42 protein-coding genes are annotated in these 57671 nt (G+C 68.4%); 17 read left to right on the top strand and 25 right to left on the bottom strand.

Annotation, left to right across the window (positions count from 1 at the left end; translation table 11 throughout):
* Positions 1-355: 355 nt before the first annotated feature.
* The gene (locus tag ABD481_RS37990) at positions 356-691 is read right to left on the bottom strand and encodes a rhodanese-like domain-containing protein (protein ID WP_344670720.1); all 336 of its coding nucleotides are present in this window, start codon (positions 689-691) and stop codon (positions 356-358) included.
* A gap of 134 nt (positions 692-825) precedes the next feature.
* Between ABD481_RS37990 and ABD481_RS37995 the strand changes: the two genes are divergently transcribed.
* Complete coding sequence (locus ABD481_RS37995) at positions 826-1398, top strand: TetR/AcrR family transcriptional regulator (RefSeq protein ID WP_344670721.1); 573 nt, start codon at positions 826-828, stop codon at positions 1396-1398.
* A complete protein-coding gene (locus ABD481_RS38000) occupies positions 1392-2303 on the top strand; it encodes a ribonuclease Z (protein WP_344670722.1) in 912 nt (303 codons plus the stop codon). Before ABD481_RS37995 ends, ABD481_RS38000 begins: the two co-directional genes overlap by 7 nt.
* A 169-nt stretch (positions 2304-2472) precedes the next feature.
* On the opposite strand, the gene ABD481_RS38005 is transcribed toward ABD481_RS38000, so the two are convergent.
* Together ABD481_RS38005 and ABD481_RS38010 are read right to left on the bottom strand one after the other, a co-directional pair.
* Entirely contained in the window at positions 2473-3372 is a 900-nt protein-coding gene (locus ABD481_RS38005; RefSeq protein WP_344670723.1) for an alkaline phosphatase family protein, read from the bottom strand.
* Complete coding sequence (locus ABD481_RS38010; RefSeq protein ID WP_344670724.1) at positions 3369-4652, bottom strand: MFS transporter; 1284 nt, start codon at positions 4650-4652, stop codon at positions 3369-3371. The genes ABD481_RS38005 and ABD481_RS38010 overlap by 4 nt, the downstream gene beginning before the upstream one ends.
* 295 nt (positions 4653-4947) lie before the next feature.
* Here ABD481_RS38010 and ABD481_RS38015 point away from each other — a divergent pair, with 295 nt between their 5' ends.
* From ABD481_RS38015 to ABD481_RS38040, 6 genes are all read left to right on the top strand, one after another.
* Positions 4948-6321 carry a M20/M25/M40 family metallo-hydrolase gene (locus ABD481_RS38015; protein WP_344670725.1) on the top strand — a complete coding sequence of 458 codons (1374 nt, stop codon included), beginning with the start codon at positions 4948-4950 and terminating at the stop codon, positions 6319-6321.
* Positions 6318-7364, top strand: coding sequence for an alpha/beta fold hydrolase (locus ABD481_RS38020; RefSeq protein WP_344670726.1), 1047 nt, complete (start codon positions 6318-6320; stop codon positions 7362-7364). Before ABD481_RS38015 ends, ABD481_RS38020 begins: the two co-directional genes overlap by 4 nt.
* 47 nt (positions 7365-7411) lie before the next feature.
* Positions 7412-8404: an EamA family transporter gene (locus ABD481_RS38025; protein ID WP_344670727.1), complete on the top strand. Its 993-nt coding sequence runs from the start codon at positions 7412-7414 to the stop codon at positions 8402-8404.
* Positions 8405-8435: 31 nt separating this feature from the next.
* Positions 8436-9179 carry a PspA/IM30 family protein gene (locus ABD481_RS38030; protein WP_344670728.1) on the top strand — a complete coding sequence of 248 codons (744 nt, stop codon included), beginning with the start codon at positions 8436-8438 and terminating at the stop codon, positions 9177-9179.
* 139 nt (positions 9180-9318) lie between these two features.
* A complete protein-coding gene (locus ABD481_RS38035) occupies positions 9319-10650 on the top strand; it encodes an enolase C-terminal domain-like protein (RefSeq protein ID WP_344670729.1) in 1332 nt (443 codons plus the stop codon).
* Between the two features lie 80 nt (positions 10651-10730).
* A complete protein-coding gene (locus tag ABD481_RS38040; RefSeq protein ID WP_344670730.1) occupies positions 10731-11540 on the top strand; it encodes an NAD-dependent epimerase/dehydratase family protein in 810 nt (269 codons plus the stop codon).
* A gap of 3 nt (positions 11541-11543) precedes the next feature.
* Here the strand turns inward: ABD481_RS38040 and ABD481_RS38045 are convergent, their stop codons facing one another.
* Positions 11544-12626: an NUDIX hydrolase gene (locus ABD481_RS38045; protein ID WP_344670731.1), complete on the bottom strand. Its 1083-nt coding sequence runs from the start codon at positions 12624-12626 to the stop codon at positions 11544-11546.
* A gap of 81 nt (positions 12627-12707) precedes the next feature.
* On the opposite strand from ABD481_RS38045, the gene ABD481_RS38050 reads away from it, so the two are divergent.
* From ABD481_RS38050 to ABD481_RS38060, 3 genes are all read left to right on the top strand, one after another.
* The gene (locus ABD481_RS38050; RefSeq protein WP_344670732.1) at positions 12708-13379 is read left to right on the top strand and encodes a rhomboid-like protein; all 672 of its coding nucleotides are present in this window, start codon (positions 12708-12710) and stop codon (positions 13377-13379) included.
* A gap of 39 nt (positions 13380-13418) precedes the next feature.
* Positions 13419-14426, top strand: coding sequence for a hypothetical protein (locus tag ABD481_RS38055; RefSeq protein ID WP_344670733.1), 1008 nt, complete (start codon positions 13419-13421; stop codon positions 14424-14426).
* 87 nt (positions 14427-14513) lie between these two features.
* Positions 14514-16037, top strand: coding sequence for an ATP-dependent DNA ligase (locus tag ABD481_RS38060; RefSeq protein WP_344670734.1), 1524 nt, complete (start codon positions 14514-14516; stop codon positions 16035-16037).
* A gap of 271 nt (positions 16038-16308) precedes the next feature.
* Here ABD481_RS38060 and ABD481_RS38065 read toward each other — a convergent pair whose 3' ends face one another.
* From ABD481_RS38065 to ABD481_RS38075, 3 genes are read right to left on the bottom strand one after another with little or no spacing between them, the layout of a single operon-like run.
* Positions 16309-17001, bottom strand: a complete 693-nt coding sequence (locus ABD481_RS38065) for a response regulator (RefSeq protein WP_344670735.1) — start codon at positions 16999-17001, stop codon at positions 16309-16311.
* Positions 17002-17053: 52 nt separating this feature from the next.
* Positions 17054-18382 carry a sensor histidine kinase gene (locus ABD481_RS38070; protein WP_344670736.1) on the bottom strand — a complete coding sequence of 443 codons (1329 nt, stop codon included), beginning with the start codon at positions 18380-18382 and terminating at the stop codon, positions 17054-17056.
* Positions 18383-18401: 19 nt separating this feature from the next.
* Complete coding sequence (locus ABD481_RS38075) at positions 18402-19010, bottom strand: TetR/AcrR family transcriptional regulator (protein WP_344670737.1); 609 nt, start codon at positions 19008-19010, stop codon at positions 18402-18404.
* Positions 19011-19123: 113 nt separating this feature from the next.
* Here ABD481_RS38075 and ABD481_RS38080 point away from each other — a divergent pair, with 113 nt between their 5' ends.
* Both ABD481_RS38080 and ABD481_RS38085 read left to right on the top strand, forming a co-directional pair.
* On the top strand, positions 19124-20683 hold the full coding sequence (locus ABD481_RS38080) for a long-chain-fatty-acid--CoA ligase (protein WP_344670738.1): 1560 nt from the start codon (positions 19124-19126) through the stop codon (positions 20681-20683).
* 80 nt (positions 20684-20763) lie between these two features.
* Complete coding sequence (locus tag ABD481_RS38085; RefSeq protein WP_344670739.1) at positions 20764-22431, top strand: MFS transporter; 1668 nt, start codon at positions 20764-20766, stop codon at positions 22429-22431.
* Between the two features lie 7 nt (positions 22432-22438).
* Here the strand turns inward: ABD481_RS38085 and ABD481_RS38090 are convergent, their stop codons facing one another.
* The 3 genes from ABD481_RS38090 to ABD481_RS38100 are packed head-to-tail and all read right to left on the bottom strand — an operon-like array spanning position 22439 to position 26679.
* Positions 22439-23374, bottom strand: coding sequence for an alpha/beta fold hydrolase (locus ABD481_RS38090; protein ID WP_344670740.1), 936 nt, complete (start codon positions 23372-23374; stop codon positions 22439-22441).
* Positions 23371-24933, bottom strand: coding sequence for a long-chain-fatty-acid--CoA ligase (locus tag ABD481_RS38095; RefSeq protein WP_344670741.1), 1563 nt, complete (start codon positions 24931-24933; stop codon positions 23371-23373). Before ABD481_RS38095 ends, ABD481_RS38090 begins: the two co-directional genes overlap by 4 nt.
* 24 nt (positions 24934-24957) lie before the next feature.
* Positions 24958-26679 carry an aldehyde dehydrogenase family protein gene (locus ABD481_RS38100; RefSeq protein ID WP_344670742.1) on the bottom strand — a complete coding sequence of 574 codons (1722 nt, stop codon included), beginning with the start codon at positions 26677-26679 and terminating at the stop codon, positions 24958-24960.
* Between the two features lie 175 nt (positions 26680-26854).
* Between ABD481_RS38100 and ABD481_RS38105 the strand changes: the two genes are divergently transcribed.
* Positions 26855-28033 (top strand): PucR family transcriptional regulator, encoded by a 1179-nt coding sequence (locus ABD481_RS38105; protein WP_344670743.1) that lies wholly within the window; start codon positions 26855-26857, stop codon positions 28031-28033.
* A gap of 27 nt (positions 28034-28060) precedes the next feature.
* On the opposite strand, the gene ABD481_RS38110 is transcribed toward ABD481_RS38105, so the two are convergent.
* The 6 genes from ABD481_RS38110 to ABD481_RS38135 all read right to left on the bottom strand — a co-directional run bounded on the left by ABD481_RS38110 (position 28061) and on the right by ABD481_RS38135 (position 42508).
* Entirely contained in the window at positions 28061-28348 is a 288-nt protein-coding gene (locus tag ABD481_RS38110; RefSeq protein WP_344670744.1) for a hypothetical protein, read from the bottom strand.
* A 470-nt stretch (positions 28349-28818) separates the two neighbouring features.
* Complete coding sequence (drmB, locus tag ABD481_RS38115; RefSeq protein ID WP_344670745.1) at positions 28819-30642, bottom strand: DrmB family protein; 1824 nt, start codon at positions 30640-30642, stop codon at positions 28819-28821.
* Entirely contained in the window at positions 30623-33790 is a 3168-nt protein-coding gene (locus ABD481_RS38120) for a helicase-related protein (RefSeq protein ID WP_344670746.1), read from the bottom strand. Before ABD481_RS38120 ends, drmB begins: the two co-directional genes overlap by 20 nt.
* Positions 33790-35307 (bottom strand): NERD domain-containing protein, encoded by a 1518-nt coding sequence (locus ABD481_RS38125; RefSeq protein ID WP_344670747.1) that lies wholly within the window; start codon positions 35305-35307, stop codon positions 33790-33792. Before ABD481_RS38125 ends, ABD481_RS38120 begins: the two co-directional genes overlap by 1 nt.
* Entirely contained in the window at positions 35304-40016 is a 4713-nt protein-coding gene (locus ABD481_RS38130; RefSeq protein ID WP_344670748.1) for a DEAD/DEAH box helicase, read from the bottom strand. The genes ABD481_RS38125 and ABD481_RS38130 overlap by 4 nt, the downstream gene beginning before the upstream one ends.
* Positions 40017-40699: 683 nt before the next feature.
* Positions 40700-42508 (bottom strand): cellulase family glycosylhydrolase, encoded by a 1809-nt coding sequence (locus ABD481_RS38135; RefSeq protein WP_344670749.1) that lies wholly within the window; start codon positions 42506-42508, stop codon positions 40700-40702.
* Positions 42509-42718: 210 nt separating this feature from the next.
* On the opposite strand from ABD481_RS38135, the gene ABD481_RS38140 reads away from it, so the two are divergent.
* On the top strand, positions 42719-43351 hold the full coding sequence (locus ABD481_RS38140; RefSeq protein WP_344670750.1) for a hypothetical protein: 633 nt from the start codon (positions 42719-42721) through the stop codon (positions 43349-43351).
* 29 nt (positions 43352-43380) lie between these two features.
* Here ABD481_RS38140 and ABD481_RS38145 read toward each other — a convergent pair whose 3' ends face one another.
* Entirely contained in the window at positions 43381-44367 is a 987-nt protein-coding gene (locus ABD481_RS38145) for an NAD(P)-dependent alcohol dehydrogenase (RefSeq protein ID WP_344670751.1), read from the bottom strand.
* 143 nt (positions 44368-44510) lie between these two features.
* On the opposite strand from ABD481_RS38145, the gene ABD481_RS38150 reads away from it, so the two are divergent.
* Entirely contained in the window at positions 44511-45203 is a 693-nt protein-coding gene (locus tag ABD481_RS38150; protein WP_344670752.1) for a TetR/AcrR family transcriptional regulator, read from the top strand.
* Between the two features lie 2 nt (positions 45204-45205).
* Here ABD481_RS38150 and ABD481_RS38155 read toward each other — a convergent pair whose 3' ends face one another.
* The 7 genes from ABD481_RS38155 to ABD481_RS38185 all read right to left on the bottom strand — a co-directional run bounded on the left by ABD481_RS38155 (position 45206) and on the right by ABD481_RS38185 (position 55347).
* Positions 45206-46477, bottom strand: coding sequence for a glycosyltransferase 87 family protein (locus tag ABD481_RS38155; RefSeq protein ID WP_344670753.1), 1272 nt, complete (start codon positions 46475-46477; stop codon positions 45206-45208).
* Positions 46478-46854: 377 nt separating this feature from the next.
* The gene (locus tag ABD481_RS38160; RefSeq protein ID WP_344670754.1) at positions 46855-47550 is read right to left on the bottom strand and encodes a DUF5825 family protein; all 696 of its coding nucleotides are present in this window, start codon (positions 47548-47550) and stop codon (positions 46855-46857) included.
* Positions 47547-49457, bottom strand: coding sequence for a RiPP maturation radical SAM C-methyltransferase (locus ABD481_RS38165; protein WP_425559390.1), 1911 nt, complete (start codon positions 49455-49457; stop codon positions 47547-47549). The genes ABD481_RS38160 and ABD481_RS38165 overlap by 4 nt, the downstream gene beginning before the upstream one ends.
* 103 nt (positions 49458-49560) lie before the next feature.
* The gene (locus tag ABD481_RS38170) at positions 49561-51774 is read right to left on the bottom strand and encodes a tetratricopeptide repeat protein (RefSeq protein ID WP_344670756.1); all 2214 of its coding nucleotides are present in this window, start codon (positions 51772-51774) and stop codon (positions 49561-49563) included.
* Entirely contained in the window at positions 51771-52976 is a 1206-nt protein-coding gene (locus ABD481_RS38175; protein WP_344670757.1) for a hypothetical protein, read from the bottom strand. Before ABD481_RS38175 ends, ABD481_RS38170 begins: the two co-directional genes overlap by 4 nt.
* Positions 52977-53370: 394 nt before the next feature.
* Positions 53371-54132 (bottom strand): AfsR/SARP family transcriptional regulator, encoded by a 762-nt coding sequence (locus ABD481_RS38180; RefSeq protein WP_344670758.1) that lies wholly within the window; start codon positions 54130-54132, stop codon positions 53371-53373.
* 390 nt (positions 54133-54522) lie between these two features.
* The gene (locus ABD481_RS38185; RefSeq protein ID WP_344670759.1) at positions 54523-55347 is read right to left on the bottom strand and encodes a heavy metal-binding domain-containing protein; all 825 of its coding nucleotides are present in this window, start codon (positions 55345-55347) and stop codon (positions 54523-54525) included.
* A gap of 344 nt (positions 55348-55691) precedes the next feature.
* On the opposite strand from ABD481_RS38185, the gene ABD481_RS38190 reads away from it, so the two are divergent.
* Positions 55692-57188 (top strand): SDR family NAD(P)-dependent oxidoreductase, encoded by a 1497-nt coding sequence (locus tag ABD481_RS38190; protein ID WP_344670760.1) that lies wholly within the window; start codon positions 55692-55694, stop codon positions 57186-57188.
* On the opposite strand, the gene ABD481_RS38195 is transcribed toward ABD481_RS38190, so the two are convergent.
* Positions 57176-57508 carry a hypothetical protein gene (locus tag ABD481_RS38195; RefSeq protein WP_344670761.1) on the bottom strand — a complete coding sequence of 111 codons (333 nt, stop codon included), beginning with the start codon at positions 57506-57508 and terminating at the stop codon, positions 57176-57178. The two genes, ABD481_RS38190 and ABD481_RS38195, sit on opposite strands and share 13 nt — an antisense overlap.
* Positions 57509-57671: the final 163 nt, after the last annotated feature.

Raw genomic sequence — 57671 nt, forward strand, 5'->3', positions numbered from 1 at the left:
CAACCGCCTCGTCGGGATCCTGCACGGCTGCCTGAAAACCGGCACCCTCTACGACGAAGCCACCGCCTGGACAAACCAGCACGAACCCATCACCACTTGACACCCCTAACTCCAGGGATGTCTTTGATCTGGCTTTTGATCTGGCCTTTCCCCACCCCCGCAACAGTTCTCGGAGCCTGACAGCGCCACCCACCCGAGGACCGCCACCGACCAGTCAGCACCATGGCCGAAGGTCGTCAAAAAAGCCTTAAAAGCCTTAAAACCCACCCCGAGTCTCGGCGGCCTGTGCGACTGACCGCCGAGAGTCTCAACCTGGGCGAAACCCCTTCCTTCGCCCAGCAGCTCTTGCCTACTCCTACTCCCCCACCCCCGACTCCAACGGCAACCCCGCCGCCGCCCAGTCCTCAATCCCCTCCCGATACTTACGCACGTTCGTGTACCCCAACCCCTCCAACCGCGTCGCCACGTCCTGACTGTTCTGACACGCAGGATTGCTGCAATACGTCACAATCAGCGCCCCGCGATCAGGCAGCACCTCCCCACTCCTCGCCGCCACATCATCGGCATGCAGCGGTATCGCCCCCGGCAGATGCTGCTTCTCCCAATAGCTCCCCGCCAGCGCGTCCACAACCGTGACCGCCCCACCAGCGATGGCAGCCTGCAACTCCTCACGCGAAATCAGCGTGGTCATGACTCCCCCTTCAATACGAACCGATACGGACCAACATGAACTGACCAGCACGAACCACGCCCCACATCCGGACCGCAGTCCGCTTACCCCCACCACAATATGCGGACCCCAGTCCGCTTGTCTACAATGAACCCATGGAAGACCTCCCCCTCCTCGACTCCCCACCCCGCGAACGCGCCGACGCGGCAAGGAACCGAGCCCTGGTCCTCCAAGCCGCCTGGCGCCTCTACACCTCAGGCGGCGTAGAAGCCCTCACCACCGACGCCGTCGCCCAAGAAGCCGGCGTCGGCAAAGGCACCGTCTACCGCCGCTTCCGCGACAAAAGCGGCCTCGTCGCAGCCCTCCTCGACGACCGCGAAAAAGAGCTGCAACTGGCGATGATCTCCGGCCCGGCCCCCCTCGGCCCCGACGGCGCACGCACCGAACGCCGCCTGGCCTTCGTCCGCGCCTACCTCGACTACGTCGAGGCCCACCTGGACCTCCTCGTCGCCTCCGAGACCGCGGCCCCCGGCGCCCGCTACCGCCTGGGCGTCTACCAGTTCTGGAAAACCCACCTGACGCTGCTGTTCGCAGACGCCTATGATCCAGAGTTCCGCGCCTACACCGTCCTGGCCCTGCTCGACGCGAGCCTGATACGCCACCTGCGCGCCGACGGATGGTCCTGGGAGCGGATCCGAGCCGGCGTGGAGCAGGAGGTCCGATGGTGAACCGCGAACTGACAGTCCTGGGCACCGCGTCCCAGGTCCCGACCCGTTACCGCAACCACAACGGCTACTTCCTCCGCTTCGACGACCACGGCCTGCTTTTCGACCCCGGCGAGGGCACGCAGCGCCAGATGCAGTTCGCCGGCCTGTCCGCCACCGACATCACCCGCATCTGCATCACCCACTTCCACGGCGACCACGCCCTCGGCCTGCCCGGCATCCTGCAACGCATCTCCCTCGACGACGTCCCGCACGAGGTGACCTGCCACTTCCCCGCCGAGCACGAGGAGTACTTCGAGCGCCTCCGCTTCGCGACGCCCTACTGGGCCCGCGCCAAGATCGCGACTCAACCATCAACCGGCGACCGCCACTACGCCCTCAACAACAACCTGACCCTCAGCGTCGCGCCCCTGGACCACGGCATGCCCTGCCAGGGCTACCGCATCGACGAGGCCGACAGCGTCCGCATGCTGCCGGAGAAACTGGCCGCCGCCGGAATCAAGGGCCCTGACATCTCCCGCCTCCAGCAAGAGGGCCGCCTGGGCGACGTGACACTCGCGGACGTCAGCATCCCGAAGCCCGGCCAGAGCTTCGCATTCCTGATGGACACCCGCCGCTGCGAAGGCGCCGAACGCCTCGCGGCCGGCGTGGACCTCCTGGTAGTAGAGGCGACCTTCCTCGACACCGAAGCCGAACTCGCCGAATCCTTCGGCCACCTCACCGCCCGCCAAGCCGCCCGCCTGGCCGCCGACGTCGGCGTACGCGAACTGGTGCTGACCCACTTCTCACAGCGCTACCCGGTCGACGAGGCACGCTCGCGATACCTCGCCGAGGCCGGCGCGGAGTTCGACGGTCAGATTCACATCGCCGAGGATCTTGCTCGCATTCCTTTCCCCAAACGCCGCTGACGCTCAGCAGTCGGCGCTCGACGCTCGACGCTCGACGCTCGACGCTCGGCGACCAGTAAACGGCATTCAGCCAACGGCGCCCAGCAATCGGCGGCCGGCGGTCAAGGCTTGGTAGTCGGCAATCAGCAGTCGGCTGTCAGGGCTCGGCGGCCGGCGATAACAACCCCCCTCACCCCACCACCCCAAAAGCCTTCCCCTCCAACCCCAACCCCGCCATCTCCCCCGCCAACCCAACAGCCTCATAAACATGCGCCGCAACATCCACATGCCGCAGCGTCAGCACCTCCACCCCACCCCCACCCACGACCCCAACCCCAACCCCGACCCCGCCCCCGACCCCAACCCCCACCCCAATCCCCGGCCCACAAGCCGCAATCCAAGCCGTCCGCTCCACCGCACTATCCCCACCATGCCCACCCCCATCAACATGCCCATGATCAGTCACCACAATCACCGTCCAGTTCTCCTCCCCATACCCCGGCCTCGACCACAACGCCGCCATCAACCGCCCCACCCGCGCATCAGCCCGCTCCACCGCCGCGACGTACTCAGCACCGACCCCGAAGTCATGCCCCGTCTGATCGACATCCCCCAGATACACAAACGCGACGTCATAATCCGCCGCCACCAACTCCCGCTCCGCATCAACCGTCGCCGCCTCGTCACCGCGCTCGCAGTCCTTGCCATACGACGTGAACGTCAGCCGATCCGGCGCCCCGAACAACGGCCCGCCGCACGCCGACGTCGCCAGCGGCTCCCAACTCCCCACCGACAAATACGTCCGCTTCCCCGACAGCGACGCCAGCGTCAAAAAGTCCGGATACGTCGCCAGATTATGATCCGGGAACACGTTGTGCAGCACACCGTGCTTCGCCGCCGACACCCCCGTCGCGATCGTCGCCCAACACGGCCCGGACCACGTCGGCGTGCCCTCCTCGATCCACACCGGCGCCAAGAACCCGGCGGCAGCGATCGCATCAAGATGTGGCGTACCAACCCTCGCATCCCGGAGTACGTCCAACCGCACCCCGTCAATACCGATAACGAGTACCCGAGACGACGAAGTCATCGCACGCCCCGAATCCGATAAATACACCCAGCCCCCGCCACCGAAGCCACCGCCGAAGCCCAGAACAACGCCGAGTACCCCCCAGCGAACTTAATCAACAACGCCGCAATCGGCGGCACCAACGCGAACGGAATGATCGTCATCAAGTTCGCGAACCCCATGTCCCGCCCCCGATCCGTCCCCGACGGCAGCGTCTGCGTCACCAACGCCCCGTCCACGCTCAAATACACCCCATACCCCAACCCGAGCACCGCCCCAGCGGCCAGCATCATCCCCCAACTCTGATGCACCGCCAGCATCGCCGCCGCCACCGCCATCACCGCGGACCCCCCGCACACCAACGGCTTCCGACGCCCCCACCGGTCCGACAACCACCCCGCGACCACCACCAGCGCCACCGTCGAAACGCTGTTCACCGCGACCACTATCAGCAAGTGGCTGTCGTTGCTCTTGTCGTTGGGCGTGTTCTTGAACCCAAGAACATCGTCCAAGAAGTACGGCGTGTAGAGCGTCCCAAGTCCATAGCCCAACACCATCAAAAACCGCGTCGCCAGCGCCCACCCGAAATCAGGGAACTGTCGCACCTGAATCCGGTAGTTCGCCAGATACGCCTGAAAACTGAACGCCTCACGCCGTTCCCGCGGCAACGGCGGGTCCCCGACCCGCCACGCGAACAGCACCACGAACACCATCAGCGCCGCCAGCGCCGCGTACTGCCCCACATACCCCTTCGACAGCGACACCAGCACCCCGCCGACAATCAACGCCGCCGCCTGCGGCACCCCGCCCCACCCCAGCACCACACCCCGCTGCCCGATCGGCACCCGGTCCGGGACGATCGTCACCATCCCGGCGGCGAGCGCCGCCACGAACACCGTCTGCAGCAGGTACCCGACCCCCACCCCCCACACCGTCTTCTGCATCCCGCTGAACACCAGCGCGGCCGCCGCGGCCAGGCCTCCGAACGCGATCCACGGCCGCCGCCGCCCGAACCGCGACACCGTGCGGTCCGACAGCATCCCGAACAGCGGCCCCAGGAACAGGATCGACAGCGTTCCTATGGTGTTGACCCATGCGAAGTCGGCGACGTGCCCGGCCGGATCGATGTCCTTGATCTGCTGCGGCACCGTGAAGGTGCTCGGCACCTGGCTGGCCACCTGCCACCCGAGTCCGGCGAACACGAACCCCGTGATCCACGGGGCGCGGACCCGGGCCGTGGGCTCCGCGTCGGACGCGGACGGCGGCACGGTGCCGGGGTCGTGCGAGGTGTCGACGGACAAGGCGCGCTCCACGGAAGGCCGCACTGGACTGGACATGAAGGATCTTCATGTTCCCGGAGTGCTCATCGTAGGGGCGACGCCGCCATCCAACAAGAGCCTCGCGCCCCAGCCAAGACCCCCACCACCACACCCCCACTGCCGCACCGCACACCCCACGCCCTCACACCTCCACCGCCCAATCCCCGAAGCCCCCAGCCCCAGGCCCGCCACGCCCGCCATAACGGGTCATGGCCCCCACTCCCCCACCAGACCCTCCCAAGCAGCGCACCCCCACCACCTATGAGTTACTGACCCCATGGACATCACGCAGCTCACTGCCAAAGTCGACACGCTGATGCCGCAGGTCGCCGAAGACCTGAAGCGCCTGGCGGCAATCCCGTCGATCGCCTTCCCGGGCTACCCCAAAGAGAAAATCGCCGAGTGCCACGACCTCCTCGTCGAACTGCTGCGCGACGCCGGCGTCCAAGACCTCCAGGACCTGAACCTCCCGGACACCTCGCCGATCATCACCGGCCACATCCCACCCCCCACCCCCGACGCCCCGACCGTCCTGCTCTACGGCCACTACGACGTCCAACCCCCCGGCGACGAGAAGGCCTGGGCCTCCCCGCCCTTCACCCCGACGGCGTACACGGACCCCGACCACGGCCCCGCGCTCCGCGGCCGCGGCATCGCGGACGACAAGTCCAACCTGGCCGTGCACCTCGGCGCGCTGCGCGCCTACGACGGCTGCCCGCCGGTCGGCATCCGCCTCGTCCTGGAGGGCCAGGAGGAATACGGCAGCGTCCTGGACGACTACCCGCCGCAGGACCCCTCGGCCTTCGCCTGCGACGCCATGGTCATCGCGGACATGGGCAACATCCGCCCCGGCACCCCGACGCTGACCACCGCGCTGCGCGGTGACGCCGAGGTCGAGGTGGAGGTCCGCACCCTCAAGGAAGCACGCCACAGCGGCCTGTACGGCGGCGCGGCCCCCGACGCGCTGCTGACACTCATCGCCGCCCTCGCGACACTCCACGACGACAAGGGCGACGTCGCCGTCGCCGGCCTGCGTCGCGAGCCGTGGGCGGGCACCGCCTACACCGACGAGGAGTTCCGCGCCCTGGCCACCGTGGAGCCGGACGTCCCGCTGCTCGGCACCGGGGGCCTCGGCGAGCGCCTGTGGAGCGGCCCCGCGATCAGCGTCGTCGGGTTGGACGCCCCGGCGGTCGACACCGCCGCGCTGGCCGTGGTGCCCTACGCCAGGGCCCTGATCAACCTGCGGATCCATCCCCAGCAGGATCCGAAGGAGGCGCAGCAGGCGCTCATCGACCACCTGGAGGCGTTGAAGCCGTTCGGCGTCGAGCTGACGGTGACGGCGCAGGACGCCGGTCCCGGGTTCGCCGCGTCGACCGGCGGTCCGGCGTATCAGGCGGCGGAGGAGGCGTTGAAGGCGGCGTGGGGCGCGGACGCGGTCCAGGCGGCCAGCGGCGGCGCGATCCCGTTGGTGAACGGCCTGGCCAAGGCGGTGCCGGACGCGGAGATCCTGCTGTTCGGCGCGGAGGACGCGGCCTGCCAGCTGCACGGGCCGAACGAACGGGTCCTGCTCTCCGAGTTGCGGAGTTCCGTATTGGCCGAGGCCGCTTTCTTCCAGGCCTACGCGGACGGCCATGCCAAGCTCTCTTCATGAGTTCCGAAGCTAATTCCGCATCAGCTACCGAACCGAGCCACGAACTGAATCACGCCCCGAGCCACACCCCCGACCACACCCCGAACCACACCCCAAGCTACGAACCAAGCGCAGACCACACCGACCACATCGTGACGCCCACCCTCACCGTCACATACGAGCGCCACGGGGATCCGGCCGGCATCCCCGTGGTCCTGCTCCACGGCTTCCCCTACGACATCCGCGCCTACGACGCAGTCGCCGCTTCGCTCACCGCGAGCGGCGGCTTCGACGTCTACGTCCCCTTCCTGCGCGGCTTCGGCTCGACGCACTTCCGGTCCGCGACCGATCCCCGCTCGGGCCAGCAGGGAGCGCTGGGCCAGGACCTGCTGGACTTCATCAACGCGCTCCACCTGGACCGACCGGTAGTAGCCGGCTACGACTGGGGCGGCCGGGCCGCCTGCATCGTCGCGGCGCTGTGGCCGGGCCGCGTGCGGGGCCTGGTGACGGCGGACGGCTACAACATCCAGGACATCGCGCACGCCGCGGTCGAGCCGTCCAAGCCGGAATGGGAAGCGACGTACTGGTACCAGTGGTATTTCCACGGGGAGCGCGGACGGAACGGCCTGGAGCGCAACCGCGAGGAACTGTGCGAGCTGCTGTGGCGGACCTGGTCGCCGGAGTGGCAGGCAGCGGGCGAGGCGTTCAAGGCCAGCGCGGCGAGTCTGCACAACCCGGCGTTCGTGGACGTCGTGATCCACTCCTACCGCCACCGCTACGGCCTGGCCGAGGGTGAGCCGCGCTATCAGGAGATCGAGGATCTCCTGGCCGCGTCGCCGACGATCAGCGTGCCGACCGTTGTGCTGGAGTCCGGGGCGGACGGCGTCGGCGGCCCGACGTTCGAGGAGTCCGGGGACCGGGACCTGTTCACCGGGTGGTTCCAGACGCGGTACCTGGCGGGGATCGGGCACAACGTGCCGCAGGAGGCGCCGGAGGCGTTCGCGGACGCGGTGCGCGCGGCGGCCGACGCCACGCCCCCGCGATCACAACTCGGCGCCACCTGATGATCGTCTAAGGACAAGGCCGCCTTTCACCTATTACCATCTGTCAGGTGACCAGCGCCTCGCTCAACCGGACCACGACCGGCGTCCTCTTCGGTATCACCTCCTCGGTGGCCTTCGGCGCCGGCGGTCCGTTCGCCAAAGCCCTGATCGAGGCCGGGTTCAGCCCGTTGCAGGCGGTCTGGCTGCGGCTGATCGGCACGGTCACGGTGCTCGCCGTGGTGTGCCTGGCCCTGCGCCGCCCCGGACAGCTGACGACGATGGTCCGCAACCGCTGGCCGATCGTCGTCTACGGGCTGGTCGCCGTGGCGGCGTGCCAGGTGCTGTACTTCGTCGCGGCCTCGCGCCTGCCGGTGGGCATCGCGATCCTGCTGGAGTTCACCGGTCCGGTACTCGTCGTCGCCTGGGAGAAGCTGGTGCGGCGCACGCATGTGGCGCGCGTGTCGGTGATCGGCGTCGCGGTGGCGATGGTCGGCCTGGCGATCGTGGTGCAGATCTGGTCCGGGGTGCGGCTGGACGCGCTCGGGCTGGCCGCCGGCCTCGGCGCGGCCGCCGGGAACGCCACCTACTTCCTGCTGATCGACCACCTGGCCGGGACCGTGGACGTGCTGACCCTGACCACCGGCGGCATGACGGTCGGCCTGGTGCTGCTGCTCCCGCTGGCGGCGCCCTGGTCGGCGCCGTGGGGCGTGCTCGGCGACTCGGTGGCCATGGGCTCGCACCACATCCAGGGCTGGCTGCTGGCCGCGTTCATGGTGCTGGTCAGCACGGTGCTGTCCTATCTGACCGGCGCGGCGGCGATCCAGCGGCTGTCCGCCACGACCGCGGCCGGACTGGCCTACGTCGAGCCGGCGGCGGCCACCATCGTCGCCTGGGCCGCGCTCGGGGAGCGCCTGTCGACCACCCAGATCGTCGGCGGAGTGGTGGTCCTGGGCGGGGCCTTCCTGGCACAGCTCGGAATCCGCACAACCTCGCAGGACGATTCGGCATCTCAGGCGCCTATCCTGGGAACCACGATTCAGGCGGAAGCGTTGATCCCGTGATACGGGAACCACAAGGGGGCAGGGAGCGTCCATGGGCGGCGTCATGAAACGGATGAAGCTGGTCGTCGAGGCGAAAGCCAACGCGGCCCTGGAGCGCCGTGAGAACCCGGTCGAGATGCTCGACCTGTCGTACGAGAAACAGCTCCAGCTGTTGCAGCAGGTGCGCCGCGGCGTGGCCGAGGTGGCCACCAGCCGCAAGCGCCTGGAGATCCAGATGAAGAACCTCCAGGCCGATGTCGACAAGCGCTCGACCCAGGCCCGCCGGGCATTGGAGGTCGGCCGCGAGGACCTGGCCCGCGAGGCGCTGCTGCGCCGGGCGCCGATCCAGCAGCAGATCGAGGACATGAGCGGCCAGTACCAGGCCCTCCAGGCCGAGGAGGAGCGCCTGGTCCGCGCCTCCCAGAACCTCCAGCAGCGGGTGGACGCCTTCCGGACCAAGAAGGAGACCATCAAGGCCACCTACGCGGCGGCCCAGGCCACCACGCAGATCGGCGAGGCCTTCAGCGGGATCTCCGAGGAGATGGCCGACGTCAACCTGGCCATCGAGCGGGCCGAGAACAAGACCGCGCAGCTCCAGGCGCGCGGTGCCGCGCTCGACGAGCTCACCGCGTCCGGCGTCCTCAACGACCCGACCGGCTACGGCAAGGACGACATCACGCGCGAGCTGGAGGCCCTGTCGGCCGGCTCGGGCGTGGAGAACGAGATGGCACGGCTGCGCAACGAGATCGCGGATTCCGAGGCGCGCAAGCAGATCGGACCGGGAGCCGGGGCATAGGCACGGCGGGTTGTGAGCGCTGAGGCGTGAGCACTTCGGGCGGGGCGGGAGGCGGCGACGGCCGCACCCGCCCCGTCTCAGTTGTCTGACTTTCGAGACCTGAGTGGAGCCGGATCGACACGCGCTGGAGGATCGGCACATGAGCACGCGCAAGCAGAACGAGGCCCGGTCACCGGAGTCACCCGAGTCGCCGAAGTCGCCGGAAGCACCCGAGTCGCCGCAATCGCCGGAGCCCCCGTGGCAGCAAGCCGCCCCGGAAGGCGTGTCCTCCGGGGTCCGCATCACCGGTGTCCGGACCATCCTCACCGCACCCACCGGCACGACATTGGTCGTCGTCCGGATCGACACGAACCAGCCGGGCCTGTACGGCCTCGGCTGCGCGACCTTCACCCAGCGCGCGAAAGCGGTCGCAACCGTCGTCGACGAGTACCTGGCGCCGCAGCTGATCGGCCGCGATCCCGCCGACATCACAGACATCTTCGAAACCCTCCACGTCAGCGGCTACTGGCGCTCCGGACCCGTGATGAACAACGCGCTGTCCGGCGTCGACATGGCGCTGTGGGACATCAAGGGCAAGATCGCGAACCTGCCGGTATGGCAACTGCTCGGCGGCCGTTGCCGCACCGCCGTGCCGCTCTACACCCACGCCGCCGGCGTGGACGCGAAAGCGGTCGCCGAAGAAGTCCAGGAATCGTTGGAGGCCGGCTACCGCTACGTGCGCTGCCAGGTCGCGGTCGCCGGGGGCAGCACATACGGCGTGCCGGGTGCCGCGAACGACACTGGCGCCTGGGATCCCCGCGCCTACGTCCGGACCGTACGCTCCTTGTTCGAGCACCTGCGCAGCACGTTCGGCCCGGAACTGGAGCTGATCCACGACGTGCACGAACGGGTCCACCCCACCGAGGCCGTCCGCCTCGCCAAGGAGTTGGAGCAGTACGACCTGTTCTACCTCGAAGACCCGGTGGCTCCGGAGGATCTCGACTGGCTCCGGGCCATTCGCGGCCAGTGCGCGACGCCGATCGCCATCGGCGAGCTGTTCGTCAACCCCGCCGAGTACCGGCCGGTGGTCGCCGAGCGCCTGTGCGACTTCATCAGGGTCCACATATCGGCGATCGGCGGCCTGACGCCGGCCTGGCGGCTGGCGAATCTGGCCGAGGCCTTCGGCGTGCGGACGGCGTGGCACGGCCCCGGCGACGTCTCGCCGGTCGGCCACGCCGCGAACCTCGCGCTCGACCTGGCCAGCCCGAACTTCGGGATCCAGGAGCAGCATCTGTTCACCGACGAGCACCGGGAGGTCTTCCCCGGGTGCCCGGAGATCAAGGACGGCCATCTCTGGCCGTCGAACGCGCCCGGGCTCGGCGTCGATCTCGACGAGGCCCTGGCCGCGAAATATCCGCCGGCCGCGAAGGCGCAGCCCGGAGCCGCCTGGCGTCCGCCACGCCGCCGCGACGGCGCGTTGCAGCGGCCGTAGCCCGGCCATAGACCGGCCGCAGTCCAACCACAGACCGGCCACCAACGGGAATGGGAACGGGACGGGAACGGGGAGGCATCATGACCGAACGCATTCTGATCACCGGCGCGGCGGGGCGGATCGGCGGCTGGCTGCGGCCGCTGCTGGCCCGGCCGGGCCGGACGCTTCGCCTGCTGGACATAGCGCCGATCCCTGAAAGGAACGACGACGCGGAGATCATCGTCGACTCGTTCCTCGATCCGGCCGTCATGGACAAGGCCTGCGCCGGTGTGGACGCCGTGCTCCATCTCGGCGGACTGCCCGGCGAAGGACCATGGGAACAGCTCGCCATGGCGAACGTGGAGGGGACGCGGCAGGTGCTGGAAGCCGTGGTGCGGCAAGGCGTGCCCCGGGCCGTCCTCGCTTCCAGCATCCACGCCGCCGGGTTCTGGACCCGGGACGACATCGGCCCGGACGGGTTCCTCCCGGCCGATGTGCCGACGCGGCCGGACACGTTGTACGGCGTGAGCAAGGCCGCGGTGGAGGCGCTGGGCAGTCTGTACCACTCGCGCTACGGCATCGACGTCAGCTGTCTGCGAATCGGGGCCTTCCGGCCCGAGCCGGCCGCGCCCACCGACTTGTCGGTGTGGATCTCCTGCGAGGACGGCGCGCGCCTGGTGGAGGCGTGTCTGGCCGTGGAGCCCGCCGGCTATCGCGTGCTGTGGGGCGTCTCGGCCAACACGCGGCGTTGGTTCTCACTGGCCGAGGGCGCGGCGATCGGCTACCGGCCCGAGGACGACGCGGAACTGTTCGCGGCCGACATCCCTTACGCGGACACCGATGTCAGCCATCCGGCGCTGTTCCGCGTCGGCGGCAATTTCTGTTCCATACGGCTGGGCGAGGAGCGGTGAGCTTTACTCATCGTCCACGGGAAACGGAATCGCGGCCTCCCAGGCAGCCTCGAAGGTCTGTTGGTCGATCTCGAACCGGGCCCACTCGGGTTCGTAGAGGTCGTAGGGCGGGTTGAAGGCCCAGTCGTCCTCGCCCATCCGATGTGAGGGGCCTTCGACGTACTCGAAGATCCCGCGCTTGCGGTAGCCGTCCTCGCCGATCTCCAGCAGGAAGTAGGCCGCGTTCTCGTCGTCCCACCACGGAGCCTGCTTCTCGTACTCGCCCCAGACGCAGCGGAAGTAGACCGTCCCCCGGCCGACGACCGCGCCGAAGCCCTGCTGCTGACGCTGCGCGTCGCGGGTGGCCTTCATGCTGCTCAGCTCGTTCGGGTCGGGGGCGTCGATGTCGATCTCCTCGTACCCGTTCTCGTCGGCCCAGCGGGCGGACTCCGGGGAGAAGCTCACCACGACGTCGGCGATCCGCTCCATGATCTCCTTGGCGCTGCGGGCGGTGACCCACCACCAGAGTGCGCCCATGCCGTAGTCGTGACAGACGAGGTAGCGGGCCTTCACCTCATCGCGGTGACCGTCGGGCGCGGGGGCGTCGACCCGCAGCCCGAGATCGAGCCCGGCCTGCTTGGCGAGGGCTGCCTGGGCCGCACCGGGCTCGCCCCAGGCCAGGATCTCGGGAGCGCGGTCCAGGCTCACCATGTAGCGCCGATGGATGCGGCCGTTGTCGGGGTCCGGCCCGATCGGCTCGTAGGAGCTGATCGGCGCGGCGTAGCGGAGTTGGGCATGGGGCCCGTCGTAACGGGTGTCCCCCTCCACGAGCTGGTATCCCAGATAGACGGCGCGGCTGACGTCGATATGGATCTGCGACTCCTCCAGCGCCTCGCGGGCCGCCGTCCGGACCGGGTCGCCGCCGTCCTCGGGCTCGGGCCTGCCGCCGGGGAGGCTGTAGCGCCGCGCGTGTTGCGTGCCGCGGTCCTGAATCAGGACTCGACCGTCCTCCGGGTCGATGGCCCACACGTAAGCCTGCGTCACTCGCAAGCCGTCCGGGACGGGCTCGGCGCGCCACGTGATGCGCGGCGGTTCGGTGGATGACATCGGCGGCTCCGTTCAGGTGTCCGGACCATTGTGGGGCCGCGGGTCCATCATGTGCCGACTCGTTTCTGCCAAGCTCGGCGTATGGCGATCAGCTTCCTGGCGGCCTACCCTCGCCGCAACCCGGTGACGTTCGCCTACCTTCTGCTGGTGTGCGCGGGTCTGCTCGTCCTGGGACGCCTGCTTCCCGGGCACACCGCGGATCAGCTGAAGATCGCCATCAGCACCAACCCTCACAACATGGCCCACGATCCCCTGGTGGTGTTGCTGGCGAGCCCGCTGTTCGCGGCCACCGACAGCGGCTGGATCTCGCACATCCTGATCATCGGCGGTGGGGTCGGAGTCTGTATGGCCTTGCTGGAGCGCCGTTTCGGTGCCATCGCGATGATCGTCGTGTTCCTGGTGGCGAACACGGTCGCCACCGCCGTCGCGACCTCCGCGGCCGCCGCCGCGGTCCATTCGGGCCGCTATCCCGCGCAGTGGTGGAACGGCTATGACTACGGCATCAGCTACGGCGTACTGGCCATGGCGGCGGCGGTGACGCCGCTGGTTCCGAACCCGTTGCGTTGGTTCTGGGCGGCGGGAGTGTTCGCCTACCCGTTCGCCAGTGCGGACTGGTTCGGGTTGGTGCCGAACTTCGCGACCATCGGCCACGAGACCGCGGCGGCATTCGGGCTCGCTGCGGGGTACTTCCTGGTGCGGCGCGAGCAACGTCGTCGGAGTCACGACGCGTCCGCCGATAGCGGCAGCTCCTAGCCTTCTTTTCCTGGTCGCGCCGACTCTATTGTGTGCGTCATGACCTTGGAAGCCGACCGGATCACAGTGTTCGAATGTCACGAGACGCAGCACATCGATCGGGTCCGGCTCGTCCCCGTCCTCGCGCAGCAGCGGCCGATGGTCGCGGTCTGCCTCCAGGGCGGCGGCAACCCGTTTCTCGCCTTCGGGACGCAGCCGACGAGCTACTGGTCCGAGGTGTTCCTCTACGACGCCGTCGCGGGCCGGCCGCATCAGACGCTGGCGGCCCTGACCTCGCCCTACGAGTTCGTCGCCGCGCCGGGGCCGAGAACCGTGGCCGGGCTGTCCTACGTCCTGCCCGGCGAACTGGTCGGCCTCCCGTCGAGGACGCAAGCGGTGGTCAGCGCGAATCTGGCGTGGCCGTGGCCCGCCTACAGCCATCCGCTTCCGGTCCCGGCGGTGAAGAACGTCCGGTTCGAAGCGGCGGTGGACCTGCACGGCCTGGGCCGCCGTGGCGTCGCGTTGGCCAGCCCCGAGCGGCCACCGATGATCTGGGACGACGGCGAGGGCTGGCGGATGCTGGAGGGCACCCTGCGGCCTCGTCGGCTCTATGCCGCGCTGCCGAACGTCCTCATCGGGCTCGGCGAGACGGCCTCCGGCGCGTCCGCCGCCGCCGCGTGGCAGATCAACAGTCCCTTTGTGGTCCACGCGTTCGGCCGTCCCAAGGGCGTGACGCAGGTCGCCGTCTCCACCTCCGGCAACCTCGTCGCGCTGGGCGGTCCGGACGGGATCAGCGTCCACCGGGTCACCGGCGAGGAGGTCGTGGAGCGGGTTCCGGTGCCCGACCGCCTGGACGGCGTGCTGCTCGACGACACCCGGCCCGAGCCGCGGGTGGTCCGCGTCTCGGAGAGCGGCATCACGCTGTGGAACGCCGTGCGAAACGTCTGCGTCGCGGACTTCCCGGCGGCGAACGAGCCGGTGATCGAGTGCCAGTTCGTGCCGACGCACAGCGGAGTGAAAGTGATGCTGGCGACGCGGAGGCGGGTCTTCATCAGAGACCTGGGATAGCGCCGACCGAGCCCACGCTTCCGGCCGCTCTGCGCCATGTGGGTGAGCAGAGTCGCCCCTGTCAGTGGCGTGGCGGACGATACCCTCATGCGCTTGTCGGACCTGGCGAACACATCCACGGCGGTCACCGAGGCCTCGGCCCGCACCGCCAAGATCGCTCTGCTCGCCGACCTGCTGCGCGCGGGCGAGCCGGAGGAAGTGCCGATCGCCGTCCACTACCTCTCCGGCGAGTTGCCGCAGCGGCAGATCGGCGTCGGCTGGGCCACGCTGCGGGACCTGCCCGAGCCGGCCGCCGAGGCGGAGCTGGAACTGACCGAGGTCGACCGGATCCTCGGCGAGATCGGCGCAACCACCGGCCCCGGGTCACAGGCTCGGCGGCGGGATTCGCTGTCCGCGCTGTTCGCTCGCGCCACCGTCGGCGAGCAGGCGTTTCTGCGCGGCCTGCTCACCGGGGAGCTGCGCCAGGGCGCGTTGGACGGGGTCATGGCCGACGCGGTCGCGAAGGCGGCGCAGGTCCCGGCGACGGAGGTGCGGCGGGCCGCGATGCTCGGCGGCGACCTGGCCGGCGCGGCGCGCACCGCGTTGCGCGACGGAGTGCCGGGGCTGCGCGCCGTCGGCCTGGTGGTCGGGCGCCCGATCCAGCCGATGCTGGCCGGGACCGCCGACAGCGTCGAGGCCGCACTGGCCAAGACGGCGCCCTCCGCGCTGGAGTGGAAGCTCGACGGCATCAGGGTCCAGATCCACCGGGACGGGGACCGCGTGCAGGTCTTCACGCGCAGCCTGGACGACATCACCGACCGGCTGCCGGAGGTCGTCGAGCTGGCCCGGGCCCTCCCGGTGACGGCCGCCGTGCTCGACGGCGAGGCGCTGGCGCTGGCCGAGGACGGGCGTCCGCGTCCGTTCCAGGAGACGGCGAGCCGCACCGGGAGCCGGCGGAACCTGGAGCAGCTGCGCGAGCAGATCCCGCTCACCGTGTTCCTGTTCGACCTGCTGCACCTCGACGGCCGCGACCTGATCGACCTGCCGTCGTGGGAGCGTGCCGAGCTCCTGGCCTCGATCGCGCCGCCGGAGGCCGTGGCGCCGAGGCTGGTGACCGACGATCCTCAGGCCGCCGAGGCGTTCGCGAAGGACGCGTTGGAGCGCGGGCACGAGGGCGTCGTCGTGAAGGCGCTGGAGGCGCCGTACGCGGCCGGACGGCGCGGCTCGGTGTGGCTGAAGGTGAAACCGGTCCACACGCTCGACCTGGTGGTCATCGCGGCGGAGTGGGGACACGGACGGCGGCGGGGGTGGCTGAGCAACCTGCATCTCGCGGCGCGCGACCCGGACGGCGGCGGTTTCGTGATGCTGGGCAAGACCTTCAAGGGAATGACCGACGAGCTGCTGGCGTGGCAGACCGAGCGGCTGCGCGAGCTCCAGACGGAGGCCGACGACTGGACGGTGCGGGTGCGGCCGGAGCTGGTGGTGGAGATCGCGTTCGACGGAGTGCAGCGGAGTACGCGGTATCCGGGCGGCGTCACGCTGCGGTTCGCGCGGGTCCTGCGGTATCGGGACGACAAACGGGCTCAGGACGCCGACACCATCGAGGCGGTGCGGGCGATCGCCGGGGGTTGATCGCGGTCGGTCGCCCGGGGCGGGTCCCGGTCCGTCAGTAGACCACAGGACTACGGTGCGCTTCCCGCTTCATCCAGTGGACGACGCGCGACCGGCCGGAATGCTGTCACGATGGTCCTGATCACGTGGCGGCGTGGGACGCCGACATCGGTGCCGGGGCTGGGGCCGGCACCGGTGTCGGTGTCCGCCTCGGGGTGGTCGCACGCCGCCGGCCGCCGACCAACACGAGCCGGCCGCCGATCGTCGAGCGCCAGCCGTCAAGCGCCGGCTGTCAGCCGCCGCCCCGCCCGCCTCCGTCCCCCGGCACCACCAACCCGGTCTCGTAGGCCACCACCACCGCCTGCGCCCGCGTCGACAGACCGAGCTTGGTCATCGTCCGGCTCAGGTGGGTCTTCACCGTCGTCTCACCGACCACCAGGTGGTCGGCGATTTCAGGGTTCGTCATCCCCTTCCCGACCAGCCGCAGCACTTCCACCTCCCGCGCGGTCAGCAGCGCCAGATCCGGCGCCGGGCCGCCCATCGCCTCGCCACGCAGCGTGTAGGCCTCGACCAGGCGCTCGGAAATGCTCGGGGAGAACAGCATGTCGCCGTGCGCGACCACGGTGATGGCCGCGAGCAGCCGGTCCGGCGGGGTGTCCTTCAGCACGAAGCCGCTGGCTCCGGCCTTCAGCGCGGCGTAGACGTAGTCGTCGAGGTCGAAGGTCGTGAGAATCAGCACCCTGGGGGTCTGCCGGCCGGCGGCGTCGCGGGCGGCGACGATCTGCTCGGTGGCCGCGATCCCGCCCATGCCCGGCATCCGCAGGTCCATGAGCACCACGTCGGCCTCGCGCTCGGCCAGGACCGCCAGGGCCTGCTCGCCGTCGGCGGCCTCGCCGACCACCTCCACGCCGGGCGCCGCCCGCATCAGCGCGGCCAGCCCGGCCCGGATCAGGACCTGATCGTCCACCACCAGCACCCGCCACACCGTGCGGCCCCCTTCCCCGGGCGGGCCGCGGGCCGGGACGCGCCGATCCGGATCAGATCTCGGGATCGTCCGGGACGTCCCCGGCGGGGAGCGTCAGGACGACCTCGAACCCCCCGGCCGCGCGGCGCCCGGCTGTCAGCGTCCCGCCGTAGATCCTCGCTCGCTCCCGCATGCCGGCCAGGCCGTTGCCGGTTCCCGCGAGCTCCGGGGGCGACGGTTCGATCCGATCGGCGTCCATCAGGGAGCGTACCCTTCCGCCGTCGTCCGCGACGCGCAGGGTGATGGCATGGTTCTGATACGTGAGCTCCACGACGGCCCGGGCCCCGGCGGCGTGCTTCATCACGTTGGTGAGCGACTCCTGCGCGACGCGGAAACAGGCCAGGTCCGGCCCCGGCGGCAGCTCCACCGGTTCGCCGGAGACCCGCAGCCGCACGTCGACGCCGCCGGCGCGGACCCGGTCCAGCAGCGCGTCCAGTCCGGCGAGGCCCGAGGCCGGCTCCAGCGCCGGGGACCGGCCACGCCCCGGCGTCCGGCCGTTCTCCGGCACCGGCCGCAGCACCGTCAGCATCCGCCGCATCTCCAGCATCGCCTCGTGGGTGGCATCGGCGATCGTCTTCATCGCCCGGCCCGCCGTCTCGGTGTCGCTGGCCAGGACGTATTGCGCCAGGCCCACCTGCACGGAGATCACCGACATGTGGTGCGCCACCACATCGTGCAGTTCCCGCGCGATCCGGACGCGCTCCGTCGCCACCGCGCGGCCGGCCCGCGCCGCCTGCTCGCGTCGCAGCTGTTCGGTCAGCGACGCCAGCCGCGCGTTCCGCTCCGCGAGGCGCCGCGCCTGGTCGCCGAAGCTCCACGTCACGGCGATAACGGTGACCGATTGTGCGACTGCGAGCAGGACACTGAGAACGACGAGCGCCAGGCTGTACTGCAACCACACGGCCAAGAGCGCCATCGCGTAGGGCAACGCCCGCAACGGAACTGTGCGCGTGCACAAGGTGTAGAAGATCAGGATCGGGCACCAGGCCAGCGTCGTCGGCGCATAGTTCAGGCTGGTGTAGAGCACGATGAGGGCGCAGGTGCCGGCCATCACCCACTCGGTGTGCCAGCGCCGCAGTGCGATGGCGGCGCAGCCCAGCGCCGTCAACGCGCAGCCGAATGCGTCGATCGGCCGGAACGGCACCTGGTGCACGTCCGAAGCGCTGTAGACGTGCTGACCGTCGGGCTCATACGGATACTGCTTCGCCCAGATGACGCTCACCACGAGCATCACCACCGCGATGAACGCGTCCACCATCCAAGGCCGGGCCCGATACAACCTCCGCCCGGCCCCCACTATCTCCCCGACCCCGAGTCCCCACCCCGCCGGAACAGTCCGCATCGCCGCAGCGTAACGCGGCTCATTCCGCCGACGACCGCACCCCGTCCAGGAACAGCGCGACCATCTGCTCGCCCAACTCGCGCCGCGTGAGCGGACCGTCGGGGCTGAACCAGCGATAGATCTGCACGATGCCGCTCAGAAAAGTGTTGGTCACCACGGTCGCCAGCACGTCGTCGCGGAAGGCGCCGGTCTTCTGCCCCTCCTCGACGAGATCCTGGAACAGGTGCTGATAGCGGCGACGTTCGGCGCGGACCGCGCTGGCATGTTCTCCGGCGACCAGATGCATGGAGCGGGCCCAGACAGTGAGGGCTTCGGCGTGGTCGTCCATGTGCGCGAAGAGGTCGGTGACCGCGAGGTGGAGCCGGACGTCGGCGGGGCCGGGGCCGGCGGATATCGCTTGCAGCCGGCCGGTCTGCTCGGCCAGCAGCTCGCGGTAGATGCTGGTGAGGAGTTCTTCCTTCGAGCTGAACCAGTGGTACATCGCGCCCTTGGTGACCTGCGCGGCCTCCACGATCTGGCGGGTCGTCGTGGCCTCGTACCCGTAGCGGCCGAACAGCTCCGTGGCCGCGGCGACGATCCGGTCCCGCGCCTCGCCCCGCGGCACCCTCGCCCGGTCCTGCTCCGTCATGTCACTCCTCGTCAGAGTCCCGCTGCGCCCCCATTGACACCCCGCGATTCCAGACGATACTAAGGCCAAACATACCGGGCGGTCGGTTGGTGCGACTGGGAAGCGGAGTGTCCATGACTTTCAATCTCGCGACGATTCTTCGGGAAGCACGGAACGCCGCGCCGGACAAGCCGCTGTGCCACACGCAGCACGCGACCTTGACGTACGAGCAGGTCGACGCGGCGTCCGGGCAGGTGGCCGCGGGGCTGCTCGCCCTCGGTCTGGAACGCGGCGACCGCGTCGCGGTGCAGCTGCCGAACCTGCCCGAGTTCCTGTTCTGCTACTTCGGCATCCTCAAAGCGGGCCTGATCATGGTGCCGTTGAATCCGTTGCTGAAGGCGCGCGAGATCGCTTACCACCTTGAGGATTCAGGCGCGACGGTCCTCGTGACGTTCGCACCGCTGGCGAAGGAAGCAGTCGAGGCGACACAGGCTGCTGATGAAGTGGCCGTCTACGTGGTGGATCCGCCCGGGAGTCCCGAGCTGCCGACCGGTGCCCTGGACGGCACGCTTCCCTTCGCCGACCTCGTGGCCGCCGCCTCGACCGCTGAAGCAGCTCTCGACGACATCGCCCCGACCAACGCCGACGACACCGCCGTCGTGCTCTACACCAGCGGAACCACCGGCCGCCCCAAGGGCGCCGAGCTCACCCATTTCCAGCTCTACATGAACTGCACCGTGTCCGGCGACCTCTTCGGCGTCCAGCCGGACGACGTCATCCTGGCGGTGCTCCCCCTGTTCCACGTCTTCGGGCTGTCCAGCGTCCTGAACGTCGTCGTCCGCCACGGCGGCACCATGGCATTGGTCCCCCGCTTCGAGATCGGCCCGGTCCTCGAAACGATGACCCGGCACCGGTGCACGGTCTTCTCCGGCGTCCCGACCATGTTCTTCGCCCTCCTGCACGCCGACACCGCACAGCACGACCTCTCCGCGCTCCGCGTCGGCTGCTCCGGCGGCGCCGCGATACCCGGCGAGGTCATCCGTGCCTTCGAGGAGAAGTTCCCCGGCGTGGTGATCCTTGAGGGGTACGGCCTGTCGGAATCGGCGAGCACCACGACCTTCAACATCAGCGCCGAGCAGCGCAAAGTGGGCTCCATCGGCAAGCCGGTCTGGGGCGTCGAGACCCGTGTGGTCGACGACCACGACCGTCCGCTGCCGCCCGGGCCCGAGCACGTCGGCGAGATCGTGATCCGCGGGCACAACATGATGAAGGGCTACTGGAACAACCCCGAAGCGACGGCCGAGACCGTCCGCGACGGCTGGTTCCACACCGGCGACCTCGGCTACGCCGACCAGGACGGCTACTACTTCATCGTCGACCGCAAGAAGGACATGGTCATCCGCGGCGGGTTCAACGTCTATCCGCGCGAGGTCGAAGAGGTCCTCTACACCCACCCGGCGATCGCCGAGGCCGCCGTCATCGGTCGGGCCGACGAACGGCTCGGTGAGGAAGTCGTCGCCTACGTCTCGCTCAAGGCCGGCGCGCAGGCGGACGAGGACGACGTCATCACGTACTGCCGCGAGCGCCTCGCCGCCTACAAGTACCCGCGCGAAGTGCGGTTTCTCAGCACTCTGCCCATCGGACCGACCGGCAAGATCCTGAAGAAGGAGCTGCGGGCGGCTGCCATGCGATAACCGACCGCCGCCTGGAGGCGGTGGTACGGCGCCACCCGAAGGAAGACCGATTTCTCCACCTCACAGCGAAGGAGTCATCTGTGTCATCCCCCAGCATCACCGCGGACGCCGCCCCGGCCGTCCTGACCCGGTTCTGGCGCCGCGATCTGGCGGCGTACCCGCAGTCCGCCCGCCGGTACGCCTACCTGGCCATCGTCGTGCTGACCACGATCGTCCTGTACTACCTGCTCTACATCCAGTACGCGGTCGCGACGTCGATCATGACCCGCTACCACATGACCTTCACCTACTTCATCTGGATGTCGGTCATCGGGAACGCCGTGGGCGCCGCCTCCTCGCTCATCGCCGGCCTGGCCGACCGCTGGGGCCGCGCGAACCTCGTCGTCTACGGCCTCCTGGTGGCCGGGATCCTGGTCCTGGTGATGCCGAACGTGTCGGGCAAGGGCGCGTTCCTGACGTTGTTCGCCGCGCTCTCCTTCGTCGAGGGCATCATCCTCGTCGCGACGCCGGCCTTGATCCGCGACTTCTCGCCGCAGCTCGGCCGCGCGACGGCCATGGGCGCGTGGGCGATCGGACCGGTGGCCGGCAGCCTGGTGGTGACGACGGTGACCAGCCACACGCTGGACACTTCGACCTGGCAGGACGAACTCCGGTACGCAGCCGTCAGTGCCCTGATCGTGTTCGTCATCGCGCTGTTCGGCCTGCGCGAGCTCTCGCCGCGCCTGCGCGACCAGATCATGGTCAGCCTGCGCGACCGCGCCCTCGTCGAAGCGCGCGCCCGGGGCATCGATCCCGAGGAGGGGCTGACCGGCCATTGGCGGCAGATGCTGCATCCGCGCATCGCCGGTCCGGCGTTCGCAGTGAGCGTGTATCTGCTGCTGTATTACGCCCTGGTCGGCAACCTGGTCATCTACTTCTCCGCGGTCTACGGCTACAGCGAGCAGCGGGCCAACGCCGTGGCGAACTGGTACTGGGCCGCGAACGCGATCAGCCTGATCGTGGCGGGCCTGGTGTCCGACCGGCTCAAGGTTCGCAAGCCTCTGATGATCGTCGGCTGCGTCGGCACGATCGTCACGACGGTGGTCTTCGCGGAGCTCGCCACCCGCCCGCACACCGACTATTACACCTTCGCGACCGTGTTCCTGATCGGCGGTGCGCTCGCGGGTGTGACCTACGCGCCGTGGATGGCGGCGTTCACGGAGACGGTCGAGGAGCGCAATCCGGCGGCGACGGCCACCGGCCTCGCGGTGTGGGGGTGGATCCTGCGCCTCGTGGTGGCGGTGTCGGCGGCCTTCGTCCCGGTGGTGGTGACGTCGGTGACGCCGGTGGTCGACCACGGCGCCGAGGTCGCCGCCGCGAACGCGAAGGCGGGGCCGGCGTTGGCGATCGTCAACGCGCATCCGGCGACGTTCGCCGAGCTGGCCAAGTATCCGCCGACGGCGATCCCGCCGGACGTGCTGGGCCGTGCGGTGGCGGACGTGGGCGCCTCAGGCCTCCAGACGGTGCAGCAGGCGCAGCCGGACCTCGCGGTTCTCAAGGCGCACGGTGCCGAGGTGGCGAAGGCCGTCAAGGACGGTCCGCACCAGTGGCAGACCTGGTGGTGGGTGACGCTGGCCGGGCAGATCGTGTTCCTGCCGTTCGCCGCGTACATGCGCGGACGGTGGAGCCCGCGCAAGGCACGCGAGGATGCGCAGGCGCATGAGGAGGCGGTGGCGCGGGAGCTTGCGAAGCTGCAAGCGGCTTCGTAGTCGCTCCTCACAGCGAGCGAAGAAACCTCAGGAGCGCCTCGGTGACCTCGTCGGGGCGCTCCTGCTGGATCCAGTGTCCGGCGCCGTCCACGGTCACGTTCTCCCGCAGGTCGGTGAGCACGTCGCCGATGCGCTCGGCGCTCATGAACTGCGCGACCAAGTCCTTCGAGCCCGTCAGGAACATCGACGGGCAGTCGATGGTGCGGCCTTGCAGCGACTCCGTGCGCTGCCAGGTGAGGTCCATGGCGCGGTAGTAGTTCAGGCCGCCGGTAAAGCCGGTGCGCTCGAAGGTCCGGATGAAGACGTCGAGTTCCGCCTCGGTCATGAAGCGTCGGGGGCGCAGCGGGTCGTCGTCGCCGGCCGCCGCCTGCCAGGCCGAGGCCTCGATGTCGTCCGACAGCAGAGTGCGCCGGACGTTCGCGTTCAGGACTTCGTCGGCGACCCCCGGTTCCTGGAACCAGACCATGTAGAAGCCGTCGCCGAGCCGCTTGCGCAGGATCGGGATCGGCGGCACCGGCGGGCGCGGCGTGATCGGGACGCTCAGCCCCGCCACGGCGCGGACCCGGTCCGGGTGGGCGAGCGCGAGATTCCACACCACGGCGGCGCCCCAGTCGTGGCCGACGAACGCGGCGTCGTCGAGGCCGAGCGCGTCCAGCAGGCCGACGAGGTCGGCGGCCAGGGTCAGGGCGTCGTAGCCCTCCGGCCCGGCGGGCCGCGAGCTGTCGCCGTAGCCGCGCATATCGGGAATCAGGACCCGGAAACCGGCCTCGGCCAACGGATACACCTGATGGCGCCAGGAGAAGGCCAGCTCGGGGAAGCCGTGGCAGAGCACCACGGCCGGGCCTTCTCCGTGTTCGACGACGCTCAGCTCGATGCCGTTCGTCGCCACGCGCCGCACCGGCAGCCGCTCCCAGTCGGGGACGTCGGCGTAGCGGGTGCTCACGGCCGCGCCACCAGCTCCCGCTTGAGGATCTTGCCGGTGGCGGTCATCGGGAGCCGGTCCCGGAACTCGACCGTGCGCGGGTACTTGTAGGCCGCCATCATCTCCTTACCCCAGGCCACGAGCTCCTGCTCGGTGAGGTCGGAGCCCGGATTCCGGATCACGAACGCCTTCACCTCCTCGCCGTGGCTGGCGTGCGGGACGCCGACGACGGCCGCCAGGCTGACCGCGGGGTGCGTCATCAGCACCTCTTCGATTTCCCGTGGATACACGTTGAAACCGCCGCGGATGATCAGATCCTTGGTGCGGTCGACGATGTAGTAGTAGCCGTCCGCGTCGCGGCGTCCGACGTCGCCGGTATGGAACCAGCCGTCGGCGTCGACCACCTCGGCGGTGGCCTCGGGGCGGCCGAGGTAGCCCTTCATCACGTTGTGACCGCGGATCACGATCTCGCCGGGCTCGTCGGTGTCGCAGCGCGCGCCGTCCGGGCGGACCACGTCCACCTCGACGCCCCAGCACGGCAGCCCGATCGAACCGGGCTTGCGCGGCCGGTCGGCCCGGCTGAAGGTGGCGACCGGGCTGGTCTCGGACAGGCCGTAGCCTTCGAGGATCGGCACGTCGAAGCGCTCCTCGAACTGCTTGAGGACTTCCAGCGGCAGGGCGGAGCCGCCGGAGATGCTCAGGCGCAGGTTCTCAGAGATCTTATGAAGGTCGAAGGTGTCCGCCTTCTCGCTGTGCAGCAGGGCCCAGTACATGGTCGGGACGCCGGCGAAGACCGTGACGCCTTCGCGCTCCATCAGGCCGAGCGCGGTGTCAGGGTCGAAGCGCGGCATGACGACGAGGGTCGCGCCGCTGGCGAAGCCGTAGTTCTGCTGGACCGTCTGGCCGAAGGAGTGGAACAGCGGCAGCGTGACGAGGTGGACGTCGTTCTCGCGCACGCCGAACATCCGGCTCACCATCAGCGCGTTCTGCACCATGTTGCTGTGCGTCAGCTCGGCGCCCTTGGGCCGGCCGGTCGTGCCGCTGGTGTAGAGGACGACCGCGGTGTCGGTCTCCTGGGTCTGCACGGTGTTGAAGGTCGGGGGCCGGCCTTCGGTGAACGCGGCGAGGGTGGTCACGTCGGATTCCGGTTCCGGGGCGGCGCTCGCGGCACCGGCAGTGATCAGCACGAAGTGCTCACAGCCGGGCACGGCGTCGAAGGCCGCCCGGCCGGCCTTGCCCATCGCCAGTTCCGGCGTGCCCTCGAAGCAGAAATAGGCCACGGCGCCGGAGTCTTCGAGGTGATACGCGATCTCCCGCTCGGTGAGCAGCACGTTCAGCGGCACGACCGTCGCTCCGGCTTTCAGGACGCCGTAGTAGACGATCGGGAAGTACGGCAGGTTCGGGCAGCTGAGCGCCACCCGGTCGCCGCGGCCGACGCCGCGAGCCGCCAGCGCGCCCGCGACCTGGTTGGCCGCCGCCTCGATCTGCCCGTAAGTGAGGCGCAGGTCGCCGAGGACCACCGCGTCGCGCTCGGGCACGTCCCGGGCCGTGTTCTCCAGCAGCACAGCAAGGTTGAGCATGGTTGGTCCTCTTCGATCCCGGTCTCAGCCGCGCAGCGCGGAGATGAACACGCCAGGCAGGGCCGACCAGCGGGGCTTGGCGGCGAAGCCGGTCAGCCGCCGTCCGGTGGTGGCCGCGGTCTTGTTGGTGACGAACCACGGCGGCTTCGGCGACATGCTCGCCTCTCCGTGGAACAGCGCGCGGGGCGACGGCCGGAAGGGTCCGCGCAGCACGGTGCGCTCCGGGTTCGCGAGCAGCACGGCGTTGTGGACCACGCCGATGCCGCTCTGGACGTTGTCGAGGGTGTGGCCGGGGAAGGCGCCCCAGGTCGCGGCGGCGGTGAGGTAGCCGACGCCGGTCCAGGCGTTGATGGTGACGGTGCCGTAGCGCAGGTCGGCGACGGCCTGGTCGAAGGCCGCGCCGAGGCCGGAGATGGTGCGCGGGTCGGCGATGATGTTGACGCCGAGTGTGCCGGCGAACCGGTCGTTGGCGGCGCGGACGGCGGTGGCGAGGAACTGCCGGGCGTCGCCGGGCAGCTCCATGACGCCCAGGACCGGGCCGAAGTACTCGGTGGTGAGCGCGGGCTCGGGGGCGGTGTCGTCGGCGTCGCCGGGCACTGAGATCAGGACCCTGGAACGGATCTGCTCGGCGTCCGGATAGGCCTGGCAGGCCTGCGCGACGCGGGCGTCGCTGCCCGGGTAGTAGGCGGGGCGGGCGGGCGCCTTGGCCAGGGCCGTGCGCAGGTGGTTCAGGAACGCCTCCTTCTGCGGCCAGTCCGAGCCGACCACGACGATCTGGGAGGCGATGCAGTTGTAGCCGCCGTTGTGCAGCTTCTGGGTGACGACGTGCTCGGCCTGGAACTTCAGGTCGGCGTCGGACCAGCGGCCGGGGACCACGATGGTCGGCGAGACGCCGCCGAGCTCGCTGGTGATCGGCTTGGTGAGCAGCGGCGTCCCGGCGGCCTTGCGGGCGGCGGCCTCCTCGCCGGTGCCCCACACGATGGCGTCGTGAGTCAGGGCACTGCCGGTCATGTGGACGTGGTCGACGAGGTCGTGGTGCACCAGGTAGCCGCCGGCGTCGGCGCCGCCGCGGACGATCCGGACCAGGCCCAGGTCGATGAACGGGGCCAGCACCTTCGAGAAGGCGTCGAACAGCACGTCGGTGACCGGGTTCAGCTTCAGCAGCACGACGCGGTTGTTGGCGTAGAGCTCGTACAGCACGTCCAGCACCGGGATCGAGGTGATGTTCCCGGCGCCGAGCACCACGCCGACGCCGCCGGGGCCGGCCGGATCGCGCAGCGCCAGTCCGGCCTGGGCCCGCACGTCCGCCTCGGTGACGCCCGGGGGCATCCACACCTCGGCCGTGAACCCGCTGAGCAGAAGCCGGTCGTAGACGCCGTGCGGGAGGATCTTGACCGTGGTGCGGCCGCCGGGGGCGGTGCCGAAGCCGTAGCCGTCGACGGGACTGCGGCCGGCCTCCAGGGCGGCGATGCTCTGCGCCAGGACCGCGGCGGCGGTGAGGACCGCGTAGGGGCCGCTGGTCCACTCCTCGCCGCGGAGCTGGCTGCCGTCGGGCAAGCGCTTGTAAACAGCGGCGGCACCGACCCACGCCTCGGCGTTGGCCGCGGTCGCGGCGTGGAGGCGCTGGATCAGCTCCCTGCGTCGGCTCAGCCCGCAGGCCTTCCACGCTTCGACACCGGCCGCCAGCTCGGTGAGAGCCTGGTCGATCGTCGCCGCCTCGGCGGCGGGCAGGGTCGCTGTGCTCATGAGGGTCACATCTCCTCGTTGTGCGCGCGCCTTAACCAGCAGGCAACTAGTCCCTTATTGGTGGAGATGCTCGCGCAAGTGAGCTGCTGACGCCATGGGCGAGGGGTGCGGGTTCCGGCGATCGTTTTGTGCGGACGCACAAGACAAGGCGTCAACCTCTGGTTATCATCACAGCATGACGGGCAAGCGCGGCGCGGTCGGCCTGGTCGCCCAACTCCTCGGCGACGTGGATCCCTTGGCCGACGAGCTCACGGACCAGATCTTCGACGCCGAGCGCGGCTACGCCGACCAGCTCCGCGACCACCACGACCGGGTCCGCACGGCGGTCCGCGACAACCTCCGCACGCTGCTGCTGGCGCTCCAGGAGAACCCCATCTCCCTGGACGCGGCCCGCGAAGCCGGTCGTCTGAAGGCCGAACTCGGCATCCCCCTCCCGGCCCTCCTCCACGCCTACCGCCTGGGCGGCCGCTTCATCTGGGACCGCCTCCTGGCCGGAGCCACCGACGAGGGCCGCGCCACCGAACTCCTCCACCTGGCCTCCGACATCTGGCAGATCATCGACGACCACTCCGGCGCCGCCGCCGAGGCCTACCGCACCACGGTCGAGGAACAGTCCCACCGCGACGCCGCCGCCCGCACCGCCATGCTGACCTCCCTCCTCGACGGCAGCATCACCTCGGCACCCCGCGCCACCGAGATCGTCCGCATCCTCCGCCTCGACGGCACCGGCCCCCTCCTCGTCGTCAACGCCGAGACGGACGAGGCCGAAGGCCTCCCACCCGGCACCGTCAGCAAACTCCGCGCCCTGGGCGTCACCTCCCAATGGACCCGCCTGGCAGGCAGCACAGCAGGCCTCCTCCACCTCCCCGGCGACCGCACCATCCCCGCCACCCGCGACCTCCTCACCACCCTCACCTCCACCCGCACCGGCATCAGCCGCCCCTTCCGCACCCCCCTCGACGCAACCCGCGCCTGGCGCGAAGCCCAAGTAGCGACCCGCTGCCTACCACCAGGAACCCAAGGCGCACACACCTACGGCGAGGCACCGGTAGCACTGCTGGTGGCGTCAGCCCCGGACGCGGCAGCGGACATGGCCCGCTCAGTGTTCGCGGCACTGGACGCCCTTCCAGCGGCGGAGCACACGACGCTGTTGGAGACGCTGGACACCTGGTTCTCGGTCGGCGGCTCGACGACCAAGGCCGCGGAACTGCTGCACTGCCACCGGAACACGGTGCTGTACCGGCTCAACCGCATCGGGGAGCTGACGGGACGGCATACGACGGATGCGGTCGGGTCGGCGGAGCTTTATGCGGCGTTGCGGGCGGTGCGGCAGGGGGTTGTGGTGGAGGGGTAGCGGAGGGCGACTCTCCTATACACGGGTCTAATGGTGAACCATATGCGCGATCACCAAGGCAATACTCTCGACGAGAACGCTTTTCGCAATTTCGCGCAGCTCCCCCGTTCGATGCTTCAGCCACGATTCATGTTCTTCGTTGCAGGCGTCGCTCTCGATAGAATTTTTGAGCTTGTCCAAACTCTTATCAGCAACGAATGTCAGCTGAATCCGAACAAGGACCGCATCATGGTCCGACATCAAAAGAACAAGCACCGCCCCGTCCCCCGCTTGGTCGCCGCCTTCACGCAAGTCAACCCCCCAGAAATCGCTCATCCGGATCAATCCCCTCTGATTTGAATGTCTCGCCAGGTCGACGGGAAACCAAAAAAGGACGCAACTCCGCCCCTGCTTGATGCGCCCTTGAAACGATTACTCGCTCCGCCTGGATGTTCCGATCCTAGCCATAGTCGCCGGAGGATTAGAAGTATCCGATGAAGATCATTCATGCAATCATCGGGTCAGCTGTACCGCTCAACCAATCACCCAAAATCATTGCCTTGACATCAAGGTTCAATATACAAGGCAGATCCGTCGAAGAAACTTCGACAATTGCGGAACGATCGTCCACCGATCGTCACTCCGGCAGCATTGCGGTGAGCCTCGAAATTAGATCTGCAGCATGCGCTTGAGCCATCAGCCGACATGCCGAATTTCCCAATAGAACCCAAGAATGCCATGCGCGAAAAGGGCATACTGAACGAGCTCGGTGATTATCGGTTCGTGCGACGCGAAAAGATGTGAAGTCACGATTCCTTCGGGTGGGCCGCCGGCGAACGCCTTGCCTGATCCAGGACTTGGTCAAGAAGCCCGGTGACGGTCCCGCCTCCCAGTACCAGTTGGCGGTCCAGCAACCGGTTGGCCGTCTCGCACGACGTCTCGCTGATGAGTGCGCACCCATGGCAGGCCGAGAGATTCAGCGACGAGGAGCCCTGGCGATCGCTTTCGATACAAACCGGATCATTCGAGCACACATCGGCATCGTTCAACGCGGCCATCAGCAAGGGAATGAGTTTGTCCGGCTCGCCCAGCCGCACGAGCCCGCCGAGCGTCCCCTGCGCATCGCCGGCAGCCGTGTAGATCAAGATGCCGGCGGTCCGGTCCGGCCGGTCGGTGTTGGCGTAGACCCGCTCCTGCAACGACGCCGACGCGTACCCGCTCGCGAATGCCAACCTCCGGATGAGCAGGTGGGCGATGGTGTGCAGCGCGACGAATCTCGGCTCCGGCACGTCCAGCCCGGCGGCCCACGGTGCCGACTCACGTCGGGCCATCAGGATGCCCGCCCGGGCCCGGACATCGGGTTGGTTCTCCCACTCGACCAGACGAGACTCGTCGAAACGCAGGAAGATCCCCTCCCCGAACATTTCGACGGCCGGGTAGACCGGTTTCCGCTTCCGATCCGGCCCGAGATCGACGGTGACGAAATCGGCGTCGGCGCTGTGCCGTTGGAACCGGCGCAGGGCCCTGACTTCACGGACGCGTCGGACCTGGCCGATGGCGGGAAGCCGATCCGTCAACGCCGACGGCCACTCCGACTCCTCGGGCGTCCTCCATCCGTCGACGACGAAGTCGCCGTCGCTGCGATCCCTGCCGCCCTCCAGCTTCTTGAGGAACGCGGCCCACTCGCCGTCCTTCAGGTCCAGGAGCGGCTTGTCGTCGGCCGGGTCACCACCGGCCGCGAGACTCAGGACCTCGTCGGCCGTGACTCCGAGCTCGGCCGCGATCCACCCGGACACCATCTCGGCCTGCGGGCCGCCGTTGTCGGCGACCACTTTCTCGAAGTAGACGTGACTGCGGATACGGTCCGCCTGCTCGGCGGACGGCGGACGTTCTTCGGGAATGTCGAGCGCCGAGATCCGATCCGCGATGTAGTTGCTGGTCGCACCTCGCTGAACCGCTCTGAGCGGGTGGTCGCAGCGAACGGCGGTGTCGGTCTCCTCCCACGGCTGGGTCCCGCCGCACCGGATACCGTCCCGCTGCAGCGAGTCCGTGAGGACCAGATCGGACAACGGCCGTGACCGTCGGCACCCGTTGCAGTGGATTCGCAACGACGCCAGACCCTCGCCGCGCTGGGCGGAGCGCAGAAACTTAAGCTCTTTGTAGGCGCGACAGAATCGCACCTCTTCGGTCACTCCTGAATCAGTCCCCCGATGCGCCCACCTGAACCAGGGCACGTCCTGGATGTGACTCCCGCGCTCGCAGACTGCGACGTATCGCATGGGAACGAGCATCCCGCCGCATTCGCACTGGTTGGTCCAACGGCCCTTGTTCCTCCCGCTGCCGCGCGAAAGGGTCGTGCAGCGCTCGCAGAAACGCCAGGTCGGAAACCTCCAGTAGACGAGATGCGCCGTTTCTCTGCCGGCGCGTCCCGCATGAGCCGGCGGCTGCTTGAGCACGCCGCCGCCCAGACGCAGCACGAGCCGCTCGCAGTGGATCTCGCGCGCGGCCCGCCGGTCCCACCACGAGGTGTCGGGTGCGATCAGCGACTCGCCTCGGACGTCGACGACCGCTCCCACGCCGAACGGCGTGATTGCCTCCGAAAGCCGCAGGTCATGAAGAATTCGTTCCACGGCGGGCGTCCTCCATCGGTTCGTGTACTTGGACAGCGACGTTGGGTTCGACGGAGCGCATCGAGTCCGCGACGGGCCAGCCCTGCCCGGACTGGTCGAACCGTTTCAGCAGCGCGACGTCGTCGGCCTTCTGACGGTCGTACAGGAGCGCGGCACCGGTCTCGCGCGCGGACGCTGCGCGGCGGTCCCAGTCCCGAAGCAGGGCCCACACCTGGTCCTCGGTCTCCTCGGCCTCGACCCGCTCCGATCTCGCCACCAGCGCGATGAAGTTCGCGACCAACTTCTCGACGGCGTCGCGCAGCCGATCGTCCTCGAGATCGAACCGCGAAGCAGCACCGTTGTCGGCGAGTATCGGGAACGACTGCCGGAACAAGGCCACCAGGGCGCCCGGCAGGGAGCGGGCCCGGGACGCCAGCGACCACGGAGTCACGCTCGTCGGCTCCACGTTGCGGTAGAGCGCCTCGTGGTAGCCCCTGAAGGTCTCGAAATGCGATCTGTCACGAGCGCGGTTCGATCGGAACAACGTGGTGACCACTCCGTTGTTCCGACCACGACCCACGCGGCTCGTCGCCTGGATGTATTCGGAAGTCGTCTTCGGCTGGCCCACCATGAGCATCAGGGACAGGCGCGGGATATCGATGCCGACGGACAGCATGTTCGAGGAAAGGACGACGTCGACGGCCTGATCGGAGTGGTCCGCACTGCGATCCAACTCGCGCAGGTCGTTGGGAAGCTCCTCCGCACCGCGCCGGCTGGTGAGCTCCAGCACCCGATCGGCACGGACCCGGCGCAACGGCAGACCAAGACGTTCCGCACGAGGCTCCAGACGTCCGTTCACGTCGTCGACCACCAGCGTCCCCGTCCGACCGAGCTCGCGAAGGCTGTTGTGGTAGAGGACCGCGGTCCAGTAGGAATCCCGCGTCGCCCCGGTCTCGGGTCGACCGGCGAGCACCGCCGGGATCTCCAGCAGCGGCGCCGCGGCGGAGATGAGGGCCGACACCTGCGAAAGCGACTGCGGCATCAGACCCACGTACAGCCGACCTTCACCGCTGCCGACGGGTCGGGAGAAGAAGGTCAGATCACCGTCGAGACCTGCCGGCGGATAGAGCCCCACTTCGCGCCCGTACAGGCCTCGCACCTGCTCGTCCGAGGCCCGGATCGTCGCCGTCGAGGCAATGATCTTGGGGGCCGTGCCGTTCCTGCTCAACAGCACCTGGACCACCGCGTCGAAGACGGCCACGGTGGTCCCCAAAGGGCCTGACAGCAGGTGCAGCTCGTCCTGGATGACGAGTGTCGGCTGTCGGAAAGGTGTGCCGAGGCCGAGCAGCCTCCCGGCCTCCGGCCGGAACTGGAGCCGAGCAAATTTGTCGACCGTGGCGAGCAGGATCGTCGGCGGCTCCTCGTAGAGGATCTCGTCCACCACGGCGACGGGAAGCGCGTCGTTGAACCGGCAGTCCTCATCGGTGCAGTGGATCACCACCTCGTGTCCGACCAGACGGAATCCGTAGCTCGATCGATCGATCGCCTTGCCGGCCGGCACAAGCGACGCACCGCACCATGGACAACGCTCGACCTGGAACTGGTTGACCTCCTCCGGTCTGGCCGCCTTGTGGAGACGTTCCAGTGCCGCTTTCGCATCGCTCCGCGAACGTGGCGTGACCTCGTTGCCGACCCAGAGTCCGATGGAGAACGGTGCCATGCCCTGCGCGCGCGGATCGTCGCGCCGAAGCAGTTCCATCGCGCAGACGAGTGAGGCAGCCCGTTGGAACTGCTGCGCCGTCAGCAGGCGAAGCGTGTAGCGCGTGATCACCGCCGTGCCCGCGCCCGCAAGCCCGAGCACTACCCGACGACGGAAGATCTCGACAGCCGCGAGCCCGAGGTAGGCTTCCGTCTTCCCGCCGCCCGTGGGGAACCAGATCAGATCGACCAGTTCCCGATCCTCGTGGGACTCGTCGACCGTCGATGCCAGTGCCACCAACAGGAATCCGAGCTGGAAGGGACGCCACCTCGGCGCATCCACGTCCGGGCCGCCACCTCGCCTGATCTCCGTCTGACGCATCTGCAGATCCATCGCGGCCATGCCCAACGCGAACGCTGTCCTCAACTGCGAACCGTCCGGTGCACGCAGCAGCTCGACGCCTGCGGCCATGCGCCGGACGGACCGCCTCGCCCGCTCCGTGATCGCGCGGGCGGAGGAATCCTCCCCGAACCCACCGACCCGTTCCTCCTGCCCGGAGACCCAATCGGCGAATGCGCCCACGAACACGTCCAGGAGCTCCAGAACCTCGTCCGGCTGCGAATCGATGCGGGCGAGGTTGTCCAGACGAAGTGCCTCGGCAGCCTTCGAATCGGCGGCGAAACCCGTCGTCTCGATGGCCGGAACCACGAACGCGGGTACCGGATCGAGGAACACCCGTGTGCACGACCCGTCGACAAGCACCCAGTCGGCCGCCATACCGTGGCCCACCGCGAACACCTTGCGATCACGGTAACGGAGCCTCAGTTCCGCCGACTCCTCGTCGGTGTCGAACTGCTGTGCCGTGTCGTATTCGAGGATCCGGGCCTCCGCGGCCGGCCTGACGCCGAGATCGATCTGGAACAGGGTCCGGCCGATGTCCAGACGGTCGTCCCCGGTCGACGGCGACAACACGCGGGCATGCACGGTGACGAGCCGGTTCTCGCCGTGGACCCGCCATCGGGACCCGATCTCGAGCTCCACCTCGCCGACCCGGAACTGATGCATGGGACGCTGTTCGGAAAGTTCCACCTCGTCGAAACGGAACGGCGACCGCTGCCACCGCGGAGGCCCGTCCTCGGAGACCGGCAGGTACGTCCCGCCCGAGAAGTCGCAGAAGACGAGGTCCCGGTCGGTGACGAAGGAGATCGCCGCCGACGAGGGACGCCAATCCTCGGCGAGCGGCGGGGCCGCGCCGTCCTCCTCGATCTCGCCCGACGCGACGTCGGACTCGACCGACTCGTTCGACGAATCGTCGGGGTCGGGAACCACGGATGCCGCCGGAAAGAGCATCCCCACGGCGTATTGCCGGTCCGGCAGGTTCAGAACGACTTCGTCCGCGTCACCATCCGGGCCGACGTAGGCAGCTCGAAGGTGGTTCAGGGTCGCCTGCTGTGCTCTCGTCAGGGTCATCACGTCACCTGCCTCGGTCGGAGAAGCCGCTGCAATCGCGTCCGGTCCTCCTTGGACGCGACGATGTGCAGTGAGACGCGGGCCCGCGTCACGGCCACGTAGAAAGCCGCCATTCCCGCCGCGTCGAAGGATCTCGGCAGGTCGTAGACCACGACATGTTCTGCCTCCAGCCCTTTTACGACCTTGGGCAGACGTAGGGCGAAGCCTCGGGCGGACTGGCCGGAATGCGCACCGGCCCCGGCACCGATGATCCAGATGTCGTCCTTTCGCACCCCTCCGGCCACCAATTCCATGGCCACGTCCTCGGCTGCATCGACATCACCGACCCCGGCGGGGGTGTGCCAATGGACCTTCTCGCCGTGGACGATTCCGGGATCACCGATGTCGGCCCCCAGATACTCCTGCACCATGTGCACGATCGCTTTGGTGTTCCGGACATTGAGATCCAGATCGACCCTCAACGCCTCGGAGGCGACGAGCTCGAACACCTCCTCGTCGAACGCCCCGTCGACGTGGGCCTGGTTGTTCATGTCGAGGAACATGCGCCAGCGGCCCTCGGCGCGACCGCCCTTCATCACGGTGTCGAGCCGGTCCATGCTGTCGGCGTTCATCAGGTCCTGCGCCTCGTCGACGAGGACGACGTCGTAACGACGTCCCGGCCCGACATCCGCGAACGGGACAACCGCGATGCCCCTGCCACCGATGTGCGGTGCGAAGTATCCCGCGAGCTCCCGCGAGTTGAAGGTGATCAGTACCGACCTGCCACGTTCCGCCTCCTGCTTCGCGGCCTCCACCAGAACCAGCGACTTGCCCGTTCCGGCTCCTCCCGACGCGACGACTCTGGGGTTGCGTGCCAACGCGGCCAGCAGCCGGGCCTGACCGGCAGTGGCCCGGTTCTGTTCTTCCATGACCGCGCCGCGCTGGGCGTCGATCACCGGCATCCGGGCGAACTCGCCGAAAAGACTCGCCCGCAGGCGCTCGGTCCCGGCGCGCCTGCGCCCGGCCGGTGGCGTGCGGGCACCCGACGCGATGACATCGAGTGCTCGGGCAAGACGCTCGGAGCTCATATCTTCTCTCGCGAGCCAGTGTGTCGGTCGCCAACCCACGTCATGCGGTGGGGCATCTATATCCGGCGTGATGACAGCGGCCTCCGAGGCGAACCATCCCGCGCCCTCGTCCTGGAGGATCTCCCTCAGCGCGTACATGGCCGACTGCGCCTGGTCCATGGGCGAGGAACCCAGCTTGTGCCAGTCGCCACGCCGGTCGATGCTGTACCAGACGCCGTCGTGTTTGCCGATTCCTCCGCCCTTGACCTCGACGAGGATGACGACGTTCCGCCACAGGACGACGAAGTCCGCCTCCGCCTGCTGCTTGTGGGGATGCGATCGGAGACGCACCGAGTGGAAGGCGACGGCGTCCGGATCCCCCTCCACCAGCCCGAGCAGGCGAGCGACCCGACGTTCGGCGTCGCTGACGGCGGTCTTGTCGATATCCGCGAGATCGGGAACGAGGATCATGCGCGTTGCTCCTGCCAGAGATCTTCGTACTCACGGTATCCGAGCAGGTCGGTGACATCCCCGAAGTCGTCCGCCATGTCGACGATCAGACACTCGGGCTTTCCGCCGTTCGCAGGACCGCGAAGCCCACGGCCGGCCATCTGGATGTAGGCGCTCGGGCTGAAAGTGGGACGAGCGATGTACAGTGCGCGGACGCCGGGCGCGTCAAAACCTTGGATCAGCAAGTCGCAGTTCGCGAGGACACGGATCGAGCCCTTCTGGAAGCCCGCGATGATGTCCCGCCGTTCCTGTCTGCCCGTCTGCCCGCTCACCGCGGCCGATTCCCTGCCCCGATAGCGAAGAGTCGCCGCGAGGACCTGGGCCGACAGCACGCTCGGGGTGAACACGAGGACCGGCCAGTCGGGATCCTGATCCATGATGTGGTCGACGAGGATCGACATCCGGGCCTGGTCACGGCCGATGCGGTCCAGCACGCTCTGGCTGAGCCGGCGTTGCCTCGTGGCCTCCTCGATCTCTTCGTCCCGCAGTTCGACGTCGATCCCCGGCAGCACCTGGTGCTGGACCCGGGCCAGGACCCCGAGTTCGGCCAACTGCGCGTACGCGTCCCCGTCGAAGGCTTCGATCATGCGCATGCCGAATCGGCTCGCGAGAGCCGAGGTCGCTTGCTCGGAAGTGCCCTTGAACGGCGTCGCCGAAAGTCCGACCAGTGGCCGCTCCCATCCACGACCGGCCACACCGAGCCAGGTGAAAATACGCGTGTACCGTTCGGAGCCGCCGGCGCGATGCCCCTCGTCGACGATGACCGCCGACGCCTGGCCGAGCCACTCGTACTCCGGGCTCTCCAGGACGGCGTCGAGCTTGGCGTCCGTGGCCACAATGACACTGAACTCCGTGTCCGGCTGATGGACGGTGTTCCTTTCCCACAATCGGCCGACGGTCAGCGGGCGCTCGTCCCCCAGCCCTCGCCATACCGTGCTCCAGGTCTGCACGGCCTGCTCGCAGAGTTCCACCGACTGGGCGATCCACAGCACAGGACCGAGCAGTCGCCCGTCCATGAAAAGCCTGAGCACCGTCTCGGCGGCGACCCGGGTCTTGCCGGCCCCGGTGGGCAGCTTGACCATCGCCTTCAGATGCCTGCCGTTCGCCTCCCTGAGTGTGAGCACGTCCTGGAGCTGCCTGCTGATCTTGACCTGGAACTTGTGCAGAGGATTGAGCCGCACCGCCCCTGGGACGACGAACTCGTTGTCCTGACGCTCGCTGCGCCGACCTGCGTACTCGGCGCCGAACCCCATCTTCCGGAGCCAGGAGACGGTCGCCGGACCACCCGCCCATTCGACCGGAACGTCCGAGAAACCCTCCTGCCTGAACCGGTCGGCAAGCAACTTGATCGAGTCGGTTCCGTAAACGGTCCGGAACAGCTTCGCGACCGAGGTACGGTCGTCGACCAGGTCCTGCGCCACGAGCGCTTGCCACAGCCCCCTGGGCAGCGCCTCGCGCAGGTCGTCCGGCCCGAAGTACACCTCGAGTCGGTCCTCGTCCGTCGCCGCGGCACTGGCCTCCAGCCGGAGTTCCTCCAAGCGACGATCGACGCCGGCCTTGCGGACCGTGTCGAGATCGGCGGCGGTGAGGCGCAGATCGAACGCTTCGTTGACGATCCGGAGCTGACGCCGCTCGTCGGCCGCGTCCTGCACGACCAGGTTCAGCCCGTCGAGGTGGTAGGGCAGCGACTGGTCTTCGAGGCCGTCCTCGGTCGTCACCCGCTTCACCACCTGGAGCGCCATGGCGATCGTGGCGTTGGTGAGCCGGTCGGCGACGTGCGTGCTGCGAAGCCCGGTGAAGACGTCGAGCACCCGCTCGCTCTCCTGCACACCGTCCAGCACCATGGAGAACGCGAAGCTGTCCTCGAACCGACGGCAGCCCACGAAGTTCACGAGTTCGACGGCCCGCGCCTCGGTCGTCCGCAGATAGGGGCGCTGGCGCGCTGCGAGGAACTTGTCCTGCTCGTCGGTCGTGGCGACGTACACCGCGCCGGGCGAACGGGACTCGATCGCCCGTCCCACCTTGGCAGGGATGCTCGGCGGCTGGGCACCCGGATAGGCGATCCGGCACGCGGCGGTGACGAATTCGACGAGCACCGAGTCGTCGATGTTCGACGGGAACAGCTCCGCCTCCAACGCCGTCCTGAGGACCGGAGCCGGCACGGAGTCGAGCTCGTCGGGGAGATGCAAGGCATCGACGATCGCCCGTGGACCGGTGAACAAGGGAAGCAGCTTCTCGTACTTGACGAGCGAGGGTGCGACGACCTCGGTGGGTGCCCGGAAGCCCCGATTCGACCGCACCAGACCGGCTCGTTCCACGGCCCACTGAACCGGTGACCGCACCGGGTGCGTCCGCCCGGTGTCGAGGTCCTCGCAGGACCATTCGGCCCCCTCGAATCCCAGCAGCTCGACGGTCCAACGCTCGCGGATCTGGTCGGACGCCCCGACCTCCTTCAGGATGAACAATGCCGAGACCGGGCCCGCTCCCCGACCGGGAAAGAACTCCAGGCGCTCCGCGGTGCCCGGCGAAGCCCGGTCCTCGTCGAGTGCGGAGACCACCCAATCCCGGTACTCGTCCAGGAACGGCTCGGACTCCAAGGCATAGTCACGGACGGGCTTGTGCACCACTCCGAGCCCACGCGCCACTTCCGGCAGGCACCGACGCCGATCAAGACTCCTGGAGGCGTAGTCGGCCCCCAGCGGTTCGTCGAGGTCGAAAACGTCGCCGGGCCAGGCCCATCCGCCGTCCAGAGTCGGGACTTTGACCGTGCCCGGATAGCGCACCAGTATCGACAAAGCCTCCCGTACCGGGACTCCAAGAACAGCGTCCCAGAGTTTGGTGTACTGGTCGTCGCTCGACCCGGCGGACAGTCGCGCGAGACGCGCGTTGAGGATCGCCTGCGGGTCGAGGTCCCGGAACCCCACTGCCCGGAGCTTTGTCTCGATCTCGGGTTGCCCCAGGAAGCCGGGTCGGACGAAGATCGCGCTTTCGATCTCGACACCCTCCTCCTGGTGGAGGAACACGATCCGGTGGTCGGCCATCGTCCGCATACCGGAACTGGTCGGAACGACCTTGGCCTGGTCCAGGTCCACATCCGGCAGCCGTCGATTGCCCACGACGAACCTGAACGCGTTGGCGGCGGATACGTCGTCGTCTCCTTCGGCCCACTCGCGCAGCCATGAGAGCAAACCGCGCTTCGCCACGGTGTCCAGGGCACGCTTCATCGATCTGTCGTCGTCCTCGAAGCGCTCGCCGGAGACCGACGCCGCGAACAACTGACGCAACCGCAGGAACCGTTGTCTTGACGAATAGCAACTCCAGTGCGGGACATCAGGCTCGGTGTTCGGTGAGATGGCCCACGCTTCGTGGATTCCCGCGTCGATCTCGAACGCGAAATCGAGGGGACGCAGCAACGACGCCGACCGCAGAGTCCCTGTGGCATCGGGAACGAGTTCCTGATGCCCTGCCCCGACCGGCACATGGGCGCAGAGAACACGGTCGCCGAACGAGAGAAGTTCCCTGCCTCGCGCGGGCATGTAGTCGAGATGCGCCGCCGGATCCTCGGGCACCGTCAACCGCGGGAGCAGGTCGACGAACATACCTGCCACAGTCGTGAGGATCTCACGGTTGTAGTCGTTCTCGAGCAGGGTCGTCCGGTCGTCGTTCACACTCCACGGGGCGTTGAACAGGGCCGACGCCGAGGTCCGGTCCTGAAGCGGGAAATACGACCAGAACCGGCCGACGCGTTGCCGCGCCTGACGCCTCGGAACCGCGACGGTCACCTTGACCTCCGAACGCGACACCGCCTCCCCCACCAGCTGTCGGGCCCGGACCGACGGCTCGTGCATCCGATCGGCAACAATCCACTCGTCACCGCCGCCATCCGGACCTTCGATCCTGAACACGCCGTCGCCGAGGTCCCGTGAGGAATGACTCGTCCGGAACGGCTCGGCACCGAGCACTCGTAGCTCGACGTGGCGGACGTCGCCGACGAACAAGAGAAACTCGGAATGGAAGTTCCGGATCTCTTCACGCAATCGTTCAAGATTCGAGGCATCGGGGAGCCGGACAATCGTCGCCGCCCAACGCGACAAGTCCTCCAGAATCGGGTCCTCGGAGAACGCCGAGTAGGGATCCGTGACGGTCGGTGTACGAAGGATCGGCCGGCGCTTGGCCGCTTCGGTCACCCCGGCGACCGCGGCTTGTGCCGCCGACGAATTGAACTCGAAAGACACGGACCGACTGAAGACCTGCGGTGCGTCCGAAACCGCCAGGACGGACTTGAAGCCGAGCCCGAAGCGGCCGATCTCGTCGCCCCTCTTGCCGCTGAGGTGCGCGTGTGTGATCGCGGTGATGCCGCTCGACGAGAACGACCTTCCCGCGTTGGCGCAGTAGAGCGTTCGACAGTCCATGTCGAGAACGATTTCCACCCGGCCGGCATGGTCACCCGCGCCGCCACCGGTGCCCGACATCGCGTCGGCGGCATTCTGGACGAGTTCGAGCAGTGTCCGATTGGCGTATCCGCCGACCCTGATGGACTCTTCGTGGTTCGCATGTTCGGAAATGAGGTGCGGATTCGCCCGATAGCTGGCGATAGCCCCTTCGAATCGGGCCTCCACCTCCCGCACGAGACTCGGATCCGGCGTCCAGGGCCGCAGCGCCGTGGTCACAGGTGATGCACTCCTCAGTAGCTCCGCAGTGTCCCGCGCTGCGACCGGGCAGCCATGTTTCCGTCCAGGACGACATGCACGACCCTGGACCCAGGAAACGGCGGGTGCCCCAATCTTGCAACTTGACCCCCCGCTTTGTCATCGACTCCACGTCACTGATGAACACGCGCCTCGCAGGAATCAGGTGCGGGACAACATACAACTTGAATGTGGCTGACTGTGACAGCTGTTACCAGCGCACGTGCCGACAAGACCACGAGAGGTCGGCGAGCACGCGCCGACTGCGCCTTCGAAAACCCGGTTCGGCATCTCACGTTTCGGAACCTTGTCGAGGTCGCGGCGACCGCAGCTCCGAAACGGCTTGCGTGGACGCCTGTCGCCATGCTTCACAGACACGGAGGCAGATCGATCGACGTCGCACATTCGTATGATTCGTCAAGCGACCGACCACGGTTCGGTTCACGATTCAAAATGCCGAGAAAGCATACGTAGTGGGATGCCGTACTTGAAGCTCCGGCCAGTGCGAAACATAACAAGGACGCACCAGGCACAGTGGAACTGGACCAGAAGCACTCAGTCAATAGCTGAGCGCCCGACCAGGTCTCCCCGGCCGGGCGCCCAAGCACGTCACGTCACGTCACGTCATCCGATTCAGATATGCGGACCCTCGGTCCTCCACCCGCTCAGCCAGCCGTGCAAACCGGCGTCGGCGCCGGATTCGCACCACTGAAGCTGGCCTGGAATCCGTACGAAGCAGTACCTCCCGCCGGGATCGCGGCGTTGAAGCTCTGTGCCGTGAAGGTCTCGGTCTGGCCGGTGCGGGACTCGATCGCGTTCCAGGTGTTGGTGATCTGCTGCGAGCCCGGCCAGGTCCAGGTCACCTTCCAGGTGTGGGTGGCGGCGGTCCCGGTGTTCGTCACGGTGACGGTGGCTGTGAAGCCGTTGTTCCAGGCGTTGGTCACGCTGTAGGCGGCGGTGCAGCCGGTGTTGCTGGTGGTGCTCTGGGTGGTGGCGGTCGCCGGGGTGGAGGCCGTGGACTGGTTTCCGGTGGCGTCGAATGCCTTGACCGTGTAGGTGTAGGCCGTTGACGGGGTCAGGCCGGTGTCGGTAAAGGCGGTGGTCGCTGTCGTTCCGGCGAGGGTGGAGCCGCGGTAGATGTTGTAACCGGTGACGGCGACGTTGTCGGTGGAGGCGGTCCAGGACAGGGTGGCCGAGGTGGCGGTGGTCGCGGTCACGGCGAGGTTGGCGGGGGTGGAGGGCGGGGTGGTGTCGGTGCCGCCGCCGGAGCCGCCGGTGAAGCCGGGGGCTTTGATGGAGGCGAGGTAGCCGTCCTTGACGGTGTCGACGGTCTGCCAGTCGCCTTCGAGGATGCCGCCGGTGTCGCCGGAGTCGGGGTTCCAGGACCAGAAGGTCCACTGGTAGGAGTCGGCGCCGTTGGCGGCGGTGGGGCGGAGGTACTGAACCAGGGCCCTGAGCCAGGTCTGGTCGGTGGCGGAGGCCAGCGTGGTGCCGAACTCGCCGACCCAGACCGGGGCCGTGTTGGAGTCGAACAGGTAGCCCCAGTTCTTGCCCCAGATGCCGGGCATGTTGGCGGGGAACGTGGGGTCGGAGAACCAGGTCTGGCTCGCGACGCTGGTGGCGTAGTCGTGGGCCGAGTAGACGAGCTGGTTCGGCACGCTCAGCTGCACCGGGTAGGTGCCGGCGCCCTGCAGGTTGCCGCCCCACCAGTAGGAGCTGCCGTTGAACGTCTGCACACCCTCCACGAAGATCAGCAGGTGCGGGTTGACGCCCAGCACCGCGTTGCCGGCCCGCTGCGCGGCCAGCCGCCAGTCGATCGTGGTGTCGCCGCAGCCCCAGCACGCCGGGTCGTGCGGCTCGTTGTGCAGGTCGATCCCGACCACGGCGGTGTTGCCCTGGTAGCGCGTCGCGAGCGCTGTCAGGTCACTGATCCACGTCGACTCCGGCACGGAGGACGTGTACCACAGCGCCGACTGCCCGCTGCTGTCCGGACGGTGCCGGTCCAGGATGACGCGCAGGCCGATGGACCCGGCGTAGTTCACGATCTTGTCCATCACCTGGAGCGACGTGAGCCCCTGGAGGTCGGCGTTCATCTGGTAGAAGTTGATGCTGTTCGGCGCCGTCCCCGGCTTGAAGATGTCGTCGCTGTAGGGCAGCCGGATGGTGTTGTAACCCAGCGACTTCATCTGGTCCATCATGCTCTTGTAGTCCCGCGACCAGAGACCGTGCACCACGTAGTTGTTCGTCTCGAACCCGAACCAGTTGACGCCGGCGATGCGCACCGGCTGGTTGTTCGCGTCGAGGATCTCGCGGCCGCTCGTGTGCCAGTAGCCGGCGCCGGCCGCGGCGGTGGCGGAAGCCGCGGAGGCTGATCCCGAAGCAGATCCCGAAGCCACGGCGCGAGCCGTCACCGCCGGACTCAACGCCAGCGCCCCGGCGGCCAGCAGCCCCAACAGGGCTCTGATTCCTTTCATCACGACTCCAGTGCTGCGATGGGTGATGTGTCGCGTTCACTGAAGGCTCGAAGTGTCGGTTAGGCAATCGAACGGCCGCCCGCGACGCCGCGATCCACACCGCGACAAGAGGCGAACAGCCTGGTCAGGCGCGCCCCGACGCCCACCGACGGCGCCGGCCGAAGCGTGAAAATTTCAGCACCCTGACGATCACGCGGCTAGGCTGCCCGCATGACCGCGAGAACCGGCGCCGAGCTCGGCGCGGAGGCGGCGCGTCGACTGCGGCGCTGGGGCCGGCACGAGTGCGAGATCGAGCCGGGCCTGACCGACGCCGAGTTCGCCCGCGTCGAGGACGAGTTCGAGTTCGAATTCGCCGACGATCACCGCGCGTTCCTCGCCGCCGGCCTGCCGGTGAGCGTGCCGTACGACGACCCGCCCGGCGTGCTGCGCGCGTGGCCGGAGCCGTGGCTCGACTGGCGCGACGGCGATCGCGAGGCGCTGCGCGAGCGGCTCGACTGGCCGATGGTGTGCGTCGAGAACTACATCGAGCACCACAACCTCTGGCACGCGGAGTTCGGAGAACGCCCCGAGAGCTTGGCCGACGCCATCGCGGTGGCCCGCTCAACGATGGCCAAGCTTCCGGTGCTCGTCCCCGTCTTCGCGCATCGGTTCCTGCCTGCGGGACGCGGCAGCCACAGCCACCCAGTGATGTCGGTCTTCCACACGGACTCCATCTACTACGGCGCCGACCTTGCCGATTGGGTTGGCCGAGAGTTCCTTCCGGAACACGACGACGAAACAGCCCTCGGCTTCGCCGTCGAGATCCCCGATGCGACTGTGCGCTTCTGGAAGGACCTTCTCTAACAGCTCAGCAGCTCAGCCCCGCCACCCCGTCACACTCCCATCGTGACAACCACCTTGCCCCGAGCGTGCCCCAGCTCCTGGTACCGGATCGCCTCGGCCAACTCCTGGAACGGGTAGCTCCGATCGATGACCGGCGTGACCGCACCGTCCTCGATGAAACGGGTCAGCGCAGCGAGCAACTCCCCCTTCTCCGAGCAGCGGCCGATGTCCGTGCCGACCACACGCTGCGATGCCACCGCCCCCGCCGCGATCGATGCCAGGAAGTGCGTCATCGGCTGGAACCAGCGCCCGGGCGGTCCGCCGACGATCACCAACGCCCCCTTGGGTTTCAGCGCCCGGCGCCACGCGCGGGTGGATGTGCGACCAGCGATGTCGATCGCCGCGTCATATCGCCGCTCGCTCGTGAATTCGCCGCCGGCGTAGTCGATGGCGCGGGTCGCACCGAGCCAGCGGACTAGTTCCTGACTCCGCGCTCCGCACACCGCGGTGACGTTCGCTCCCATCGCGACAGCGATCTGCACAGCGAACGTGCCGACGCCGCCGGAGGCCGCGGTGATGACGACTTCCTGACCGCTCTGAACTCGCGCGTCCCGAAGCGCCAACAGCGCCGTCGCGGCCGCCATCGGAACCGTCGCGGCCTGGTCGTGCGTGAGGTTGGAGGGCATCGGCGACAGCAGGTCCTGCGCGACGCAGGCGTACTCCGCGAAGCCGCCCCACTCCACCAACGCGTACACGTCGTCGCCGGAAGCGAAGCGCGTCACTCCAGCACCGACCGCCTCCACCCGACCGGCCACGTCGCAACCCGCACTCGCGAGCTTCGGACGGAGCAGTCCCACCCCGCCGGACACCAGCCGTGCCATCCTCGGCTCACCTCTGAGGTGGTGCCAGTCATAGGGATTCACCGACGTGGCGTGGACCCGCACCAGCACTTGACCTTCCCCCGGTTCGGGTTTGTCGCTGTCGACCAGCTTCAAGACCTCGGGTCCTCCGAATTGTTGCCGCACGAACGCTCGCATAGCCCCCTCCTTACAACGTAAGGTTCCCTTACGTTGTAAGCTAGCCTTACGGCGTAAGGACGTCAACCGTCAGCGCGATCCGAACCGAAACGGGCAGTACGATCGCGACGGAACGACGGGCGACAAGAACGGGTGACGCCGAGATGACCACCGGAGCCGAGCAGGAATCCAGGACCCGTACGCCGCTGACCCGCGACCGGGTGCTGCGCGCCGCCGCCGATCGGGCCGACCGCAACGGCATCGACGCCGTCACCATGCGCGGCCTGGCCGAGGAGTTCGGTGTGGAGGCGATGTCCCTTTACCACCACGTCGCGAACAAGGACGACATCCTCAGCGGCGTCGTCGACGTCGTCATGGGCGAGATCAACGAAGCCGTGCGCGATATCGCCCTGCCGACCGAGCCGGCCGCGTGGAAAGCCGTTCTGCGCGCCCGGATCCTGGCGGCCCGCCAGGTCTTCCTCCGGCATCCGTGGGCGCCGGCCGTGTTCCAGACCCGCACCGAGACGGCGTTGTCAGTGCTCGACTATTTCGACTCCGTGCTCGCGATCATGGCCATCGGCGGTTTCACCCACCAGCAGACGCACCACGCCATGCACGCGTTGGGCAGCCGGGCGCTCGGCTTCAACCAGGAGTTGTTCACTCCGCCGGGCGGCTACACCGCCCCCGCCCCCGAGGAGCTCCAGGCCATGGCCCAGCGCTTCCCGCACCTCGCCGCCATGCTGGTCGACGCCGTCCACGACGACCCCGACAGCACCCTCGGCTGGTGCGACGACCAGGCCGAGTTCGAGTTCGGACTCGACCTGCTCCTCGACGGGCTCGACCGGCTGTTGGGCTGAGGTCAGGCGGACGCCAGCTGCGGTTGCACCAAGTGCGGATGCGGCACCTCGGACGCCTTGCCCCGCCTAGCCAACGCGACCCAAGCAACGAACGACACCGTCACGAACATGTACAGGTCGCCTATGACGTTCTGCCACCAGTCCCACTGCATCTCGCGACCGTGATCGACCGGCAGCAACAGCAGCGGTCCCATCAAGAACACAGCGATCAGGGCCGCAGCGCCGCCGATCCGGATCCGCGACCCGGTGCGGACCACCCGCACCACGAGCGCCGGCAGCGCCGGAGCGACCCAGACCCAGTGGTGCGACCACGAGACCGGCGAGATCAGCAACTGGCAGGCGGCCACGACGACCACCGCGCAGGTCAGGTTGTTGGCCAGAACGCAGCGCCGCGCCGCGCGGTAGGCCAGCAGGACGACGATCGCGGACGCGAGCATCCAGACGTGCACTTCCGGCTTCGCGCCCATCCCCAGGCGGTGGATGGCGCCGCGAAGCGACTGGTTCGCGGCGTAGCCGAGGTCGCCTATGCGCGCCGGATCGAAGACGGTGGTCGTCCAGTACGTCTCGCTGTCCTGTCGCGCGACGAGGAAGCTGAGCAGCGTCGCCCCGACGAACGCGGCGGCGGCCGTCCCCGTCTCGCGCCACTGCCGCCGCGCGATGAAGTAGATCAGGAACACCGCCGGCGTCAGCTTGATCGCCGCCGCGATGCCCGTCAGCGCCCCGCGCGGGACGCGGGTGCGGGGTCCGAGCGTGTCGGCGGCGACCAGGCCCATCAGCAGCAGGTTGATCTGGCCGTGCAGGAAGGTGCTGCACACCGGCTCGACGACGACCACCGCCAGCGTCATCATCACCACGCCGCGCGCGGTGAGCGCCGGCAGGCCCCAGGCTTCGCGCCGCTCCCGCCACACCAGGACGATGACCCACGTCAGCGCGCCGAGGCCGATGACCACCAGCAGCGCAGCCGCCACGTGGTAGCCGACGACGCCGAACACGCTGAACACGACCGCCGCGAACGGCGGGTACGTGAACGGCAGATCCGGGCCCGCCAGCGGCTTCGGGAACTGCGTGGCATAGAGCGGGAGGCCGCGGATCCACGACAGGCCGCCGGCCCGATACACCTTCAGATCGATGAGCGGGTTGCCGCCCTTGCCGGCGATCAGGCCGACGCCGAAGACGCCCGCGGCCACCACCAGCCACCAGGCCACCGACCGTCGACGGCTCCACGGCCGGACAGCCCCCGCATACCGGTCGACCCACGCCGAACCCGCCACCATGCCAGCCACTCCCTCTTGGCCGCCGCGGCGGCGGCCAATCACCCGGCCGAGCCGAGCCCGGAGCAGCAGGCATCATCGTGACGCACACGACGCGCTGACGGATCGCAGGCCCAGCAGATGTGAATCTTTTTCGAGAGCCGCGGCGGTGAACCCGTCGTCCCACGCCAGCGCGGCGCCAGATTCTCAGGCAGTAGTTACCAGGAGTCGTTTTCGAGGTGCCGGGAGATTGAACGGCTTGGGGAGAACTGGACGTTTTCGGGGATGGTGACTACGGAGGGTGGTGCTGGGGCTAGGTACTACTCAAGCGACGGCTCAGGCGACGCCCTCAGGCGACGGCCTCAGGCGACGCCCTCAAGCGACGGCCTCAAGCTACGACCTCAAGCAACCATCGCCGGCCAGGGCCACCGCCGCACCCGGTACGGCAGCCACACCGCGAAGCCGTTCTGCCGCCACAGGAGGCTCTCGCCTGCCAGATCCTCCAGAATCGTCGGCGAGACGGCCTGCTCCGAGACCCCAGGCAGCAGTTGGTCCACGGCTTCGAGGTATTCCGGCTCGTCGATCGTCAGACGGCTCAGCTCACCGGTCCGACGGTCGCGGACCTGGACGAATCCCGGTCCGACGCGGTAGACGCACCGGCAAAGGTGGAACAGACCGCGCCAACGGTCGAGGGCCAGTTCGCCGTCGATCGCACCCTGGATCGCAGTGGGCGGATACAGGTGCGTAAGCGACGGCCACGAGCTCTCGGTGCTGTCGAACCGGACTCGCCAGTCGACGACGACGCCGTGGCTGGTCAGGTCGCGGATGAAGGCGAGCAGCCCGAGCTTGGCGACGTCGGCGGCCGGTTCCGAATCAGAGTCCTCATCGACCTCGTGGCGCCGCAGGTCGACCTCCGCGTGGACGGCGACCCTGCGCGCGCCCTGCCGGAACAGCTCCCCCGCCGAATCCGCGCCCACGAGGACGTCGTCGACGTCGTCCAGCACGACTCCGGGCAGGTCCACGACCCGCTGATCGTGGTGCCGCCAGGCCGAGATCGACCAGATCCCTTGGTGCAGCCGCGCTGTAGATACGCTCATCCCCCGACCTCCGCCAGCTCCTGCGCCAAATCCTCGCCGTCCTCAAGCCGCTGGAAGTCGATGCGGAACAGCTCGCCGTTGGCCGCTTCCGGCACCACATGGATGACATGGCCGTCGTTGCTGAACAACAGCCCCAGCTCGCGCCAGCGGTCCAGCAAGTCCGAAACCGCAGACGCGGTGGCACCTGGAACGCCGTCATCCCGAAGCTTCCGGGCCAGCGCGTCCGGCGTGTGCGGCTGCTCAAGGAAACGGAACGCCGCAAGTTCCAGGGCGCTGCTCAGACGCAGATGGCTCCAGTCGTATCCCGGCCGATCGTTGACGAGCAGAACGTCCTCCCCCACCGCGCACCATGTCAGTCTGCTGACCGGGTAGACCTCGCCCCACTCGTGCAGGACCGCGTCCAACCGCTCGGTCATCGGCGCCGCGATGCCGCAGGGCGTCGACTCGAACAGATACGCCAGGTCGTAGAGCTCCGCCTCGGGGAGGTCGTAGATGAGCGAGTACTGCTTGCCTGCCTTGAGCTCGCCGAACCCCAGCTCCGGCCGGTTGAAATAGGGGCTGAACCGTTCCACGACGATCCGCGTCGCCGACACCGGCGGTTCCAGGTGGTGCAGCACCGGAATCTGGTCGATCACCGGCTGGTAGTCGTCATCGGCCTCGCCGGGGAAGCCGTAGAGGTAGTTCCAGATCACCGACATGCCGCAGCTCGCGCCGTCCCGCAGGATGCGCACGTTCTGGCAGCCGGTCACGCCCTTGTCCATGATGCGCAGAACTCTGCTGTCGAGACTCTCGATGCCGGGCTGTACGGACACCAGCCCGGCCCGGGCCAGCACTTCGAGCTGGTCGCGGCGCATGTTCGACTTGATCTCGTACTGGAGCCGCAGGTCGTACCCGTCCTCGACGAGGCGTGGCAGCAGCGAGGAGATGTATCCCATGTCCAGGATGTTGTCGACGACGACCATGTCCATGATCTGATATCGGCGCACCAGATCCACGATCTCCTCGTGGAACCGCGCCGGGGTCTTGCTCCGGAACTCCATCGACGATCCGTTGAGGCCGCAGAAGGTGCAGTGGTGCTTCTCGCCCCACCAGCAGCCGCGCGCGCCTTCCACGACGAGTTGCGGCTCGACCCAGGCCGAGGCGATCGACTCCTCAAGACGCTCGTAGTAGCCGTCGAAGTCGGGCGCGACGATCGCCGCCGGCGGCAGCGGGCGAGCCGACATGGGGTTCGCCATCGACCGGCCGTCCGGCGAGCGCCAGCACAGGCCGGGGATCGCCGCGAGGCTGCCGGGTTCGTGCAGTGCTCCGAGCAGGCTGGGGAACGTCACCTCGCCCTCGCCGCGCAGTACGAAGTCGGCGACGCCGAAGTTGCGGTGCAACGCCTCGCCCTGCATGCCGTCGCAGTTGGCGCCGCCGAACACGGTGACGATCCGCGGTGCCAACCGCTTGATCTCGCGCGCGGTGGCCAGACCCGCCACGGTCTGCTGGTAGGTGGAGGTGAAGCCGACGACGTCGGGTTCGGCGGCCAGGATCTGCGCGGCCAGCTCTCGGATGAAGTCCGGGGCCATGGCGTGCAGGTCCTTGTTGAGGACGAGTTCGTCCGTGGTCATGTCGTCGCCGAAGCGTTGTTCGAACTCTGCGACGCGCCAGGTTCGGTCGTCGTACAGGGCCGACGAGAAGACCCAGTCGCCGAGTCCTTTGAAGTACGTCGAGTTGGCGTAGTAGTGGTAGTCATGCCGCGTGAAGTCGTAGCGGTCGGTGACCCAATCCACGAAGTCGAGATTGGCGTGCCGGACGGTCGCTTCGGCGTCCAGCGGGCTCTCGGCCACGGCACGGCTGAGGATCCCCAGCGCGAGCGAAGGCACGTTGATGGGCATCCAGGGCATGTTGACGAGCACGACGCGCAGCCCGTCGCGGCCGGTCGTCCGGGCCGACTGAGGCATGTGGGTCGTGAGAGTCGTCTGGATCGTCTGGATTGTCTGGGCCGTCTGAGTCATTCCGGTCTTCTCCTCAGTCGACACTCAGCTGGGCCCGGCACTCCAGGCGACGGCTGATCAGCGTCTCGCTGTCGGCCCCCGGGAGTTCGAGCGCGCGGGTGTAGTCCTCGACCGCCTCGGCGAGCCGGCCTGCCGCCTCCTGTGCGTAGCCGCGATTGAACAGGAGGTCGGGGTCGTCCCCGGCCACCGCGAGAGCCCGGTCCAGATCGGCGACGGCGTCGTCGAACCGGCCGTGCTCGTAGTGGAGCGCGGCGCGCACGGCAAGGGCCTGATACAGCTCGCCGTCGGCCGCGACGGCGCGGTCCAGCGCGTCCAGGGCCCGGTCGGTGTCGTCGATGGCCATCGTCGCCTGGCCGAGAAGACACAGCAGCCGCGCGTCCTCGGGGTGCAGGCCGAGGCCATCGCCGATGAGCTCGATCGCTTCGCGCTCGGCGCCGGTCTCCAGGAGGAGCGAGCTGAGCGCGATCCGCGATTCCAGCGTGTCGGGTTCGAGCTCCAAGGCGTGGCGGAACTCTTGGATCGCGGCTTCGATGTCGCCGTTCGCCGACTTCGCCTCGCCGCGGTTGTGGAACAGTTCGGGGAACATCGGGCCGAGTGCGAGCGCCTCGTCGTAGTCGGTCATGGCGCCGTCGAGATCCCCGGACTGGTAGCGCGCGTTCCCGCGTTCGAAGTAGTACTCGTTGTAGAAGGGGTCGATGCGGACCAGCTCGTTGAAGTCCTCCAGCGCCTCTTGATGCCGTTTGAGGCCCATGAGCACCTGGGCGCGGTTGGCTCGCAGGACGGAGCGGTGCAGGCGGTGTCTGGCGTCGCCGAGTTCGCGGTCGAGCCGAGCCAGGCCCGCGTCCACCAGTTCCAATGCTTGCTGGAGCCGCCCGAGGTGGACTTCGGCGAGGGCGAGCCCGTTGCCCATGAACACGGTGAAGAACGCGCGGTCGTCCGGTTCGGGGATCTGGGAGGCGAGTGCCACTGAGGTGTTGAGGTGGGCTTTGGCGACTGTGTGGTCTTTGTGCTCGGGACGTTGGAAGCGGGTGTAGAGCATGCCCAGGTAGTAGTGCAGGGCCATTGCCTCGCGCGGAACCCGGGTGTCTGCCAGGCCGCTGATATACGAGGCCATGGCTTCCTCTTGGCGATCGAGCAGGGCGAGCACCTGGCCGCGACGGATGTAGACGTGGTGGTCCTTGCCGCGGTCGTGGTCCTCGGGAGCGTCGCGGAGGATCAGCTCCATTTCGTCGAGCAGCTCCAGTTGTGCGCGGTAGAAGCCGACGTCCATGCAGTACTTCTCGGCCTGTACGTAGGCGGGCCAGGCATCGTAGAGACGCTCGGCGCCGTGGCGGACGTGGTAGAGGATCGCGCCGAGGGTCAGTGACACCTCGCCCCGAGCTTCGAGTTCGGCGGCGCGGGCCCGGTGCAGCGCGGCGACGGCCTGGGGGTCGGCCTTGCGGGCTCGGTAGTACGCCAGGGTCTCCTCGGGGCGGTCGGTGATGCCGTCGGAGTCGATGAAGGCGCGGAGGAGGGCTTCGTCGTCGTGGTCGGCGTAGTCGCTGTGGTCGCTGTAGCCATTGCTGTGGTCGCCGCTGTGGTCGCCGGCATCGGTGATGGAGCCTAGCTCGTCGGCCGGTAGGTGTGGGGCCTGGGTTTGGGTCGTGCGGCTGCCGAGAGCGTCGAGCAACTCGGGCAGCAGGTCGGAGCCGTCAGGTGCTTCCGATGCCACGCCGAGTCTGACGAGCGCGGGATCGGTCCTGCGCAACGCGATCGCCAAGAACTCCTGGTCGGTGTGGTCGGCTTCGTCGACGGTGTCGAAGCACAGAGCGAGCGAGCCGGTCTCCGACTCCCGGGCGAGGTCGTTGAGGAAGTCGACCAGGTGGTGGCTGATGCGGCGGGTCCGTAGCCGGGAGTACCAGCGGGTCCGTTCGCCGGGCGGGGCATGCTCGGTCAGGGTTCCGGGCGGGCTGCCGATGAGTTCTTCGAGTTCCGGGGCGGCGCACAGGATCGCCACAAGGTGGGCGGCCACGAGCTCGGGGCTGCGGGACATCGCCTGCGGGACGATGGTGCGGAGCATGGTGCCGACGCCGGTGTAAGGGCCGCGCAGCCGACGATGGCAGTTCACTGTGACGGCCCAGGTGCGCACCCCGGCGGCCGTGGCGAGGCAATCGGCTCGGCGGCGACCGACGATCCAGTCGTGGGGCGCGCTGTCCTGCCGGCCTGGGGTGGGAGGAGGAGAACTCACTGCGGCAAGCCTTTCTGCCGGGCCCGTCGATCCCGGGCTGCGAGGACGCCGGCGAGGACGAACTGACCGACGACGAAGAACACTGAAAAGGTCGAGTCCCAGAAGCGTCCGGTTCCGGCACCGGCGCCGAAGCCGTGGGTGAGCTGGGTCGTGTAGGTGGAGAGGACTCGGACGAGGGAGTAGAGGCCGAAGGCCATCGCCGCCGTCACGCAGGCCACGGTAAGGGGGCCGAACCAGCGCAGGACGGCGCGGTCGCGCTCGGTCATGGCTGGGCGCTCCGCGCGGGGCCGGAGCAGCGAGCGCAGGTAGGTTTGGGTCAGGCCCCTGAGGTCGGTGCGGCCGAGGACGGTCGCGAGGACGTGGTGGACGTCGGTCTCCATGAAGATCAGGAACTGCCACAGGAATCGCAGGGCCGTGAAATAGGCAGCGGCTATCGCGATGCGGCCGGGGAGTCCTGGGGTTCCGGCGTCGGTGCGGTCCGCGGCGGCGAACAGGATCAGCGCGGAGAAGACGAGGATGTCGGAGACCATGCCGGCCAGGAACGGGAACACCCGCTTGCGTCGGGGGACGCTGTAGATGCCGGTCAGCGTCGTCTGGAACACGACGAAGTAGAGGCGGTGGCCGATGCTGATGCGGCTGGCCGCGCCGAGGCGGCGGCCGGCGAGGACGTGGAACATCTCGTGGAGGTAGATCAGCGGGATCTCGACGGCTACCAGGACGAACGGGACGAGCCACAGGGTGCCGGCGAAGAAGACGCGGCTTGGCCCCGGGCGGACTTGGGGGACGGTGACGAGGACTGCGACGGCGGTGGTGGCGAGGGCGGTGTAGAGCAGCCATGCGGGTGCTGAGAAGACTGCCTTGGCGAGGCGGTGGAGGCGGACCGGGGGTGGGGGCGGGGCGGAGGCGTTGTCGCTGTCGTTGTTGTTGTCGCTGTCGCTGTCGCTGTCGCTGTCGAGCTCGTGGATGAAGCCGAGTTCGCGCAGGTCGTCGAGGAACGACTCGATATCAGGGGTCTCCTGATAGGCCTGCTCGTACCAGGCGACGGCCTCGGGGATGGTGTGGTCCTGCAACTGCCTGAGCAGATCGGCTCCGTCGACCGGCAGAACCGCGTAGGCCTCGGTGTCCGGGCGGCCCACCAGTACCTCGTCGCCTTCGTCGACGAATGTGAGGTGGTGCAGGCGGATCCGGGTCGCACCGCTCATTCAGGTCTCCAATTCCCGCTGTCCGCATGCCGCTGTCCACTGTCGGCGTCCCGCTCCTGCCGCCTGAACGGCTCCCGTCTCCGAGGACCGCCGGGCGGGCGCCCGCGCCCCGGGATGACCCCGGGTCCGGACGCCCGCGATGTCGATCAGATCCCTCAGGCGGCGACGGCGACGCAACCCGGGCTGTGAGCCGACGCGGCGCCGTAGATCGACGCGGCCACGCTCGTCAGCCGGACGGGACCGACCTTGCGCACAGTGACCTTCTTCATCCCTGGTCTCCTCTTCTGCGGGGGTTCGCGGCAGCAAAGGGTGTCTGTCCGCTTGTTGAGCGTGCTGTACCGCTATGGAAGCCCAGGAGGCCGCCCGACTGGCAGTCCATGTGGAAGTTGAGCCGTCAGTTGGGGAGGATGGCCGCGGCCGCGAAACGCTCGTCGGACAGGGTGGGGTCGCGCATCAGGACCCGATGTAGCAGGGCCTGGAGATTCGGGCCCGGATCAGCTCCGTGCTTGGTCCGCAGCCGCCGCTCGGCCCCGCGGTAGCAGGCCACCGCCTCCATCTGCCGGCCGCAGCGGTAGAGCGCGATCATGCGCAGCGCGATGATCTGCTCGTCGGCGGGATAGTCGCCCTCCCACTGGGTCAGCTGCTCCAGCGCCTGCGCGGGGTGGCCGACGTCCAGGGCGCAGCGGGCGAACAGCATCCTGGCGTCGCGGCGCTCGCTCTCCAACTGGCTGCGGAACAGCTCGGCCCAGGACCCGGTGAGGCCGGTGACGGCCAGGCCGTGCCACAGTTCCAGGCCCTCGCCGAGCAGGCGGGCCGCGTCGCCGAGCGACTCCTGGGCCAGCGCCGCCCGCGCGGCGGTCGTGCAGCGGCGGAAGCGGTGCAGGTCCACCTGCTCCTCGTCGACGTCGAGCAGGTAGCCGCCGTCGGTCGAGATCAGGTCGACGCCGTGCGGGCGCAGGGCGGCGCGCAGGTGGCTCACGTACTTGTAGCGGACGGACGGGCCGGGCAGGTGCAGATCCCAGACGCGATCGACCAGGGCGTCGGTCATCACCAGCATCCCGGGCGTCCGGAGCAGCACCGCCAGCACACACCTCACCTTCGCCGGCCCCAAGCGGATCCGCTCGCCGTCCGCCCACGCCTCCACGGGCCCGAGCATGCAGAATTCCATCGGTGAACCTCCGACTGACGTCATACCGGCCGGCCACGGGCGAGCCCTTCCAGCCCTACGGCGCGCGTCCGGCTCCCATCACGGAGGTTACGATGCGGTGCGGGAGGTGGTTCGAAGTCGTTGACCGCTTGGCTTCCAGAGGACAAACAGTTGCTCTGTCCCGCACATGACAGCGCGGACCACCAGCGAGAATCGGGCGAATCAGTAGCCTGATTTTATTTGCCCTCATGTAACATTCGGGCCGCGACACGTATCGGCGTGCCTGCGACGCGTAGCGGCGGGCCGCGGGCCGCGGGCCACGAGCCGCGGGCCACGCAACGAGCATGGCGGCCGGCGCCCAGGGCACCGGCCCGCAGACGGCTCGGGGTGGAGCAGCGATCAGTCGGACAGCGGCATCGTCATCTGCGGCGACACCGGCGACGCGTCCGGATGCAGCCTGCTGACGGCGGTCCCCATCGCGAAGAACTCGACAGCGTGTTCGCCCCAGACCCAGTCGTCCTCCCGCACCGTGACACCGACGACGCCGTCCGCACCGACCTGGGTGCCCTCGTACTGCATCCGCGCCATGGCGATCTCGCGGGCGTCGTAGACCGCCTGGGTGTAGGTGCCCAACTCAGTGTTCTGCCCCGCCGCCTGCAACATCTGCCGGAAGGTGAGGTGAGCGACGTGGTAGACACACGTACCGAGCACGAGCGCTCGGGGGACCCAGCCGTGCTGCCACAACGTCCAGAAGTCCTGCCCGGAGAGGTGCGAGGTGAAGGGGCGCCCGGTCGGCGTACGAAGCGACATGCCGTTCCCGCCCTTGATGGCGGTCCCGATCGCGACGAACTCCATGATCTCGGCCGAGAACGCATAGCTCCGCGCCCGCACATCGACCCCGATGACCCCATCCGCACCGAGCATGTCAGCCTCGGCCTCCATCCGGGCCATCGCCAACTCCCGAGCGGTGTACATCGCCTGAGTCAGCACCGAAAGCTCCTGGCTGACACTCCACTTCGAGGGCTGCACCCCGATGTGGTAGATGCTCGTCCCCATTACCAGACCGACCGGAGTGAACCCGGCCTGCGTCGTGAGAACGAACTCATTGACGGAGAGGTCGGACGTGAAGCACGGCCGGCCCTGCTGCGACTGGGCGATCCGGCTGCGGGCCGAGTCGGGGAGCGGCTGCGGCTGCTGGGATATCGGTCCGGTCGGTTGGGTCATGGGGCTCTCCTCGGTCGGAGGACTCTGGGGGTGGGGAGGGTGGGTGCTGTGGGGCGGCTGTAGAGCGGTGGGGCGGTGGGGCGGTGACTGTCGGTCAGCGCTCGAAGTCGAACGCCGGCGCAACATCGAGGCGGACCAGGTCGATTTGGCGACCGGATCCGAGGAAGACCCACGTGATGTCCACGGGCCGACGATAACGGATGCGGCCTGCGCATAGATCGGGAACGGTAGAGTTGATCGGGTTGCCGTTCAGCGGCCTGGCGGCGGTTGGTTCGGCACCTCCCGGCCCTCCGCCCGGCTCCCGGCCTGATCCCCGCCCGATCCCAGAAGAGAGCCCGCAGGCGATGAACGCAGGACCCGACGTGACTGACACCGCCGAGTCCCACCCCGGTATCGACCCCGAGCGCATGCGGCTGGTACTGGAGACGTTGGCCGAGCTCCGCGCGTTGCCGTTGGACCATCCGCAGGCCATCGAGCTCCGCCGGGCGACCACAGACGTCTACCGGGAGGTCAAACAGCGTCGGCGGCAGGAGCGGCGCGCGGCGAAGACGGACAACGATCGCGTCGTCACCGAGCGCACCGCGACGGGGGCCGCGACCCGGATCGATGACGAGACGCAGGGCTTGCAACTCGTCAGCGGGGCAACGGGTGCTGTGGCCGGAACGCTTGAGCGCCCGCGGTCGTGCTACATCTGCAAGACGCGGTACGTCGACGTCGATGCGTTCTACCACCAGCTGTGCCAGCGATGCGCGGCCGAGAACCGGGCCCGTCGCGATGCGCGGGTCGATCTGACGGGACGTCGCGCGCTGCTGACCGGCGGCCGCGCGAAGATCGGCATGTACATCGCGCTGCGCTTGCTGCGGGACGGCGCGCACACCACTATCACCACACGTTTCCCCAACGACGCGGTCCGGCGCTTCACAGCGATGCCGGACAGCCACGAGTGGTTGCACCGGCTGCATGTTGTGGGCATCGACCTGCGGGATCCGTCGCAGGTCATCGCACTGGCGGAGGAGGTGAGCGCCGCAGGGCCGCTGGACATACTGATCAACAACGCGGCGCAGACAGTGCGGCGGTCGGCCAACGCCTACAAGGAGCTGATCGACGCCGAGGAGGCTCCATTGCCGGCGCTGCCTACCTCGCCAGCGTCGAATGGAGCACTGCCGCGCGTAACGATGCTTGGACGCTTCGACATGAGCCGCCAGCCGATGTTGCCCGACCAGCGCGGGCCACGGCGCGAGAAGCTCAGCCCACAGGCCTTGACGGCACTCGCCCTGACATCCGGCTCCGCAACCCTCGCCCTGATCGAGGCAGGCACCGCCATCGACGCAGGCGGCTTGGTACCGGACCTGGACGGATCGAACAGCTGGAGCCAGAAGATCCAGGAGGTGGACCCGATCGAGTTGCTGGAAGTCCAACTCTGCAACGTAACCGCCCCATTCATCCTGATCAGCCGCCTCCGCACAGCAATGGCCGCATCAACCGCCCGCCGAAAGTACGTAGTAAACGTCTCCGCCATGGAAGGCCAATTCAGCCGCCGCTACAAAGGCCCCGGCCACCCCCACACCAACATGGCAAAAGCCGCACTCAACATGCTGACCCGCACCAGCGCACAAGAGATGCTGGACCAGGACCGCATCCTGATGACAGCCGTAGACACCGGCTGGATCACCGACGAACGACCCCACCCCGACAAAATCCGCCTCCACGACGCCGGCTTCCACGCCCCACTTGACCTGGTCGACGGGGCGGCACGAGTCTACGACCCGGTGGTGCGCGGCGAGGCTGGGGAGGATCTTTTTGGGGTGTTTCTGAAGGACTATCGTCCTCATCCCTGGTGAGATGGCTTCTTTAAGCCGGGAGATGCAAACACCCGCGCACCAGAACGAATGTCCTCGACAACACGCACGGCATCCCACGCGGCCTCATCCTCCGACTCCCAACGCCCCTTGTACCGCTGCCGCCGCCCACCACCGACCTGCGGAGTCGCCAAGCAAACCCACGTCCCGCGCCACACCCCACGCCGAACCTGGATCAGCACCGGCACCCCGTTCGGCCCAGCGACCGTGGTCTTGTTGAGGACGTGAAGAATCCGCGAAGCTTCCATCTGGCGGTCGGCGATCCGCTGCTGACTTGCGTCGAAACCATCAAGGAAGCCCATAAGGCAGAGTCTCGCATGATCGGCGGCGGGACCACTAGATCAGCAGCCGAGATGCTTCTCAGCCGCAGCCTCCGCCTCACGCTGTCCGGGATCCAAAAACGGCGACACCACCGCGAACGATGATGCCGCCGTGCCGAAACAAGACAGCACCAGCGGCCTAGTA

This window comes from Catenulispora yoronensis (assembly GCF_039531695.1).
Taxonomy (GTDB): domain Bacteria; phylum Actinomycetota; class Actinomycetes; order Streptomycetales; family Catenulisporaceae; genus Catenulispora; species Catenulispora yoronensis.

Coding starts and splice junctions, on each gene's coding strand:
- ABD481_RS38020 (WP_344670726.1), top strand. CDS start 6,318: ATGAGTTCCGAAGCTAATTCCGCATCAGCTACCGAACCGAGCCACGAA.
- ABD481_RS38045 (WP_344670731.1), bottom strand. CDS start 12,626: ATGTCATCCACCGAACCGCCGCGCATCACGTGGCGCGCCGAGCCCGTC.
- ABD481_RS38030 (WP_344670728.1), top strand. CDS start 8,436: ATGGGCGGCGTCATGAAACGGATGAAGCTGGTCGTCGAGGCGAAAGCC.
- ABD481_RS38125 (WP_344670747.1), bottom strand. CDS start 35,307: ATGATCCTCGTTCCCGATCTCGCGGATATCGACAAGACCGCCGTCAGC.
- ABD481_RS38040 (WP_344670730.1), top strand. CDS start 10,731: ATGACCGAACGCATTCTGATCACCGGCGCGGCGGGGCGGATCGGCGGC.
- ABD481_RS38015 (WP_344670725.1), top strand. CDS start 4,948: ATGGACATCACGCAGCTCACTGCCAAAGTCGACACGCTGATGCCGCAG.
- ABD481_RS38095 (WP_344670741.1), bottom strand. CDS start 24,933: ATGCTCAACCTTGCTGTGCTGCTGGAGAACACGGCCCGGGACGTGCCC.
- ABD481_RS38160 (WP_344670754.1), bottom strand. CDS start 47,550: ATGAGCGTATCTACAGCGCGGCTGCACCAAGGGATCTGGTCGATCTCG.
- ABD481_RS38005 (WP_344670723.1), bottom strand. CDS start 3,372: ATGACTTCGTCGTCTCGGGTACTCGTTATCGGTATTGACGGGGTGCGG.
- ABD481_RS38180 (WP_344670758.1), bottom strand. CDS start 54,132: ATGCTCGGGCCCGTGGAGGCGTGGGCGGACGGCGAGCGGATCCGCTTG.
- ABD481_RS38190 (WP_344670760.1), top strand. CDS start 55,692: ATGAACGCAGGACCCGACGTGACTGACACCGCCGAGTCCCACCCCGGT.
- ABD481_RS38135 (WP_344670749.1), bottom strand. CDS start 42,508: ATGAAAGGAATCAGAGCCCTGTTGGGGCTGCTGGCCGCCGGGGCGCTG.
- ABD481_RS38145 (WP_344670751.1), bottom strand. CDS start 44,367: ATGCGAGCGTTCGTGCGGCAACAATTCGGAGGACCCGAGGTCTTGAAG.
- ABD481_RS38140 (WP_344670750.1), top strand. CDS start 42,719: ATGACCGCGAGAACCGGCGCCGAGCTCGGCGCGGAGGCGGCGCGTCGA.
- ABD481_RS38060 (WP_344670734.1), top strand. CDS start 14,514: ATGCGCTTGTCGGACCTGGCGAACACATCCACGGCGGTCACCGAGGCC.
- ABD481_RS38050 (WP_344670732.1), top strand. CDS start 12,708: ATGGCGATCAGCTTCCTGGCGGCCTACCCTCGCCGCAACCCGGTGACG.
- ABD481_RS38000 (WP_344670722.1), top strand. CDS start 1,392: ATGGTGAACCGCGAACTGACAGTCCTGGGCACCGCGTCCCAGGTCCCG.
- ABD481_RS38070 (WP_344670736.1), bottom strand. CDS start 18,382: ATGCGGACTGTTCCGGCGGGGTGGGGACTCGGGGTCGGGGAGATAGTG.
- ABD481_RS38110 (WP_344670744.1), bottom strand. CDS start 28,348: ATGAGCGATTTCTGGGGGGTTGACTTGCGTGAAGGCGGCGACCAAGCG.
- ABD481_RS38150 (WP_344670752.1), top strand. CDS start 44,511: ATGACCACCGGAGCCGAGCAGGAATCCAGGACCCGTACGCCGCTGACC.
- ABD481_RS38075 (WP_344670737.1), bottom strand. CDS start 19,010: ATGACGGAGCAGGACCGGGCGAGGGTGCCGCGGGGCGAGGCGCGGGAC.
- ABD481_RS38185 (WP_344670759.1), bottom strand. CDS start 55,347: ATGACCCAACCGACCGGACCGATATCCCAGCAGCCGCAGCCGCTCCCC.
- ABD481_RS38195 (WP_344670761.1), bottom strand. CDS start 57,508: ATGGGCTTCCTTGATGGTTTCGACGCAAGTCAGCAGCGGATCGCCGAC.
- ABD481_RS38080 (WP_344670738.1), top strand. CDS start 19,124: ATGACTTTCAATCTCGCGACGATTCTTCGGGAAGCACGGAACGCCGCG.
- ABD481_RS38155 (WP_344670753.1), bottom strand. CDS start 46,477: ATGGTGGCGGGTTCGGCGTGGGTCGACCGGTATGCGGGGGCTGTCCGG.
- ABD481_RS37995 (WP_344670721.1), top strand. CDS start 826: ATGGAAGACCTCCCCCTCCTCGACTCCCCACCCCGCGAACGCGCCGAC.
- ABD481_RS38100 (WP_344670742.1), bottom strand. CDS start 26,679: ATGAGCACAGCGACCCTGCCCGCCGCCGAGGCGGCGACGATCGACCAG.
- ABD481_RS37990 (WP_344670720.1), bottom strand. CDS start 691: ATGACCACGCTGATTTCGCGTGAGGAGTTGCAGGCTGCCATCGCTGGT.
- ABD481_RS38175 (WP_344670757.1), bottom strand. CDS start 52,976: ATGAGCGGTGCGACCCGGATCCGCCTGCACCACCTCACATTCGTCGAC.
- ABD481_RS38055 (WP_344670733.1), top strand. CDS start 13,419: ATGACCTTGGAAGCCGACCGGATCACAGTGTTCGAATGTCACGAGACG.
- ABD481_RS38035 (WP_344670729.1), top strand. CDS start 9,319: ATGAGCACGCGCAAGCAGAACGAGGCCCGGTCACCGGAGTCACCCGAG.
- ABD481_RS38105 (WP_344670743.1), top strand. CDS start 26,855: ATGACGGGCAAGCGCGGCGCGGTCGGCCTGGTCGCCCAACTCCTCGGC.
- ABD481_RS38120 (WP_344670746.1), bottom strand. CDS start 33,790: ATGACCCTGACGAGAGCACAGCAGGCGACCCTGAACCACCTTCGAGCT.